Origin of the sequence: Streptomyces sp. A1136 (assembly GCF_004795055.1) — a bacterium.
Lineage (GTDB): Bacteria > Actinomycetota > Actinomycetes > Streptomycetales > Streptomycetaceae > Streptomyces.
The window spans coordinates 171251-228921 of record NZ_SSBJ01000005.1 but is presented as its reverse complement, the minus strand read 5'-3'; the positions used below and the strand labels follow the sequence as shown (position 1 = coordinate 228921).

Sequence of the window (57671 nt, the reverse complement as noted above, 5' to 3'; positions counted from 1 at the left end):
CGTGCCCATGGTGAACGGCCCGCCCGGGACGAGGACTTCCGCAGTCGGTGGCGGTGGCCCCTGCGGGGGATCGGGGTCCGGAGCGGTCAGCACGGGTGCCCCGCGCCGAAGCTGGTGAGTGATCAACATCGTTTCGTCGTGCTGCTGCTCGTGCTGGGCGATCATCCCGAAGGCGAAGCCGTCGTCCAGCAGGGGGCTTCCCTCCAGGGGAGTGCGCTCCAACAGGTCGAAGACCCGACCGCGCACCTCCGCCGCGTACCGGCGTGCCTCTCGCGGCCCCAGCAGCGGCAGCTTCGGCCGTTCGGAGCGCGGGTGCTGGAAAGCGTCGTAGAGCGGGTCGATCTCCGGGCGCATGGACTCGCGCCCGTCCACCCGGCGCAGCAGCCAGAGCTCCTCCTGGTTGCCGATGTGCGCCAGGTCCCAGACGAGGGGCGACATCAGCGGGGAATGCTGCGCGGTGAGGTCTTCGTCGGTCACGGCGTCGGTCAGCGCGGCGGTACGGGCACGGGCGGCGGTCAGCTCCGCGGCCGCCCGCTCACGCGGGGCGGCGGGGCGGGATTCGGTGGTCATGATCGCGTTTCCTTCCCGGCGGGCCGCCGCTCATCAAGATCGTCGGCCGGACATCGGCCGCGCAGTACGTAGCGCTCGGTGAAGGCGCCCACCGTGTCCCGGACGTGGGAACTCGCGCCCAGTCGTGGCAGCGCCTCCCGGGCCGCCGTGAAGCAGGCGACGGCGGCCGCGCGCAGTTCGGGGTCGGCCGGCCCCACCCGGGCGGCGGTCCGCCACAGCGGATTGCGGGGCGCGCGCCGACCCCCGTAGGCATCGGCCAGCGCCTTCACCACCCGGTAGGCGGTCTCGGTGGCCTCAAGGTCGTCGAACAGCGCGTACGTGACCGCCACCGGGACCAGCCAGCCGTCGTCCCCCGGCTGGGCGTCGATCATCCGCAGCTCCAGGTGACCGCGCGGCCGGACCGGCGGGAACAGCGTCGTCAGGTGGTAGTCCAGATCCGCCGGGGTGGGCGGCCGCGGACCCCCGGTGCGCACCCAGTCGCGGAACGTCAACCCGCCCGGGACCTCCCACGACGGGTCGGGGGAGCGCACGCACATCACCTCGGTGTCCAGCGCGTGCCGGGTCCAGGCGGCGCGGGGCTCGACGTCCAGCGGCGGGGCGAGCGCCCGACGCGCGTCGATGTCGCTCCAGATCCCCTGCCGCGCGCACCGCCATCCGGCGTACGGGCCCTCGCGCGCGGGGGAGTTGGCGAACGCGGACACCAGCACCGCGCCCAGCAGGTGCGCCAGCCGCCAGCGTCGGCCGTGCCCGAGCGGGCCGGGCTCCTCCAGACCGGCGTCCACGCAGACCTGTACCGAGGCGGAGGCACGCATCATGGCGCGCCCGGCCGGGCCGGTACGGTCGAAGTAGCTCTCCATCGCCCGGTATCTCGGGCTGTCGAGGACGCGGCGGTAGGGGCGGCGCGGATCGCGGCCGAGACCGCGCAGGGCCAGACCCCGCTCGCGCAGGACGCCCCGGACGGCCGCCAGGTCGGCCTGGAGGCCGTCGACGCAGGCGGTGAGGGAGTCGGCGGGGGCGGAGCTGAGTTCCAGCTGGCCGCCGGGCTCCACGGTGAACCGCGACCGCAGCGGCAGGGCGCCCGCCGCGTCGTGCGCCGCGGTCAGCCGGTCGGCGGTCAGCGGCACCCAGGGGCGCTCGGCGTCCACCACCAGCCATTCGAGCTCCGCGCCGACCAGGCGCGGCGGACCGGTCTTGAAACATATGCCGTGGACCAGGTCCTCGGCGGCGGATTCGGTCAGGGGGGAATCGGGAGGGGGCTGGCAGGGCGGAGCGGGCGAGTCCTGGCGCATGACCGGAACCTCATCTTCTGTCGTCGGACGTCCCTGTAGACGGCTCGGATGTCACCCGTCCCTACCCCGCCCCCGCAGCAAAAAATCCCTTGCCGCGGCGAGTCCAGCACCGCAGGATCACGCCTTGAGCAGCAGATTGCGTGGCATCGCGCGGCACAACTCGGTCATCTTGGCGGCCGGCGGATACCGGACGCGTTCCGGGCGCCAGGTCTCCCTGGCCGCCGCCCTGACGGAAGCCAGGGCGGGAACCAGAATATATGGACCAAACCAGGTCATTCCAGACGAGGAGCCGGCGGCCGGCTCCGTCCGGACCGTGGTCGAGGTCACGGGGGAGAGCAGTACGGCCGCGGCCCGCAGGCTCGCCGGCGACCCGGGCTCGGGGGCCGCCGTGGCGGTCCTCAATTTCGCCTCGGCCCGCAATCCCGGCGGTGGGATACGTGCTCGGGGCCAAGGCCAGGAGGAGGCGCTGTGCCGCGCCTCGGCGCTCTACGAGACCCTGCTGGAGGCGCCGGAGTACTACGAGACGCACCGCGCCGGCCGGAGCACCTTCTACACCGACCGGGTGATTCACTCGCCCGGGGTCCCCGTCTTCCGCGACGACCGGGGCGAACTCCTGGAGGCCCCGTTCCGGGTCGGATTCCTCACCTCTCCCGCGCCCAACGCGGGCACCATCCGCCGCCAGGAGCCGGAGCGCGCCCACGAGATCCCGGCCGCCCTCGCCCGCCGGGCGGAACGGGTGCCGGAGGTCGCCGCACTCCACCGCCACCGGCGGCTGGTGCTGGGCGCGTGGGGGTGCGGGGTGTTCCGCAACGACCCGGCGGAGGTGGCGGAGGCCTTCCGGGGGCTGCTCGCGGGGCGCTTCGAGGACGTATTCGAGCAGGTGGTGTTCGGGATCCTCGACCGTGACCCGGGACCGAGGGAGGCCTTCGAGCGGGCTTTCGCCGGGTTCTGATCACGCCGGCCCGACGGGGCCGCGCGACCGTCGGCGCAGAGCGTGACGGCAAGCGGCCACCATTCGTATGAATTACCGGAGAGTCCGTACGCGGGTACGGAAACACGCCGGGACCCATGGGCTACCCCTGTCACGTCATGACGGCGCCCCTCACTTCCCTCCCCACTCCACTCCACCACGGCTGGACGCAGGACGACGGCGCGGGGGCCCCGCCTGGGTACTGAGAGGAAGACAAGCGAATGAAGAAGCGTCTCGTGCTCGCCGGATCCGCTGTGGTGGCAAGCCTGGGCCTGGGCGTCGCGGCAGTTCCCGCTGTGGCGCAGCCCCTGACCCTGAACGTGCGGTGCGGTGACGTCGCCGGACTCATCACCGCCGTCACTCAGGCCAACGCCAATCCCGACGGCGGCACGATCTCACTGGCCCACCGCTGTGTCTACCGCTTCACGACCGGCATCGGTTTCAACGCGTTGCCGCCCATCACCAGCCGGGTCACCATCAAGGGTCACGACTCCAGCCTGATCCGGTCCACGTCGATCGCTCCCACCTTCCGACTGCTGAACGTGGCCCCGACCGGCGACCTGACGCTCAGGGGCGTCGTCGTCAACGGGGGCCGCCTCCTCACGCAGAGCGGCGGTGGCATCTTCAACGAGGGCACGCTGCTGCTGGAGGACAGCACCGTATCCGGGAACCAGGCCGTCAACGGCGGCGGCATCTACAACCACAACGGCCGCGTCACCGTGGTCGACAGCAAGATCTTGAACAACATCGCCATCCTCACCCAGGGCGGCGGCCTCTTCAACACCTCGAACGGCAACGCCACCCTGAAGAAGACGACCGTCGCGGGCAACACGGCCAACACCGACGGCGGCGGCATCGAGAACGCCGGCACGCTCCGGGTCCTGGAGCACAGCGTGTTCACGCACAACGAGGCGCACGAACACGACGGCGGGGCCATCGACAACGAGGGCTACGCCACGATCAACGACAGCCGGTTCATCGCGAACTGGGCCGCCCTCGAAGGCGGCGCCATCAACACCGATCTCCGCTCGACGCTGGAGGTCCGCGAAACGGTCTTCGAACTCAACAAGGCCGGTCGCGACGGCGGCGCCATCAACAACGAGTCCCTCACGACACTGGAGAAGAGCAAGGTCGAGAAGAACTCCTCCGGACGGGACGGCGGCGGCATCAACAACGAGACGGCGTCCGCGCGCACGCGCGTGCCCGGTGCCCGGCTCACGCTCATCCACTCCCTCGTCGCGGAGAACCGGGCGGCGGAGGACGGCGGCGGCATCAACAACCAGCAGAACTCGCTCGTCGAGCTCCGGGAGAGCAAGGTCATCCACAACCTGCCCACCAACTGCGCCGGCAACGTCGCGCACTGCGTCGGCTGACCGTAATCCCACCGGCTCCGACGAACGGCCGACGGCCCCGCCCGGGAGACGGGCGGGGCCGTCGGGCCGCGTGACGCGCCGGCGTCCGCTCGGCTACCGCCAGCCGTAACGCTCCCGCAGTCGGTTCACCACCAGCTGGAACCGGCCCCGGTCCAGCGCGCACGCCTCGCGGCGCATGCCCGACTCGTGCACCCGCAGCACCCGGTCCACGTCCACCCAGGACTCCCGCCCCGCGCCGTCCCACGGCCCGGTGCCGATCGGCACCCACTCCCGGTCGTGGTCGTGCCGCTTGCTGGACAACTGCACGGCGAGCAACGTCCGCCGACCCTCCTCGCGCGCCACCACCAGTACCGGCCGGTCCTTGCCGCGCCCGTCGTTCTCCTCGAACGGGACCCAGGTCCAGACGATCTCCCCGGGGTCGGGGTCACCGTCCTTGTCGGGGGCGTACGAGGTCTGCACGGGGCCGATGGCGTGCGGATCGGCCTCGGTGGTGGCGGTGAGACCGCCCCGACCGGGCTGATCGACCCGGTCGGAGCCGTGGCCGTGGTGGTGATCCTGGTGCGAAAGTGCGGTCATGCGGGTGAGGTTACTGCTTTCCGACTCGGACGCGGCGCCCTCGGCGGGCGTGCCCCGGGTGGCCGGGGCGGGGCACGCCCTACGAGGTCGGGGGCGGGGCGTGCCCTACGAGGTCGGGACCAGGCCGTCGGCCACCAGCCCCGCCAGTACCGCCTCGCCCAAAGCCTGGACGGCGGACTGGGGGCGGACCATCACCGTGATGCCCTTGATGCGCTCGTCCGCGTCGAGGTGCAGCAGATCGATGCCGTGGATCTGCTTCCCGTTCACGGTGGCCCGGAAGACCAGCACCGAGGCGGGGTCCTCGGCGGATTCGGCGGCTTCGGCGGCTTCGGTCGGTGTCGCGGCCGTCTCGGGGGCGCCGGCTTCGGCGGTTCCGTCCAACCGTCCGACGTAGCGGAAGTCCTCGAAGGTGCGCAGGAGCACCCCGAACAGCGCGAGGACCATCGCCTTGCCTTCGAACGGAGCGAACTTCACGGGACTGTTGAGTCGTACGTCCTCTGTGAACAGTTCCCCCAGGGAGGCCAGGTCGCGGCTGTCGACGGCGGAGCGGAAGCGGTCGGCGGTGGTCATGGGCACACACTCCTATAATTGATTAGTCATTTTCTTGACTATCATGGGTGTGATCCCCTGACCAGAGGAAGGAAACGGTCCGATGGCTTTGCGCCACGCCGTCCTGGCGGCCCTGCTGGACGAGGAGTTGAGCGGATACCAGCTGGCCAAGGCCTTCGACATGGGCGTGGCGAACTTCTGGCACGCGATGCCGCAGCAGGTCTACGCCGAACTGGTCAAACTCGAACAGGACGGCCTGATCGCGGGCCGCGAGGTGGTGCAGGAAACCCGGCCCAACAAACGCCTGTTCAAGGTGACCCGGTCCGGACTCGACGCACTCGAACGGTTCGCGGAGGCGGCCGGCAAGCCCTCCTTCATCCGTGACGACCTGCTGGTCAAGGTCCAAGCCGCCGACCATGTGGACGCCGAGGCGCTCGTCGCCCAACTCATGGAACGGATCACGTTCGCCGAAGCCAAGATCGAGCTGTTCGACGCCCTCCTGCGCACGATGCGCGGGGACCTCTCGGAGGAGGAGTTCCTCCGCCACGGCAACCGAATCGGCCCCTACCTGACCTGCCTGCGCGGCCTGGACTTCGAACGGGCCAACCGTGCCTGGTACGAGCGCACGGTGCAGGTCCTGCGCGCGCGGGGATGAGGGGGTGGGGTGGTGTTCCACGGGGCGGGGGTTTCGGGGCGGTGTCCCCTTGTCCGGGGTCGGGTGGTGTTGGGGGCTGGAACGGTCGGCAGGTTCCTTGAGTCGGGCGGCGTGGCACGGCCACGGCGCCGCAGATCGCTGCGTGCTCCTCCCGTCAGGCGTCCGCAGCCCGTCGTGGGCCGGACATAGGCCGCCACCGGTCGGTCGCTGTCGGGCTGACGTGCCCTGGCGGTGAACAGACCGCCATCAGAGGGGATGGACGGCGCCGGCCTGCCGGCTACGGGGGTGTACTCGACACCGAGGCGGCGGACATCACGACGGCTGCCAGGTCCGCGCCGGCCTCCATTAGCGCGACGGTCCGCGTGGCGATCTGATCGAGACGGCGGCTCAGGACGCGCCGGGTCTCCTCCGGGCCGCCGATCTCGTGGAGGGAGCCCATGACCTCCCGGACTGCGGGAATGCCGTAACCGGCCCCTCGGAGGGCCGCGACGATCCGGGCCGCCCCGATGGCGGGGAGACCGTAGCGACGTGCTCGAAGTGACGTCACCCGCTCAGGGGTGACGAGTCCTTCCTCCTCCCAGAACCGGAGGGTGGACGGACGCAGACCGAGGGCTGCGGCGAGCTCGGTGATCGTCATGGCGTCCCCCTCCAGCTCGTGGTCCGCGCCGTCCGTCTCCGCCTCGATGGCGCGCAATGCCTCTTGGGCGCGCAGTGCCTCGTCCCGTTCCCGGGCGAGCCGTACGTGCGCCTCGTTGACGGCCGAGGCTGCCTCCGCGATCGGCCGCGTTCTCAGTTCCCCGAGCATCCGCCGTGCCGCCACGGGCCCCACGGCCGCCGCCAGTCCACGGTAGGCGCGCAGCGCCCGCACGTGGAGGGGCGTGTAGGACCGGTACCCGTTGCTTGACCGGGCGGCGGGAGGAATGACGCCGAGCCGCTCCAGATCGCGGACCTGCTGCACCGAGTAACCGGATTCGCGTGCGACATCGACTGTTCGCAGAAGTTCTCGCTCGCGCACGGCCAACCCCACATGAGCACTTGAAGGTAATGCTTGAACCATGAGTATGGAACAGGTCATCACGACCGTGCGGGGCTTCGCCGACGCACTCGTTGTCCTTCCGGAGCCGGGGGGCGACCTCCCCGAGGTGGCCTGGGGGGATGCGTTCTTCTACTACGCCCCCGACGGGCGGCAAGTACCCGGCAACGTCCAGCCGTACGGGACGGTCGTCACCAAGGACTACCCGGACGACACGGCCTCCGACCTTGACGCGCCGGGGCGGTGGAGGGTGAACGTGCAGGTGGACCGTGCCGCTGTGCGGGAGCTCACCGGCGAGGGACCGTATGACTTCGCCGCCGTCGACCGCGTGCTCCCGCACCCGGTGTACGGCGCACTCGGTTGGGTCTGCGTCGTCAATCCCGGTGAGCGGACGGCGGAGACGGTCGTGGCGCTCCTGCGGAGCGCGCACGAAGCCGCGCGTCGCAGGTTCACGAGGCGGCACGCACCGAACGACCAGCCGCACGGCAGCGGGCTCCTCCCGCCCCATGACGGGCTGCGGACGCCTGACGGGAGGAGCGCGTAGCGATCTGCGACGCCGTGGCCGTGCCCCTTCGCTGCGCTCGGGGCCTTTCCGGGGGCTCCGCCCCGTGCCCCGCCCCTGACACTCCGACGGGGCCGGCCACGCCGCCCGCCTCAAGGAACCTGCCGACCGTTCCAGCCCCCAACACCACCGGGCCCCGGACAAGGGGAACACCGCCCCCGAAGCCCCCACCCAACCCACACCACCCCACCAGTCACCTCGGCCTCTTTAGACCCGCTGCCGGGACCGGGCGGATCTCGAAGCCGCGTTGGCGTAGGAGCGTCGCGCGTTCCGGTGAGATCGGGAAGCAGGGGTCGGCGAGCTGGACGAGGGGCGGGACGACCGGTCCCGCCGGGAGGAGGCCGGCACCGGACAGTTCCGTCGGGGACGAGGCCGTGGCATCGTCCCACACCGCCAGGGTCTCCAACTCGATCTCCACGTCGACCTCCTCCCAGCGCGGGTTCATCGCCCGCACCTGTTCCTTGCTCGCCGTCGCCTTGAACCGTGCGAACGCCTGCGGGCCGAACCCTTCCGCCGCGGCCGGGTACCAAGCCGGGTCACAGAAGACGGCACGCTTCGGGTTGAGGCGATCCACCGGCCGGCGACAGCGCGAGGCCGCCGAGGGAATGGCCCAAGGCCAAGTCGGCGCCGGTGGGCAGGGTTTCGATTAAGTCGTCGGCGAAGGCCCGGGGGCTGTACTCACCCCGTCCGCTCACCCCGTGGCCCCGTAGGTCCACGGCGATGACGCGGTAACCGAGCTCGGCCAGGGCGCGACCGCCGTCTCCCCAAGTCCGGCCGTGCAGTATCACTGTGACTTCCCCTCTCGTCGGTGTTCTTGTCGTGGGGCACGTCGCATACGTCGGCGTGCGTGCCAATCGGGCCGTCCGCCATGCGCGGGGAAAGGCGGGCCGCCGCGGGTCACCGCACCCCGCGGATCGGCCTCACCGGGCGCCGACGATCGGGTTGGAGACCGTGGCGAAAACCGCCGGGACCCCCGCGACCAGGCCGAAGTCGGCGACCGTGTGGGCCGGGTCGATGTCCTCGATGTGGAGCGCGAGCAGGATGCCGGCGACGCCCGCACAGCGCGTACAAGGCGGTGTTGCCGAGGGGGAGCAGGGACAGCAGACCACGTAGTTCCTATATTTACACGTGTCAATGAAACGTGTAACCACGGTGTAGCAGTCGTTTCGCGCCATCCGCCGGCCCCCGGACGCAACCGGTCTGGAAAGATGCCGGGGCAATGCCTCAGTCACCGAACATCCCATCCGCGGACATCCGCCCGGCGAACGCCGGTTCGCCGAACGGTCCGGCCGCGTCCGTGCCGGCCCCGTCCGTGCCGGCCCCGTCCGTGCCGACCAGCGCCGATGTCGCCCGCCTCGCCGGCGTGTCACGCGCGACGGTCTCGTACGTGCTGAACAACGCGGAAGCCGTGCGCATCAGCGAGCCGACCCGTCGCAAGGTCCGCGAGGCCGCGGAGGAGTTGGGCTACGTCCCGCACGCCGCCGCCCGCAGCCTGCGCGCCGGGCACACCCGGATCGTGCTGCTGCCGACCTCCCACGTCCCCGTCGGCCGCCTCTACAGCGCCTTCCTCAACGAGCTCCAGTGGGCCCTGCGCCGCCTCGACTACACCGTGGTCCAGTACGGCGGCCTCGGTCTCACCGGCGACGAGACGGCTCGCGCCTGGGCCGAACTCCGCCCGGTCGCGGTGATCTCGCCGGGCGGGATCGCCCTCTCCGCACGCAACGTCGCCACGCTCAAGCGGGCCGGCGCCCGGGCGGTGATCACGCTGGGGCCGGAACGGGTGCCGGGGGCGCACGCGCTGCTCATGGACCAGGCGGAAGTCGGTGCCCGGGCCGCCGCCCACCTCGTCGAGCGGGGCCGGCGCCGGATCGGGGTGATCGTCCCGGAGGAGGAGGGGCTGGGATCGTTCTCGGGCCCCCGGCTGGCCGGCGCCCGCTCGGTGGCCGGCGCCCGGGTGGAGCCGCTGCCGCTGGCCTACACCGAGGAGTCGGCGGCGGCGCTCGCGGCCCGCTGGCGGTCGCTGGGGCTGGAGGCCGCCTTCGCCTTCAACGACGAGTACGCGATGCTCCTGATGCGGGCCCTCCAGGACGCCGGTCTGCGGGTACCCGAGGACGTGGCCGTGATGGGCGCCGACGACCTGCTGCTCGGACGGCTGCTGCGGCCCAGGCTCAGCACCGTCCGGATCGGGATGCCCACCGGGGACCACCTGGCGGCACTGGTCGACCGTGCGGTGCGGGAGCCCTCGGAGATCGCCGAACGGCGCGACCTGATGACGGCCGTGGCGATCCGGCGCGAGTCCACCTGAGCCCGGACCGCCACGGCCGTCCCACCTGTCCCACCCGCCCCACGGATCGCTGACCGCCCTCAGCCCCCTCCGGCCCCCGTGGGCCGTTGACAGGCGGTGATCGGCGGACGGAGACTGCGGGCGCGCCCCATCCGGGCGTGACCGGCGCCGCGCGCCGGCGCCGACACCGGCGCCGGCGCGGCACCGCCCGTACGGATCCGCCCAGGAGAGACCCCATGAGCATCCGCACCGTCCGCGACGTATACGTCGTCGACGCCGTCCGCACCCCGATCGGCAAGTTCGGCGGGGCACTCGCCGGCGTCCGCCCGGACGACCTGGCGGCCCACGTGGTGCGCGCGCTGGTGGACCGTACGCCCGACCTCGACCCGGCCCGTATCGACGACGTCGTCTTCGGCGACGCCAACGGCGCGGGCGAGGATAACCGCGACGTCGCGCGCATGGCGGTGCTGCTCGCCGGGCTGCCCGTGTCCGTCCCCGGGGTCACCGTGAACCGGCTCTGCGGGTCCGGCCTGGAAGCCGTGATCCAGGCCGCACGCGCCATCGCGGTCGGTGACGCCTCCGTCGCCATCGCGGGCGGCGTGGAGTCGATGTCCCGTGCCCCGTGGGTGGTCCAGAAGCCCGAGCGGGCCTTTCCGGCCGGGCACCAGCAGATGTGGTCCACCACCCTGGGGTGGCGGATGACCAACCCCGCCATGCCGGCGGAGTGGACCGGCTCGCTCGGTGAAGGCGCCGAACTCGTCGCGGACAAGTACGCCGTCACGCGCGAGGCGCAGGACCTGTTCGCCCTGGAGAGCCACCGCAAGGCGGCCGCCGCCTGGGCCGGGGGGCTCTACGACACCGAGGTCGTCCCGTACGCGGGCGTGGACCTGGTACGGGACGAGTCCATCCGGGAGGGATCCACGCCGGAGGCCATGGCCCGGTTGAAGCCCGCGTTCCGGACGGACGGCTCCGGCACCGTGACCGCGGGCAACGCCTCACCGCTCAACGACGGGGCGGCGGCCCTGCTGCTGACGGACGAGGCCGGGCTCGCGGCCACCGGTCGGGAGCCGCTGGCCCGCATCAGTGCGAGCGCCGTCACGGGGATCGAGCCGCAGTTGTTCGGGCTCGGCCCGGTGGAGGCCGTCCAGCGGGCGCTCGCCAAGGCCGGCCGGGCTCTGACCGACCTGTCCGTGCTGGAACTCAACGAGGCCTTCGCCGCGCAGGCGTTGGGCTGTCTGGCGGCCTGGCCGGAGCTGGACCCGGCCGTGGTCAACCCGCGCGGCGGCGCGATCGCCATCGGGCACCCGCTCGGCGCGTCGGGCGCCCGGCTGGCGGGCTCCGTCGCACACCAGCTCGCGGCGGCGGGCTCCGGTACGGGTATGGCGGCGCTGTGCATCGGCGTCGGGCAGGGCATCGCGCTGGTCCTGGAGCGCTGAGCCGCCCTTCGGGGCGCAGGCCCCCGGAGTGCCGACCCCTCCGGCGCCGAGCCTCCCGGAGCGTCGGCCGCCCGGAGCGCCGAGTCGGCCGCCCGTCGATCATTTCCGGTCAGGGCGGCCCCTCAACTGCCCAATAACTGAACAGAAGTGCCGCCCCGGGTCTGGCACGATGGCGCGTGCTGCCGCCCCCCATCCCAGACCCGGAGGCCCCGCGCCATGCCGCTCCTCGACCCGACGCTCTGGCAGGACGGACCCACCCTGACCGGCGGCACCGCCCCGGTCGTCGAACCCGCCACCGGGTGTACCCTCGCCACCTTCGACCTCGCCGCGCCCGTCGACGTCGCCGAGGCCGCGGTGCGCGCCCGGGCCGCGCAGCGTGACTGGGCCGGTGCCACCCACCAGGAGCGCGCGGCCGTGCTGCGCCGCGCCGGGGACCTGTTCGCGGCCCACGCCGACGAGTTGCGGGACTGGCTGGTGCGGGAGTCGGGCTCCATACCCGGCAAGGCCGACTTCGAGCTGCACGTCGCCGCGCAGGAGTGCTACGAGGCCGCCGCACTCGCTTCCCGTCCGACCGGCCAGGTCCTGCCCAGCGAGGCGCCCCGGTTGTCCTTCACCCGCCGGGTGCCGGCCGGGGTGGTCGGGGTCATCGCGCCGTTCAACGCGCCGCTGATCCTGTCGATCCGTTCGGTCGCCCCGGCCCTCGCGCTGGGCAACGCGGTGCTCCTCAAGCCCGACCCGCGCACCGCCGTCTGCGGCGGCATCGCCCTCGCCGCGGTGTTCGCCGCGGCGGGGCTCCCGGCGGGGCTGCTGCACGTGCTGCCCGGAGGGGCCGCGACGGGGGCGGCGGTCGTCGCCGATCCCCGGGTGCGGGTGGTGTCGTTCACCGGCTCGACCGCCGCCGGGCGGTCCGTCGGGGAGCTGGCCGGTCGGCACCTCACTCGCGCGCACTTGGAGTTGGGTGGGAACTCGGCCCTCGTCGTGCTTGAGGACGCCGATGTGGAGGCCGCCGTGGCGCAGGCTTCCTGGGGTTCCTTCTTCCACCAGGGCCAGATCTGCATGACGGCGGGGCGCCACCTGGTGCACGCCTCCCTGTACGACGAGTACGTCGAGCGGCTCGCCGCGCGCGCGGAGGCGCTCCTTGTGGGTGACCCGTACCGCGAGCGGGTGCACCTGGGGCCGCTCATCGACCGGGACCAGGTGGAGCGGGTCCATGCCCTGGTGGAGGCGAGTGCCGAGCAGGGCGCCAAGGTGGTGGCGGGCGGCAGCCACCGCGACCTGTTCTACCGGCCGACGGTGCTGGCGGGCGTGTCCGACGACTGCCCCGCCTACACGGAGGAGGTCTTCGGTCCAGTGGCGCCCGTACGGTCCTTCGCGACGGAGGAGGAGGCGGTGGCGCTGGCCTCGGCGGGCCCGTACGGGCTCTCCCTCGGGATCGTCACCTGCGACGCGGCGCACGGGCTCGACCTGGCCGGTCGCATCCCCACCGGTATCGCCCACGTGAACGACCAGACGGTCAACGACGAGGCCGTGGCCCCCTTCGGCGGGGTCGGCGCGTCGGGCACGGGAGCCCGCTTCGGCGGCGAGGCGAACGTCGAAGCCTTCACCGAACTGCGCTGGACCACCCTCCGCTCGACGGCGCCCGCCCATCCGTTCTAGGCCGGCTCCCGCTGCTTGCGCCGGGGATCGCGGGCGGGTCGCCGCGCCGGCGGAATGCGCGGGGCGGATCGTTGGTTCACGCAGGACAACCGGCTATCAGGAGGCTTGGTCACCGTGGCGACAGTCGAGCTCACCAAAGAGAACTTCGACCGGACGGTCAGCGAGAACCCGTTCGTGCTGATCGACTTCTGGGCGGGCTGGTGCCGGCCCTGCCTGCAGTTCGCGCCGGTCTACGAGAAGGTGGCCGAGGCCAACCCGGACCTGCTCTTCGCGAAGGTCGACACCGAGGCGCAGCAGGAGCTGGCCGGCGCCTTCCAGATCACCTCCATCCCGACCCTGATGATCGTCCGGGACCAGGTGGCGATCTTCGCGCAGCCCGGCGCGCTCCCCGAGGCGACGTTGACCGACCTCATCGCGCAGGCCCGCGCCCTGGACATGGACGAGGTCCGGGCCAAGATCGCCTCCTCGGACCGGCCCGAGGGGGCGGATGGCTCCGGCACGGGCGGCGACCAGGGGACTTCCGGCACGCCGGAGGCGTGAAATTACCCGCGGCGGCCGGCTCGCGGCGAGACTGGCCGCATGACTGAAGCGGTGGAATACGACGTGGTAGTGCTCGGCGGGGGACCGGCGGGCGAGAACATCGTGGACCGGACCCGGGCCGCCGGGCTCACCACGGCCCTGGTGGAGAGCGAGCTGGTGGGCGGGGAGTGCTCGTACTGGGCGTGCATCCCGAGCAAGGCGTTGCTGCGCCCGGTGCTGGCCCGGGCCGACGCGCGCAGGGTCCCCGGCCTGGCGGCGGCGGTCGGAGGGCCCCTCGACGCGGAGGCGGTGTACGCCCACCGGGACTACTGGACCGGGGACTGGAAGGACGAGGGCCAAATCGACTGGCTCGACTCCATCGGCGCCCATGTGTACCGGGGCCACGGCCGGCTCTACGGCGTCCGCAAGGTCGCCGTCACAAGCCCCGAGGGCGAGCACCACGTCCTCACGGCCCGCCACGCAGTGGTGGTGGCGACGGGTACCCGAGCCGTGATCCCCAAGCTCCCCGGGATCGCCGGGGCCCGTCCGTGGACCAGTCGGGAGGCGACCTCCGCCCGTCAGGCACCGGGGCGGCTGCTGATCGTCGGCGGCTCGGTGGTCGCCGCCGAGATGGCCACCGCCTGGCAGGCCCTCGGCTCCCGCGTCACCGTCCTCGTACGCGGCTCGGGACTGCTGCCGCGCATGGAGCCGTTCGCCGGGGAACTGGTCGCCGAGGCGTTGCGCGAGGCCGGCGCGGAGATCCGTACGGACGTCGCCGTGGAAGCGGTCGTACGGGACGGGACGACCGGGCCCGTCACCGTCGTGCTGGAGGGCGGCGAGACCGTGGAGGGCGACGAACTGCTGATGGCGACCGGCCGCGCCCCGCGCACCGACGACATCGGGCTCGACACCGTCGGCCTGGTTCCCGGCGACTGGATCGGTGTCGACGACAGCTGCCGGGTCCCCGGCCACGACTGGCTCTACGCCGTCGGGGACGTCAACCACCGCGCACTGCTCACCCACCAGGGCAAGTACCAGGCCCGGATCGCCGGCGCCCTCATCGCCGCCCGCGCGGCCGGCGAGGAACCGGCCGACACCGGCCGCTGGGGCGCGCACACGGCGACCGCCGACACCGCCGCCCTCCCGCAGGCGGTGTTCACCGACCCCGAGGCGGCGGCCGTGGGCCTGACGCTGGCCGAGGCACAGAAGGCGGGCCACCGCGTCCGCGCCGTCGACTACGACCTCGGCAAGGTCTCGGGCGCGGGCCTGTACGCCGACCCGTACCCGGGCCGGGCCCGGATGGTCGTCGACCTGGACCGGGAGGTGCTGCTCGGCGCCACCTTCGTCGGTCCGGGCGCGGCGGAACTCCTGCACGCGGCGACCATCGCCGTCGCGGGCGAGGTGCCGATCAGCCGGCTCTGGCACGCGGTTCCGGCGTTCCCGACGGTCAGCGAGATCTGGTTGAGGCTGCTGGAGACGTACCGCGGCTGACGCGCGGGGAGTTCGGGGCCGCCCGTGATCGATTGGCCCTGGAAGGCGTGCCGCGGGGGCCGGTTGAATGTCGGCACCGACGAACGAAGGAGCCACCGTCCGTGATAGTGATCGCCCACCTCAGCGATGTCCACTTCGACGGGGAGGCGCGGGCCACCGACCGCGCCCGCCTGGTCATGGAGTACCTCGACGGCCTTCCGTACGACCTCGACGCGGTGCTCGTGAGCGGTGACATCGCCGACCACGCCGCCCCCGAGGAGTACGAGGCGGCGCGCAAGGTGCTGCGCTCGCGCCACCCGCTGGTCGTGTGTCCCGGCAACCACGACGAGCGGGTCGCCTTCCGACGGGGCCTGCTCGCCGAGACGGGGCCGACCGCGCGGCCGGTGGACCGGGCCGTGCGCGGCGACGGGTTCGTCCTGGCGGTGTGCGACTCCTCCGTGCCCGGTGAACACCACGGTTTCCTGGAGGAGTCGACGCTGGAGTGGTTGGAGGGGGTACTGGCCGACACCCCGCGGGAGGTGCCCGTCCTGGTCGCCTTCCACCACCCGCCCGTCATCCTGCACATCCCGTACGTGGACGGCATCCGGCAGTTCGGTGAGGAGCGACTCGCCGCGCTCGCCGAACGGCACCCGCACCTCAAGGCGTTCCTGTGCGGTCACGCCCACACCGGGGCCGCCACGACGTTCGCCGGCCGGCCGCTGTTGGTGGCGCCGGGCGTGGTGTCCACGACGCGGCTGCCGTGGGAGGCGCAGAGCGGCCCCGACGAGCATGTCCACCTCGACGAGCCGCCGGTCGTCGCGTTCCACGTGCTGGGCGAGGACGGGCGGCTGACGACCCATTACCGGGTGGTCGTGGACCGCCGGTAGCTGCTGCCGTCCGGAGTACGGGTGAGGTGGCCCGAGGTGATCAGGTAACGCCGCAGGGCCGAGCAGTCCTCGTGCACGGTGCGCAGCGCGGCGTTCACCTCGGGCTCGGTGTACTCCCGCCCCGGGACGAACAGGGTCTCGCCGAGGTGGGCCAGCAACTGCTCGCGCCGGGCCGCCTTGCGCGGGACGGCGGTGAGGCGGCCGTGGGAGAAGAGGTCGTCGACGCCTCGCGGGCGGGACTGCGCGCCCGGAGGCCGGGGTTCGGGGTTCTGTGCCATGTGGTGCAGCTTCGCCCGACCGGCGTCGACCGTGCAACGCATTTGCCGGTGGGGGCGGTCCAGCAGTCGGGCCCGCCGGCCCCGGGCGCTCCGGGACCGGCGGGCCGCTCGCGCGGGGGCGATCAGGGGGCGACGGTGATCTGCTGCGCCGGGTCCGTGGTGTCGGTGACCTTGTAGACGGCGTTGAAGGTGGACGACGTCGCGCTCGTTGGGCAGCCGAACCCGCCGACGACCGTGACCGGCACCGAGGCGTTCGTGAAGGTCAGGGCGGAGGGGGCGCCGTTGGCCCAGGTACCGGCCACGCTCGCCGGGCCCGAGGGGGCGGCCGTGACCGTGCACGTCGCGAGGCCGGTGGTGTGGACGACCAGGCCCCCGGTCGGCACCGTCATGGTCGCGGTGACGGGCGAGCCGTTCTGCATGGACACCGACCAGGCGCCGCTGGTGGTGACCGTCGGGGTCACGCCGGGCATGCTCGACGTACAGGAGCTGTACGTCGGGGCCGAGATCGGCGAGGAGACCGGCCCGGCGGCGTTGTGGTTGCCCGGTGCGGCCGGCACCGTGCCGGTGGAGACGGAGACCGAGCAGGTCACGGTGACCGAGCCGGCCTTGAGGGTGGCCTTGCCGCTGAGCGTGGCCTTGAAGGCGTGCCCGGCCGGGGTGACGGTGGTCGACCCGGCGGGCGATAACGGCGCGGCGGTCGCGGAGGCTGAGGCAACCGTCAGTGCGGCTGCGGCGGCCATCCCGAGGGCGAGGGCGGTGCGCGTACGGCTCATGGCTGTACTCCTTGGGAATCGTGGTGCGGGGTGGGGGAGCGGGTGGGGTCCGCTGTCGCGTCCCGGGCGGGGATGGGGTCACGGGAAGCGGTGGGGTCCGCGGCCTCGGTGGCGTTCGGGGCGTGCGGGGAGCGCGGGGTGGCGTACGGGGCGCGCGGGGCGGAGTAGGGCTGCCAGGCGAAGATCAGCCCGCCGCCGAGGATGCCGAGCAGGGTGCCGATCAAAAAACCGCCGAGGTTCGACAGCACCAGGGCGGCGGTGGCGATCAGAGTGGTGAGGACGCCGGCGAGGGTGCGCTGCTGAGGGGCGAACCACGCCGTCAGCCCGAGGACGATCATGACCACCCCCATCAGGACGGACGGGATGCCCGCCACCCCCTGCTGGAGCATGATCTTCAACGGTGCCAGCGGCAGGACGCAGATCCAGGCCCCGGCGGCGATGGCGGCCAGGCCGCCCCAGAAGGGTCTGCCGCGCCGCCAACGCCGCCACCCCTGCCACGACGGCCGGCGACCTCTCAGAAGCATTCCTTCTTCCCCTTGCTGATTCCCATGCTCAGCCCGGAGAGTTTGAAGGTTCCCGCGTTGGTGGCCCACGCGGTCTGGTGTAGATCGGAGATGGCGACCGTGTCGGCCTGCTGGGCGAACAGGTCCTGCATGCCCACCGCCTCCGCCGGTCCCTTGTCGAGGGTCGACGCGTCGCGGCCGATCTCGATGTTGCTGAACACGGCGTCGCCGGAGAGCTGGGTGGCGTCGACGAACAGGTTGCTCGCCTCCACCGGGTCCTTCCCGCCGGCGGTGAGGTTGAGCGAGATGTCCCCGATGAGGGGGAGGGTGGTCACCACCGACTGGCAGAGGCTGTGGAGCTTGGCCTCCTTGATCGCCGTCACCGCCACGGGGATGAGGCCTTGGCGGGCGTTGACGTCGACGCTGCCGTACTGGGCGAAGCCCTCGCCCTCCAGGCTCTTGGCCGACACCTTGAACTGCTGTCCGGAGACGGCGAAGGAGGCGGCGAGCGCGCCTTGGGCGAGGGCGATCCCGAGGCCGGCGGTCACGGCCACGGCCGGGACGGTCAAGAGGGCGAAACGCCGCCATCGGACCCGTCCGGTACCGGTGCGGTCGTCCTCGCCGGGGGTGTGCCCGGTGCCTGGTGGTTCGGATAAGTTCGGTGAGCTTGCCATGAGATCGTCCCTGTATCTCGGCTGTGCACCTTTGTTACCGACGAGTTGAATGTAAGAGTGCCAATGAAGGTTGGCAAGGTTGCTCGAACGTACCTTTTCGGCCGAGTCCTACTGCCCCGTACGCCGCTCAGGGGCCTGCGCGCGCAGCAGTTCCGCCACCTCCGCCTCGACCCGCCGGGCCATGGCGCGGGCGAACTCGGCGGCCACGACCTCGCCGGCCACCGGCCGCAGCGCCGCGGCCGCCTCGGAGATGTGATCCAGCTGCGTGGCCGAAAGTCGCTCCGTCCCGTCCGGGCCGACGAGGCCGTCCGGACCGATCACGTGTTGCCGGAAGAGCCCCACGAACCGGTCGGCGAGCGCCGCCGCCTGATCCTGTACGAAGTCCCCGGCGTCCAGGATCTCGGCGAGCGGCACGCCCTGGCGCACCAGCGCCAGCGTCGCCTCCAGCAACCGCCGACTGCGGTGCGTGATCCGGTCCCCGTCGATCCATAGGTACCCCAGCTCCGCCGCCCGCCGGGTGTCCTCGGCGGTCGCGGCCGGGCCGAACAGGTCGCGCATCTCGGCCGCCGTCAGGGTGACCGGCTCCTCGTGCTCCCAGTCGCGGGTCATCGCCCGCTCCAGGCCGAGCAGTTGTGACAGGCCGCCGCCCTGCTCCCACGCGTTCAGCAACTCGGCGATGCCGTTGACGGAATAGCCGCGCCCGAGCAGGTCGCTGATCAGCCGCAGCCGCGTCAGGTGGTCGTCGGAATACCAGGCGACCCGTCCCTCACGGCGGGGCGGGGGCAGCAGCCCGCGCTCCTGGTAGTAGCGCAGGTTGCGCACCTTGACGCCGGCCGCGCGCGCCACGTCGTCGCGGCGGTAGCGTCCGCCGGCACTCCGGCCGTCCTGTTCCCCCTGGCTGCCCACGCGCAGGAGTGTAGGACGTACCGGCAGGTCACATGGCCCCTACGGGCGCCGTTCCCGTTCCATCCGCTTGACCGCCCGCAGCACCACGAACTTGGGCTCGCTCGCGGCCACTTCACTGTTGCCGAACAGCCGCTGGAGGTGGGTGTGGTAGCCCATGTGGCGGTTGGCTACCACCCACAGCTCGCCGCCGGGCCGCAGCACCTTGCGGGACTGGGCGAACATCCGCAGCGCGGTCGCGTCCGTGGTGGCCTGGTGGGAGTGGAACGGCGGGTTGCACAGGACGAGGTCCACCGATGCGGGGTCCAGCATGGCGACGCCGTCGCCCACGAGGAAGTCGGCCCGATCCCGGTCCCGCGTCACGTTGGCGCGGAAGGTGGCCTTCGCCGAGGCGATCGCCTGGTACGACTCGTCGGTGAACACGACCTCGGCCCGGGGGTCGGCGACCGCGACCGCGGTGCCGACGACGCCGTTGCCGCAGCCCAGGTCCACGACACGGGCGCCGTTGGTGTTGTTAGGGATGGACCGCAGGAAGAAGCGGGTGCCCACGTCGAGCCGGTCCGCGCAGAAGATGCCCGCGTGGTTGACCACGGTCAGGCCGGCCCCCGAGCCGCCCTCCGCGTCGACGGTGTAGGTCACCGGCCAGGGGTCGGCGGACGCGCCGGCCGTTCCCGAGGTGCCCGCCGTGGCCGCCGTTCCTGCCGTGGCCGCCGTGCTCGGCGTGCAGAAGATCAGCCGGGCCTTCTTCTCGGCGAGCGAGGTCTTCGTCGGCCCGAGAATCCGCTCGAAGAGGCGCAGCGTGGAGGTGTGGATCTCCTTGACCATGCCGGTGCCCACCACGACGCTGTCCGCGTGCAGCCGCGGCGCCAGCCGGTGGAGCTGGTCCTCCAGCAGCGCCAGGCTCTTGGGCACCCGGACCAGCAGCACATCGATCCGGGCGGGCGGCTCGTCCTGCGTGGTCAGCAGGGTCACCGTGTCCTTGGCGGTGCCGATCCCGGCCCGGTCCAGGTTGGCCATGGTGGCCGAGCGGGTCAGGGAGGAATCGGTGATCTGCGTCGGGTGGTGGGCGGCCAGGGCCGTCGTCAGCGCGCCCCAGCGGTCGCCGAGCACGGTGATCTGCCGGCCGCCGCCGAGGTCCACCGGTCCGCGATCCCCCGTCCCGGAGGCGAGGTGGTGCAGCAGGTACTCGTCGGCCGCGTCCCAGGCACGCAGCCGGTCGCGCGGGTCCTGGGGGAAGCGGGTGAGCTCGTAGGAGCCGAAAGGCGTGGTCAGACGGTTCATATTGGCCCCAGGCTATCCGAGACGGCCGCCCGGCCCCCAATGGACGGGGCCGGGCGGGCGCGGGACTGGCGCCGCGGGCGGCGTACTAGGCCGGCGGCTCGCCCGCCATCGCGGCGGCCATCCGCAGGTACGGGGCCGCCTCGGCGGCGCGGCCCTGGCGCTCCAGGGTCCGCCCGAGCATCAGCTGCGCGTAGTCCTCCACCGGCCAGCGCTCCAGGATGGCCCGCAGTTCCTCCTCGGCGCGCGAGAGCTGGGCGGAGTGGTAGTAGGCGCGGGCCAGCAGCAGCCGGGGCGCGAGCTGCTCCGGGACCTCGGCGGTCAGCGTGGCCAGGACCCGGGCCGCGTTCGCGTACTCCTTCGCCTCGAAGAAGAGGCCGCCCCGCTCCCAGCGCTCCGCCGCCGTGCCGTGTCCGTAGTACGCGTCCCGCGCCTCGTGCACGGCGTCCCGCGTGTCCCGGACCTCCTTGGCGTCCATGACCCGCTCCTTCCGCCGTTCCGGTGGTGTGTCCGGTCCCTCCAACGCGGCGGCGTCCCCGCGCATTCCGTGGAACGAAGCGGCCCCGGCGGTACTAAGTTGTGCGGTATGAGCAATCTCGATCGCCAGCCCGCTCTCTCCGTCTGCGGCGGCCGCGGTTTCGTCGTCGCCGAGCCGGTACGCGAGCTCCTCAGCCCGCGCAAGGTCAAGCTCGGTGAGTCCACCGAGGTCCGCCGGCTGCTGCCCAACCTGGGCCGCCGGATGGTGGGCGCCTGGTGCTTCGTCGACCACTACGGCCCCGACGACATCGCCGACGAGCCCGGCATGCAGGTCGCGCCCCACCCGCACTGCGGCCTGCAGACCGTGAGCTGGCTGCACGAGGGGGAGGTCCTGCACCGTGACAGCGTGGGCAGCCTCGCCACGATCCGCCCCCGCGAGCTGGGCCTGATGACCTCGGGCCGCGGCATCAGCCACTCCGAGGAGAGCCCGCGCCCGCACGCCCGGCTCCTGCACGGCGCCCAGCTGTGGGTGGCCCTCCCGGACGCCCACCGCGACGTGGCCCCGCACTTCCAGCACCACGCGGACCTGCCCCGGGTCACGGCCCCGGGCCTGACCGCGACGGTCATCCTGGGCACCCTGGACAAGGCCACCTCGCCGGGCACGGCCTACACCCCCATCGTGGGCGCGGACCTCGCCCTGACGGCGGGCACCGAAACCCGGCTGCCGCTCGACCCGGACTTCGAGTACGCGGTCCTGTCGATGTCGGGCGAGACCCATGTGGACGGCGTCCCGCTCCTGCCGGGCTCGATGCTCTACCTCGGCTGCGGCCGCACGGAACTGCCCCTGCGGGCCTCCTCGGACGCGGGCGTCATGCTCCTGGGCGGCGAACCGTTCGAGGAGGAGATCGTCATGTTCTGGAACTGGATCGGCCGGTCCCACGAGGAGATCGCGCGGGCCCGCGAGGACTGGATGGACGGCACCCGCTTCGGCGAGGTGAAGGGCTATGACGGCCCGCCGATCCCCGCTCCGCAACTCCCGCCCACACACCTCAAGCCGCGGGGACGGGTGCGCTGAGCCGCCGACAGGCGGCGGAGGGGGTCAGGCGGTCGGGGGGCTCTGGCTCGGGCCCGCGGTGTGGTTCGTGCCGAGGGCCAGTCCGCGTACCCTGGCCCAGTTCATGGGGACGGCCCCGCGGTTGCCGGGCCGGCGCCTGGGCACCAGCACGCGCAGCGCACCGGGCTCCACGCGGCAGCGTACGGGTGCCGGCATCGTGAGCGACTCCCCGTCGATCCCGACGGGGACGAGCGGTGCGTCCGCTTCCACCACCACCTCGCGGGCCGTCGTCGCCGTCAACCCCGCGAAGTTCCGGCCGCGCAGGACGCCGGCGGCCTGGGCGGCGTTGTCCACCTTCACCCCGAGGACGCCGAGGCGACCGGAGTCGAGGCGGGGGCGCCGGCCGAGGCCGGCCGGGTCACCCGTGCCGTAGGGGTTGTTGCTCACCAGCACGGCCTGGGGCTCCTCGACCGCGGTGCCGTCGTCGGCGCGCACCGTCAGCCGGGGCCCCGTCTGGTGGGCCAGCAGGTCCGGCAGCAGGCCCAGCGTCGTACGGATCTTGTCGTCGCGGTACGCGGGGTCCTGCACCACCTCCGCGTAGGTTCCGAACGAGGCGTTGTTGACGAAGGTCCGGTCCCCGATGCGACCGAGGTCCACCCGGAGTTCGACCCCGTCGGTCAGCGCGTCCAGACAGGTGGCCGGGTCCTGTCGGTCCAGCCCGAGATCCATGGCGAAATGGTTGCGCGTGCCGGCACTGATGACCAGGAACGGCACGTCGCGCTCCGCCGCGACGGCGGCGACCAGGGCCTGGGTGCCGTCGCCGCCGGCCACGCCGACCAGATCGGCGCCACGGTCCAGGGCGCCGCGCGCGAGGGCGGTGACGTCCTGGTGGTGCTCCGGGTCGAGCAACACCACCTCCGCGCCCAGCGCCTCGGCCTTCTCCCGGAGGTGGTGGGCACCCACCTTTCCGCCCCCGGACAGGGGATTCATGATCAGGAACGGGTGTCGCGGCGGCCGTGCCGGACGCCCCGGCATCCTCGACCGCGCCTCATCGGCCAACGCCGCCCGCCCGGCCGCCACGGCCGACGCCCACAGGGCCAGCGAGCACAGCACCACCCACAGGAGTCCCGTGTACGCGTAGGCGACCACCAGCGCCACGGGGGCGGCGAGGCCGACCGCCAGGGAGAGCCACCGGACCGGCCCGCGGTGTGCCAGGAACAGCCAACCCGAGGCGGCGGTGACGGCCACCCCGGCCAGCCCCACCGCTATCAGGACGAAGCTGCGGAACCCGGCGAAGACCAGCATGACGACGAGCGCCGCCGCACCGGACAGCAGGGCCGCTCGGGCCTTGGCGTGCATGCTCACGCTGCCACCTCCCGTCCGGGGTAGAACCCGTACGGCCACCGTACTGCGGACGCGTCGTCGGGCCCCGGTGAGGCGTATGGCATGCGATCAAGGCGGCGGGACGTGAGCATGGAGGCAGAGCGGGGCGCGGCGCAGGCAGGAGGCGGCAGGGCCATGGCCATGTCCGAAGCAGCCGAGGGCGGCGCGCTCACGCCGGCCGAGCGCGCCCAGCGCGGCAAGGCGGCGCGCGCGAACGTACCGCGCTCCCAGCACGCCCGGTTCGAACCGGCCACGGAGCGACCCGACCCCGTCGACATCCTCCGGGGCCAGGCCGCGACGCGCGTTCCGGAGCTGGTCCCCGTCCGGTACGGCCGCATGCTCCAGTCACCCTTCCGTTTCTACCGAGGGGCCGCCGCCGTCATGGCCGCCGACCTCGGAGCGGCACCCCACACCGGCCTGACCGTGCAACTGTGCGGCGACGCCCACGTGCTGAACTTCGGTCTCTTCGCCTCGCCCGAGCGTTCCCTGGTATTCGACGTGAACGACTTCGACGAGACCCACCCCGGCCCCTTCGAATGGGACGTCAAACGTCTCGCGGCGAGCCTCGCCGTCGCCGGCCGTGAGAACGGCTTCACGGTGGAGGAGCGGGCCGCGGTCGTACGCGAGGCCGCCGCCGCGTACCGACGGCGGATGCAACGTCTCGCCGGCATGCGCGTCCTGGACGTCTGGTACGCCCAGGACGACTCCGACGCCCTGCGCCTGATCGCCGCGCAGGGCGGCGAGCGCGCGCTGCGCCGGACCGACCGGGTCTTCGCCAAGGCCAAGGCCAGGGACCACCTCCAGGCGTTCGCCAAGCTCACCCATCGGGCCGACGGGAAGCTGCGCATCGTGCCCGATCCGCCGCTGATCGTCCCCCTGTCCGACCTGCTGGAGGAGTCCGCCGGGCCGGACGCGGACACCGCCGTGCGCGGGATCATGGACGCCTACGGGCAGAGCCTCCCGCCCGAGCGCCGGGAGCTGCTCGGGCGCTTCCACGTCGTCGACGCGGCCCGCAAAGTGGTGGGCGTCGGCAGCGTCGGCACCCGCTGCTGGATCGTCGTGCTGACCGGCCGGGACGAGGACGACCCCCTGCTGCTCCAGGCGAAGGAGGCCGGGGAGTCCGTAGTGGCCCCCTACGTCACCCCGGTCGCGTACGAGAGCCAGGGCAGGCGCGTCGTGACCGGGCAGCGGTTGATGCAGGCCACCAGCGACATCTTCCTCGGCTGGGCGCAGGTCACGGGCATCGACGGCCGGCGTCGGGACTTCTACGTCAGGCAACTGCTCGACTGGAAGGGCGCCCTGCCCGCGGAGACCATGCGGCCGGAGGGCCTGGGTCTCCTGGCCCGTACCTGCGGTCTCTCGCTCGCCCGGGGCCATGCGCGCTCCGGCGATCCCGTCGCCATCGCCGCCTACCTCGGTACGGGGGACGCCTTCGACCGCGCGCTGGTCGGATTCGCCGAAGCGTACGCCGACCAGAACCAACGCGACTACGACCTGCTCGTAGAGGCCGCGCGCACCGGCCGGATAGCGACGGCCCAGGGCTGACCACCCGTCGCCTCCCGCTCAGGACCCGCCACCTCCCGCCGGCGGACCGAACCGGCGGACCGAACCGGCGGACCGAACCGGCGGACCGAACCGGCGGACCGAACCGGCGTCGCCGCCCGGACGCGACACCCCACCCCACCCCGAGCCCGCCCCGCGCCGCGCGTGCCGGGGCGGGCTCGGTGACGCGCTGCCCCGGCCCTTCGGGCCCCGCGCCTCCCCACCCCGGTGTCCGCCGGCGTACGCGACGCCTCACCCGGTTGGGTCGCCCTGCTCGCCGGGCGGGGCGGGTCGCGGTTGTCTGGGACACGACCTGCAGGAGGGCTGCCATGGCGGACGAAGGAAACCAGAGCGAGATCGCGGCTCTCCGGGCGCGGATCGCCACGCTGGAGGCGCAGGCCGCGAAGCGGCCGGGACACCGGCCACCCCGACTGCGTTCGTTCCTGTCCGCGCTGCTGATCGTCATCGGCTGTGTCCTGGCCCCGTTGGGCATCGTCGCCGCCTGGACGGCGGACATCGTGGGCGACACGGACCGCTACGTGTCCACCGTCGCCCCGCTCGCCTCGGACCCCGACGTGCAGGCGGCCGTCGCGAACCGCGTCACGGGCGCCGTCATGGAGCACATCGACCTGCCGTCCCTGTTGGAGGGCGTCGCGCCCGACCAACGGCCTTTGGCGCAGAAGGCGCTGGGCAAGCTGGGCGACGGGCTCGAGGGAGCGGTTCGCAGCTTCGTGCACGACAAGGCGGAGGACGTCGTCTCCTCCCAAGCCTTCGAAACCATCTGGACCGGCGCCAACCGTACGGTCCACACCGCACTCGTCAGCGCCCTCACCGGGAACAAGGAGGGTGCCGTACAGATCAAGAACGACTCGGTCACCCTCGACCTCGCCCCCGTGATCGAACAGGTGAAGACCCGGCTGGTGGACGCCGGGCTCGGCGTGGCCGCCAAGATCCCCCAGATCCACACCGACTTCACCATCCTCCGGTCGGACGACATCGGCCGCGTCAAGACGGGCTTCAGGCTGCTCGAACTCGTCGGGGTGTGGCTGCCCATCCTGGCCGTCGTTCTCGTCGTCGCCGGTGTCCTGCTGGCCGCCCACCGGCGTCGCACACTGATCGCCTCGGCCCTCGGCTTCGCCCTCGCGGCGCTCATCCTGGGCATCGCGCTGACGGTCTTCCGGACGGTCTACCTCAACGCGCTGCCCGACACCGTTTCCCAGCCGGCCGCCGCCTCCGTGTACGACGCGCTGGTCCGGTTCCTGCGCATCACCATCCGCATGGTCGTGGTCCTCGGCGTGGTGCTGGCGCTCGCCGCATGGCTCTCGGGGCCCGGGCGGTACGCCACGGTGGTCCGCCAGGCCTGGCACTCCGGCATCGCCGCCACCCGGGCCTCGGCCGACCGGGCAGGCCTGCGTACGGGCCCGGTCGGCGTCTTCGTGGGACGCCACCGCCGTTGGATCACCTGGATCCTGGTGGCGGCCGCCGTCGTCGCCTTCGTCCTGTGGCCGCACCCGACCGGCTGGGTCGTCGTCGGCCTCGCCCTCGCGCTCCTCTTCGCCTTCGCCGTGACGGACTTCCTCGCCGAGGACGCCCAGGACGCCGAGCACCCGGCGGCCGCCGGGGGAGGCCCACCGGTCGGTCCGCGCTAGGCCGGCGGCTCAGGGGCGCGCCGCCCCGGGCTGGTTCGAGGGAATGCGCTGCGTGAAGAACAGCGCGCTCAGCGCGGCCAGGGCGAGGACGGCGAGTGCGGCCCGCAGTCCGTCGATCCGCGCCTTGGCGTTCGCGTCGAGGGCGGCCTGGGAGACCGCCGGTTGCGTCCCCGCCTCGTCGAGGGCGGCGGTGAGCTGGGCGTCCGACAGGAAGGGCGCGCCTCCCACGAGTCGCGTGTTCGCCTGGTCCTTGACCGAGGCCGGGACGGCCGGGTTGTCCTCGATGGTCGCGAGGAAGGACGCGGTCAGCACGGTGATGAGGATCGACCCCGCGACGGCGGTGCCGATCGAGGCCCCGAGGTTGGTGACGGTGTTCTGGATACCGCCGACCTCGGCACTCTGCTCGTCCGGGACGGCAGACACGGTGACCGCCCCGAGCTGGGAGGCCAGCGCCCCCATGCCCAGTCCGATCAGCAGCAGGGGGACGGTGACGACGGCGGCTCCGGAATCCTCGTCCAGGGCCATCAGCAGGACGACGGCGCCGGCCAGCATCAGCAGGATGCCGAGCTGCACCACGCGCCGCGGTGAGGCGTTCGGACGGAACCGGGGGATTCCGATCGCGGCGGCCAGCAGTGAGACCGACAGCGGCAGGATCAGCACGCCCGTCTTGATGGCGGACAGGCCCAGCGCGACGGACAGGTAGAGCGGGACGACGAAGAACACGCCCATCTGCACGAGGTACTGGAAGAGGAACATCGTGAGACCGCCGGTGAGCTGCCGGTTGCGCAGGAGCTCCGGATCCACGAGCGGTTCCCTACCGCGTGCGACGAGGCGCTCCTCCCAGCGGAAGAAGACCCAGAGGAGCAGGAGGCCGGCCAGGATCAGCCAGACGACGGGGGAGAGGGCGAACCAGGACGGCGCACCGGCCTTGGGTCGGAACCAGCCCCACTCGCTGGTGCGCAGCACGCCGAAGACGAACAACCCGATGCCCAGGGCGGACAGGATCGCGCCCGGGACGTCGATGCGCGGCCGGTGGTCGGGCGGCGCGTCGGCTGCCCGGCGGGCGAGCACGAGGATGGCCAGTACGACCACCACTTCGCCGGCGAACACCCAGCGCCAGGAGAAGTAGGTGGTCGCCACACCGCCGATGAGCGGGCCGACCGCGATCGCCACGGCTCCCGCGGCCGCGACGAGCCCGTAGGCGGCCGGCCGGCGCTCCACCGCGAAGTTCGAGGCGACCAGCGCCACGATGGCCGGCATGATCAGTGCCGCGCCCACCCCCTCCAGGAACGACCAGCCCAGAAGGAGGACCGGAAGGTTCGGGGCGAGGGACGTCGTGAGCGACCCGCATCCGTAGATCACACAGCCGATCATGAAGGCCCGTTTGCGACCGATGAGCGCGCCGACCTTGCCACCGCTGATCATCAGCATCGCCATGACCAGCGTGTAGGCCGTGATCGCGCCTTGGAGGCCGCTCACCGTGGTGCCGACGTCCTGCGCCACCGTGGCGATCGATACGTTCATGACCGAGCTGTCCAGCGCCATCAGGAACTGACCGGCCGCCAGCGTCAGCAGGACGGTCTGCGTGGCTTTCGCCTTCCCGGACGCGGGCGTCGTACGTGCCTTCGCTGCCATGCACGGAGCCTCCCACGGGCCCGGACGGCCGCCTGTCGGCTCGCCGTGGACTCGGCCGACCGGGGCACACCCGTGTGCCGTGCGGCCCTCCGGGCCACGCCCGTGGGCCGGGACACGGGCACTCAGTCCCCCGCAGTCCCCCGCCCTTTCGGCGGTGGACTGCCCAGCCGCCGGGCGAGGAACGGCTCCTGCGCCAGCACGGCGCCCGTGGTGATGCCGATGGCGATGGCCACGCACACCACGATCAGCCAGGACAGCACGACGAAGACGGAGCCCGCCGGGCCGTAACCGCTCAGGGCCCGGTCGAGGGCGCGCGGCATGTAGAACTGCGCGGCGACCCACAGGGCCGTGGCGGACACGGCGGTGAGCACCGCTCCCGGCAGCAGGGGGAGCCAGCCGACCAGACCGCCCAGGAGCAGGTGTTGGGACCACCACCACACCAGGGTCTGGATGAGGATCGTGAGCGGGATGCCCAGCCACAATCCGAGGCCGAACCCGTCCCGCACCGGCCCCTGGAAGACCAGCACGACGATCCAGGCGGCGATCCAGGCCACCCAGCGCCAGACCGCGATCCTGGTCCCCGTGCGCGGGATCTCCCAGGCCCGCTTGCACAGGCGCTGCATGGCACGGCTGACCGCGGTGGCGGACAGCAGCACCATCAGGCCGCCCACCAGTCCCACCGCGTTCTGGAAGTCCCCCTCCGGGCTGTGGAAGACCTGGTCCAGTTGCTTGCTCGCCTGGTCGCTGAGCCCGAACACGGCGCGCAGCGAGTCGGCCAGTTGCTGCTGCATGCCCGACGGGGCGACCGAGGCGACGACGAAGAGCAGCGGCACGGCGGTCAGGAAGCACTGCGCGGCGAGCCGTGTCGCGGAATCGAAGATGTTCACCGCCACCATGCGCTCCGCCACGTGGGTGATCACCGGGAAGCGGGCCTCGGCCTGACGCTGGAGGCGCTGTGCGTCCGCCACCGCCTTGCGCGACCGGGTCCGCCACCACGACGGATGGGGGGCGGTGCGCGGGCGCCGGCGCCCGCGCCTGAGCCTTCCGAGCGGCATCAGCGCACGGGGGAGGAGGCCGGTGGGGAGGGAGGTGGACTGCTCGACGCCCACACCGGCGCCGATGGAGCAGTCGTCGTCATGGGGTGCCTCCTTCGTGTGCGTCCAGGTTGGAGGACGCGACCGGGTACGGCATCTCGGGCCGGGCCCGGGGCGGTGACCGCATGCGGAGCGCGAGCCGTGCTCCTCGACCTCGCGCGCCCGCCGCCGGGCCCGTGGCCGATCGGCGAGGCCAGGACGTGCGCGGGTGCCTGCCCGGTGTTGGAATGAACCTAGGTGACGTTTCGCTCCCGCCTCCGTTGCCCGGGTTCGCGTCGGCGGATCGGTGGCCGGGTCCGATGCCGCCTTCGTTCCTCCCGAACCCCACAGGAGCAGCCATGACCAGCGAGGCCGAGGGACCCCTCGGGGTCGGTGACGTCGGCGACATCGACGACATGGGCCCCATCGACTACGTCGTGATCGAGTTTCCGGGGAACCGGATGACGGGCAAGGGGCTCCCTCTCCTCGTCGACCTCGTCGATCGGGGCATCATCCGGATCTTCGACCTGATGTTCGTCCGCAAGGACCTGGACGGCTCGGTCAAGGCGCTGGAGCTGCGGGACTTCGGCGGTGAGGTCGACCTCACCGTCTTCGAGGGGGCCTCGTCGGGTCTGCTGGACCAGAGCGACATCGACGAAGCCGGCCGCGCGCTGGAACCCGGGAACTCGGCGGGGATCATCGTGTACGAGAACACCTGGGCGGCGCCGTTCGCCCGTGAACTGCGACGCGGAGGCGCCCAGCTCGTGGCGGGCGGTCGGATTCCCGTCCAGGCGCTGCTCGCCTCGCTGGACGCCATGGAGGTCCCGTCGGCCGACGAGTGACCACGGCCGCGGCCCCCGGGTCGCCGCACCCCTGGAGATGAGCACCATGCCCGGACTTCTTCGCGGGATCGCCCGCACCGCCGTCGTCGCCGGCACCGCCACCGCCGTGTCCAACCGGGTGTCCCGGCGGCAGGCGGGCCGGTGGGCCGAGCAGGACACCCAGCAGCAGTACGCCGCGCCCCCGCCGCCCCCGGCCCCGGCAGCGGCCCCCGCCGCCGACGACATGAGCGCCAAGATCGACCAGCTCAAGCAGCTCAGCACCCTCAAGGAACAGGGTGTGCTGACCGAGGAGGAATTCGCCGAGCAAAAGCGCCGCCTCCTCGGCTGACGCTCCGCATCGGCGTGCCGGCGGGCCCGGGTCACCGGGTCCGCCGGCCGTCCGTCGCGAGCAGGGGGTCCGAGGGTGGCCGCCGGCGGGTCTTCTCGTGTCCCGGGAACCAGGGACCGGCGAAACGGGACTTATCGCGGCGGCGGCCCGTCCATACGGTGAAGTGGCAAGCAAGCGGAGTCGGCGCCGCGCGTCCCAGGGGCGTGCGGCCGAGGGAGTTGTCTTGGCCACTCAGGATCCGACCGGTCGGCCCACCGGGCCGTCGGTCAGCGTGTTCCGTGCATCGCGCGCCCAGCAGCGGATGTATTTCCTCCACGAGATGGAGGAGGGCAGGCCGACCTACCACATGCCGGTGTTCTACGCCCTCGACGGCGAGGTGGACACCGAAGTCCTGCGCCGGTGCGCACAGCGGCTGTTGGACCGTCACGAAGCCCTGCGCACCCGCTTCGAGCTCCGCGACGGGCAACTGCTCCAGTGCGTCGACGCCGTCGCGCGGCTGGACTGGTCGACGGCTACGGCCCGCACGCCCGAGGACGTCACGCGCTGGCTCTCCGCCGAGCACCACCGGCCCTTCGACCTGCGTACGGGCCCGCTCTTCAGGGCCGCGGCGCTGCACACCCGGGATGACGCCGGGCGGGACGGCACCGGCGTCGTACTCGCCCTGGGCATGCACCACATCGTCGGCGACGGCTGGTCCTCCGCCATCCTGATCCGGGAACTCCTCACCGACTACGCGGCCCTGACCGCGACCCATGCCGAGACCGCGGACCCGCGGCCGGAGCCCGCCTTCCAGTACGCCGACTTCTCCGAGTGGCAGGAGGAATGGCTGCACTCGGGGGCCGCCCGGCGGCAACTGGACCACTGGGCCCGGCAACTGGACGGCGAACTCACCGTCGCCCCGCTGCCCCGCGACCGGCGGCCCGCCGCCGGCGACGGCCCGGAGCACGGGGCGGGCGCCACGTACGAGTTCGAGGTCCCCGCTGCCGTCGTCGCCCGCATGCAGACGCTCTGCCGCGCGACCGGCAGCACCCCGTACATGGCGATGCTCGCCGCCTTCCAGGTGGTCCTGAGCCGCTACACCGGTACCGAGGACGTTCTCGTCGGCACCCCGGTGGCCAACCGCAACCGCGAGGAGTTCCAGGACACCGTCGGGCTGTTCGTCAACACCCTCGTCCTGCGCGCGGACCTCTCGGACGACCCGGGCTTCCGCGAGCACCTGGAGCGGGTACGGGACACGGTCCTGGACGCGCAGGACCACCAGGACCTCCCCTTCGAGCGGATCGTCGAGCTCCTCGACCCCGTGCGCACCGGGGACGGGCCGCCGCTGTTCGACGTCATGTTCGGCTTCCACGACGAGGCCGGGATGACCGAGGGGCTGCCCGGACCGCGCGCCCGGCTGATCGAGGGGCCCGCCGGTACCGCCAAGTTCGACCTCACCTTCGACGTCGTGCGATCCGGCGGCGCGCTGCGCTGCCGGCTGGAGTACCGCGCCGACCTGTTCGAGGCCGCCACCATCGAGCAGTTCGCCCGGCACTACTCCCGCGTGCTCGACGCGGCCACGGACCGCCCCGGCGAGCGCGTCAGCCGGCTGCCCATGCTGTCCGCCCCGGAACGGGCCGGCCTCACCTCCCCGCAGCCGGCCCCGACCGGTGAGCCCCACCCCGGCTGCGCGCACGAGCGTTTCGCCGAGCACGCCGCCCGTACCCCGGACGCCGTGGCCCTCGTCCACGGCTCCACCCGGCTCACCTACGGCGAACTGGACCGGCGGGCCAACCAGGTCGCGCACCGGCTGATCAGGCAGGGCGTGGGCCCCGACACCCTGGTCGGCCTCTGTGTCCGCCGCTCCGTCGACCTCGTGACCGGCCTCCTCGGAATCCTCAAGGCGGGCGGCGCCTACCTGCCGCTCGACCCCGACAACCCGTCCGAGCGGCTGCGCTACATCATCGGGGACGCCCGGCTCGCGCACGTGGTCGGCGCCGACGACACCCGTCCGCTGTGGGACTCGCCCTCCCTGCACACCGTCGACCTCGTCGCCGACGCCGCCGTACTCGCCGCCGAACCGGAGACCGCCCCCGCCGTCACGGTCTCCCCGGACCAGCTCGCGTACGCCATCTACACCTCGGGCTCGACGGGCCGTCCCAAGGGCACCCTCGTACCCCACCGCAACATCACCCGGCTGTTCTCCGCGACCGACCACTGGTTCGGCTTCGGCCGCGACGACGTCTGGACGCTGTTCCACTCCATCGCCTTCGACTTCTCCGTCTGGGAGCTGTGGGGCGCCCTCCTGCACGGCGGCCGGCTCGTCGTGGTGCCGTACGCCACCAGCCGTTCACCGGAGGAGTTCCACCGGCTGCTGCGCGACGAGCGGGTCACCGTCTTGAACCAGACCCCCTCGGCCTTCTACCAACTGGCCCGCGCCGACGAGGAGTACGAGGAACGACGGACCGCCGACGACCCGGGACTCGCGCTGCGCCACGTGGTGTTCGGCGGCGAGGCGCTGGACGTCAGCGCGCTCGCCGGCTGGTTCCGGCGCCACGGCGACGCCCGCCCCCGCCTGGTCAACATGTACGGCATCACCGAGACGACGGTGCACGTCACCTACCGCCCGCTCACCGCCCGCGACGCGGCAGAGGGCCGGGGCAGCGTCATCGGCGTACCCATCCCCGACCTGCGCCTGCACCTCCTGGACCACCGGGGACGCGCCGTTCCGCGCGGCGCCGTGGGCGAGCTGTACGTCGCGGGCGCGGGTCTGGCCCGTGGCTACCTGCACCGCCCGGCGCTCACCGCCGAGCGCTTCCCGCCCGACGGCACCGCGACCGGCACCGCGACCGGTACGGACGCCGCGCGGGCCGGCGCCGAGGCCCCCGCCGCCGGAGCGGGGGAGCGGCTGTACCGCACCGGCGACCTCGCCAGGGTGCCGGCCGACGGCGACCTCGAATACCTCGGCCGGATGGACGGCCAGGTCAAACTGCGCGGCTTCCGGATCGAACTCGGCGAGGTCGAGGCGGCCCTCACCGCCCACCCCCTCGTCGACGCGGCGGTCGCGCTCGTCACCCGGGACGCCTCCGGCGTCGACACCCTGGTCGGCTACCTCGCCGTACCGGGCGCGGACGGGACGCCCACCGTCGAGGCGCTGCGGGCCCACCTCGCCGAACGCCTGCCCGCGTACATGATTCCCGGCGCCTTCGTGACGCTGCCCGCCTTCCCCCTCACCGCCAACGGGAAGGTGGACCGGCGCGCACTGCCCGCGCCCGGCACCGCGGGCCTGGCACCGGCCCGGTCGTACGAGCCGCCGCGCGGCCCCGTCGAGACGGCGCTCGCCGAGATCATCGGGCAGGTGCTGGGCCACGAGCGGGTCGGCGCCGAGGACAACTACTTCTCGCTCGGCGGGGACTCCATCCGCTCCCTCCAGGTGCTGGCCCTCGCCCGGGAGCGGGGCATGCGTTTCGCGGTGGTCGACCTGATGCGCCACCAGACGGTCCGTGCCCTCGCGCCCACCGTGGTGGTGCGGGACGCGGCCCCGTCCGAGGCGCGGGGGCAGGGCCCGTACGAGCCGTTCTCGCTGCTCGCCGACCGCGACCGGGCGGCGCTCCCGGACGGTCTGGAGGACGCCTACCCCATGACCAGGCTCCAGGCCGGGATGCTGTTCCACAGCGACCTGCCCGCCGCCGGCGGGCGGATGTACCACAACGTCGCGTCCTACCACGTGAAAGCCCCGTACTCGGAGCGTGCCTGGCGGCGCGCGGTGGCGTCGGTCGCCGCCCGCCACGAGATGCTCCGTACGTCCTTCGACCTGAACGGCTTCGGGGAGCCCCTGCAGCTCGTCCACCGCGGGGCCCGGCCCGAGATCACCTTCGAGGACCTCGGCGGCCTCGACCCCCAGGCCCGGGAGACGGCCGTCGCGGCCCGCTACGCGGCGGAACGCGGCCGCCCCTTCGACTGGAACAGCGCCCCGCTGATGCGCCTGCACGTCCAGCGGCGCTCGGACGAGGACTTCCAGCTCTTCATCGCGGAGCACCACGCCGTCATGGACGGCTGGAGCGAGCGGTCGCTGTTCACCGAACTGAGCTCCTGCTACGTGGACTTGTGCTCGGCGGAGCCCACCGACGGGACGGGCGACCCGGACGCGACGGGCGGAGCGGGCGAACCGGGCGGGACCGGCGAACCGGACGGAGCGGGCGACCCGGGCGGCGCCGAGCCCCCGGCGCCGCCGGCCGCCGGCCCCCGGTCGCGCTTCGCCTCGTTCGTCGCGCTGGAGCGTGCGGCCCTCGCCGACCCGGCCCAGCGGGCCTTCTGGACCGAGCGGACGGCCGGCGCCACTGTCGCCCGTCTGCCCCGTCCCGAGGCCCGGGGTGGCCCCGCCCGGATGGACTGGTGCCTGCGGCCGCTGCCGGCCGGGCTCCAGGAGCGACTGGCCACCGTGGCCGCCGGGCTGGGCGTGCCGCTGCGCACCGTCCTGCTCGCCGCCCACGTGCGCGTCATGGCCGTGCTCGGCGGCAGCGACGACGTGACCACCGGAGTCGTGCACAACGGGCGCCCCGAGGAGGTCGACGCGGACAAGGTGATCGGGGTCTTCCTCAACACCCTGCCGCTGCGGGTCGACTTGGACGCCGCCGGCCCGACCTGGCGCGAACTCGTGCGGCACATAGCCGAGTCGGAGGTGGCCGTCCACGAGCACCGCCGGTTCCCGCTCGCCGAGATCCTGCGCACGACCGGCGGCACACCGCTGTTCGAGACCTTCTTCAACTTCACGCACTTCCACATCGAGCGCGACGGGCCCGCCGACGCCGCGTTCGCCGTCCTGGAAGAGACCGGTGAGGCCGGCACGGACTTCGCCTTCGGCGCCGAGTTCTCCCGCACCCCCGACGGCGGACTCCTGGAACTCGGCCTGCGCTTCGACGCGGCGCAGTTCTCCGCCGGCCAGATCGCCGAAGTGCACGGCTACTACACGGCCGCCCTCCAGGACCTGGCGGACGCCCCGGACGGCGACGTCCGCGGCCGCGGGCTGTTGTCCGCGGCCGAACTGGACCGTTACGCGCAGTGGAACGACACCGCCCGCGCCTACGACCGCCCGCACGTCCTGACCCGGCTGATCGAGGCGCAGACCCGCGCGACCCCCGACGCGCCGGCAGTCCGCTTCGAGGGCGCCCAGCTGAGCTACCGGGCCCTGGACGAGGCCGCCGAGCGGCTCGCCGTCCGGCTGCGGGCGGCCGGGGCCGGCCCCGGCTCCTTCGTCGGGCTGCTGCTGGACCGTTCCCTGGAGCTGCCGGTCGCGCTGCTCGCCGTGCTGAAGTCCGGCGCCGCGTACGTACCGCTGGACCCGGAGCACCCCAGGGCCCGGGTGCTGGCGCTGGTCGCCGAGGCGGGGATCGGGGTGGTGGTGGCCGACGAGCGGTGGGAGGAGCCGCTGCGCGCCGCCGGGGCCACCGTCGTCCGCGCGGACGACGGCGACGGCACCGAGGACGCACACCCCACGGGCGGCGCGGACGGCCGGATCGGCGGCGTCGACCGCCTCGCGACCGGGCCCGTACGGCACGCCGCGCCCGAGGACCCGGCGTACATGATCTTCACCTCCGGCTCCACCGGCAAGCCCAAGGGCGTCGTGGTCTCGCACCGGGCGATCGCCAACCGGCTGCTGTGGATGCAGGAGGAGTACGGCCTGCGGCCGGGGGAGCGGGTGGTGCACAAGACCCCGTACACCTTCGACGTCTCGGTGTGGGAGCTGTTCTGGCCGTTGCTGACCGGCGCCACGATCGTCGTCGCCCGTCCCGGCGGCCACCGGGAACCGGTGTACCTGGCCGAGCTCGTCCGCTCCGAGTCCGTGACCACGGCACACTTCGTGCCCTCGATGCTGAGCGTGTTCCTCGACGACCCGCGGGCCGTCGAGGGGGCCGCCGGCCTCACCCGGGTGGTGTGCAGCGGGGAGGCGCTCGCGCCCGAGGTGCGGAACCGGTTCCTGCGACTGCTTCCCGGGGTGGAGCTGCACAACCTGTACGGTCCGACGGAGGCGGCCGTCGACGTCACCTCCTGGCACTGCCGTCCCGACGGCGGCGACACGGTCCCCATCGGCCGGCCCATCGCGAACATGCGAACCCACATCCTGGACTCCCGGCTCGCCGAGGTCCCCCTGGGGGTGACGGGCGAACTGATGCTGGAGGGCGTCGGTCTCGCCGAGGGCTACCACGGCCGCCCCGATCTCACCGCGGAACGCTTCATACGGCGCACCGCCCCCGACGGGACGGTCCGCCGCCTCTACCGCACCGGCGACCTGGCCCGGTACCGGGCGGACGGCGCCATCGAGTACGCGGGCCGCACCGACCACCAGGTGAAGATCCGCGGACTGAGGGTGGAACCGGGCGAGATCGAAGCCGCCCTGGCCGAACACCCGGAGGTGCACGCCTGCGCCGTCCTGGCGCGCGGCGAGCGGCTCGTGGCCTACGTCGTCTCGCCCGACGGCGCCGCGGACCCGGCGGAACTGGCCCGCCACACCGCCGACCGACTGCCGCAGTACATGGTCCCGGGTGCCTGGGTCCGGCTCGACGCCCTGCCGCTGACCGCCAACGGCAAGCTCGACCGCGCCGCCCTGCCCGATCCGGACCCCGCGGACGCCCGGGGCGGGAGGCTGCCGGCGCCGCCCCGCGACGAGACCGAGTCGCGCCTGGTCGGTATCTGGGGGCAGCTCCTCGACACCGGCCCGGTCGGTATCCACGACGACTTCTTCGCCGCCGGCGGCCACTCCATCGTCGCCCTGCGGCTGATCGGGCGGATCAACCGGGAGTTCGGCGAACGCCTCGGCGTGCAGGCCGTCATGGAGCACCCCACGGTGGCCCGCCAGGCGGCGCTGCTGCGGGACCGACTCCGGGGCGCCACGACGGACCAGGTGGTGCGCATCGAACCCGACGGAGACCGCGACCCGCTCTTCCTCGTCCACCCGATCGGCGGCCACGTCTTCTGTTACCGCGCGCTCGCCGGCGCCCTGGGTCGGGAACGGCCCGTCTACGGACTCACGGCGCCGGGGCTCGCCCCCACCGCCGGGGAAGCCCCGGACACGACGCGGGACGCCGGGACCGCCTCGGTCGAGGAGCTCGCCGCGGCCCACGTGGCCGTCGTGCGCCGAGTCCGCCCGGCCGGCCCCTACCACCTGGCCGGCTGGTCCTTCGGCGGACTGCTGGCCTACGAGATGGCCGCCCAACTGCGGGCGGCGGGCGAAGAGGTGGCCACCCTCACCCTCCTGGACACCGCCTATCCCGAGCCGGACCGGGTGCCCGAGGACGACACCGTCCTCCTGGAGTGGTTTCACGAGGACCTGGCCCGCTCCGCCGGCGTCGACCCGGGGGAGGAGACGCTGTCGGACCTGCGCACCGCCCTGTCGGCGCGGACGACCGCGGCCGGACGGATCGGGGCGCTCGCCGAGCAGGTCGCGCGGAGCGACATCGCGCCCGGTGTGGACGCGGCCGAACTGGCCCGGTACTACACGGTCTTCCGCACCGGTCTGCTCGCCGCCGCCCGCTACCGCCCCCCGGTGTACGCCGGTCCCGTGCACTTCCACCAGAGCGCCGGCGGCGCCGCCGACCGCGCCGCCGAGCGGTGGGCCACCCGGGTGCCGGACGGCTTCACGTCGTACGAGCTCCCGACGGACCACTACGGGATGATGCGGCTCCCGCACGCCGCCGACATCGCGGCGGCCGTCCGCGCCGCGCTCGACGCCGCCGACGCCCGCTGACCCTCCGCGACCCGCCGGGGCCGCGCGGGGCGCGCGCCCGCCCGGCCCGCATCCCCGCGCCCCGCCCCCTTCCCGACAGCCGCCCGCGGCGCACCCGCGGGCGGCCCTCCCGCCGTGCCATCGCACCGGACCGAACAGAACGGAACCCCACCACGTGACGAGCGAAGCCCCGGGACCCACCGCCGCGCTCAGCGGCCGCATCCGCAGCGGCCCGAGCGAACTGCTGCACGACGAGGTGCTGGCCCCGCAGTTCGAGTTCGAATCCCGCCACCTGTTGCACCACTACGTCGCCATCGAGAAGACCCTCACCGCCGAGTACGCCCGGATGGACCTGGTCACCACCGACGAGGCCCGGGACATCGCCGTCCGCCTGGACGGGGTGGGGGCCGACACCCTGACCGCCGAGCCGGGCGCCAACATGTCGGACATCGCCTTCGCCCTCGAACGCCACGTCGAGGCCGGGCTGTCCCGTCCGGTCGTCAACTGGCACGTGGACCGCAGCCGCAACGACCTTCAGTCCTGCGCCCAGGTGATGTACGGACGCGACCAACTCACCGGATTCGCCGATGCCTTGACGGAACTCTTGGCGGTGACAATGGAGTTGGCCGAGGCCACCTGCGATCTGCCGATGCCCGGCTACACGCACTTCCAGGCCGCGCAGGTCATCACCCCCGGCTTCTACCTGGCCGCGGTCGCCGAGCACCTCCTGCACACCCAGCGCCGGCTGGTGCGGACGTACGACGGCATCGACGCCTGCCCGCTGGGCGCCGGCGCCATGGCCGGACAGGAACTGCCCTGGGACCGCGACCGGATGGCCCGGCTGCTGGGCTTCACCCGACCGCAACCGCACGCCCTGACTGCGGTGGCCTCACGCCGCTGGAGCGCCGAGCTGACCGGGGAACTGAGCCTCCTCGGCACCGCCCTCAGCCGCTTCGCCACCGACCTGCTCACCTGGGGCGGCAGCGAATACGGCTTCATCGAGCTGCCCGACGAGCTGTCCGGCATCTCCTCCGCGATGCCGCAGAAGAAGAACTACCCGGTCCTGGAACGCATCCGGGGGCGCACCGCGCACCTCGCCGCCTTCCACTTCGACGTGCTGCTCGGCCAGCGCAACACCCCCTTCTGCAATCTGGTCGAGGTCTCCAAGGAGGCCGGCACCCACCTGCTGAACGCCTTCGACTCGGCGCACGGCACCGTCCGCCTGCTCACCGAGGTACTGCGCAGGACGGCCTTCCGCCCCGACGCGATGCGCGCCGTGTGCGAGCGCGAGTTCCTCGGCGGCTTCAGCCTGGCCAACGCCCTCACCCTCACGGAACAGGTGCCCTGGCGCACCGCACAGGTGATCGCCGGCAAGTACATCGTCCTCGCCGCGGCGGCCGGCGCCGCCCCCGCACCCGGCGATCCCGACCTGCTCGCCGAGGCCGCGGCCGCGCACGGCGTCGCCCTCACCGCCCCCAAGGCACTGCTCGACGCCGCCTTCGACGTGGACCTCGCGCTGGAGCGCATGGTCTCCGCCGGCTCGGCCCGCCCCGCCTCGGTACGCGAACTGCTCGAAGTCCAGCGGGACGAACTGCGACTGCTGCGCGCCGACTGGGCGCGGCGCGCCCGCGCGGTGCGCGCCGGCGCCGAGGAGAGGGACCGGGCGCTGTACGGAGCGGCCCGGCCGCAGGACCGCGAGATCGCAACGGAGGAGGGCGACGATGCCGTCGGCGACGACGTACAGTCCGGGCACTGAACCGGGCTCGCCCGCACCCGCCGTCGGCCACGCCTTCGGCACGTTCGGGGAACTGCTCCAAGGGGCCCTGCCGGAGCCCGACGGGGACTTCCTGGTCACCTTCCCGCTGGCCCGCTGGGCCACGGCCACCTTCCGCCACCGGCCCGGACAGCGCGGCGTGCGCGTCCACCCCGCCCACAAGGGCAAGTCCCGACGCGTCGCCGAGACGGTCCTCGCCTCGCTCGGGGTCGAGGGCGGCGGGCTGCTGGAGATCGGCGGCGGGCTGCCCGAGGGCAAGGGGTTGGCCAGTTCCTCCGCCGACCTGGTGGCGACCGTGCGGGCCGTCGGGGCCGCCTTCGGCCGCTCCTTCGGCCCGGACCGCACCGAGGCGTTCCTGCGCGGCATCGAACCGGCCGACGGGGTGATGTACGACGAGATCGTCGCCTTCCACCACCGCGAGGTGCGCCTGCGCCGCAGGCTCGGGGTCCTGCCCCCGCTCACCGTCGTCGCACACGACGAGGGCGGGCAGGTCGACACGGTCGCCCACAACCTGCGGGCCCGGGCGATCGGACCGGACGAACGGCGCGAGTACGCGGTGCTGTTGGACCGGCTCGCCGCCGCGATCGCCGGGGCCGACCTGCCCGAGGTGGGCGCGGTCGCCACCCGCAGCGCCGAGATGAACGCCGCGCGGCGGGCCCGTTCCGGCTTCGGTGACCTGCTGACCGTGTGCCGCGAGGTCGACGGCCTCGGGCTGGTGCTCGCCCACAGCGGCACCATGCTCGGCGTCCTCCTGGACGCGGGCGACCCGGAGCTGTCCGCGAAGACCGACCGGATCCGGACCGCCTGCGCCCCCCTCGGCGGTGAGGTGTCCGTGCACCGCTCGCTCGGAGCCGGCGACCGCTGGACCCCGGCCCTCGGGGAACCCGGACCGGCCCTCCCAGCGGTCCCCACCGCCACGGCGCCGTCCGCGGCGCTCCCCCCCGCTCCCCACCGCCTTACCGAGCTGGAGACCTGACCATGCTGTTCGACACCGTCACCGACGCGATAGGCCGGACCCCCCTGGTCCGGCTCCGCCTGGGCGAGGCACGAGGGGTGGAGGTGTACGCGAAGCTGGAACTGCAGAACCTGTTCGCCATGAAGGACCGCGTCGCCCGCAACATCCTCTTCGAGGCCCGCCGGCTCGGCGTCCTCGCACCCGGGGCCCCCGTCATCGAGAGCTCGTCCGGCACCATGGCCCTGGGCGTGGCGCTGGTCGGCCGGGCGCTCGGCCACGAGGTCCACATCGTCACCGACCCCCGCATCGACCCCGTCACCCTCGCCAAGCTGCGCGCCCTGGGCTGCCGGGTGCACATCGTCGAGGCGATGACCAGCCACGGTTGGCAGAGCGCCCGCCTGGAACGGCTCGCCGAGCTGATGCGCGACCTGCCGGGCGCGTTCTGGCCGCAGCAGTACACCAACCCCGACAATCCAGGTGCCTATCGCGGGCTCGCCGCCGAACTGATCGAGGACCTCGGCGACTTCCACGTCCTGGCCGGCGCGGTCGGCAGCGGCGGCTCGCTGTGCGGCACGGCCCGCGCCGTCAAGGAGACGCTGCCGGGGCTGCGGGTCGTCGGCGTCGACTGCGTCGGCAGCGCCCTCTTCGGCCAGCCCGACGTACCCCGGCGCCTGCAGAGCGGACTGGGCAACAGCCTGCTGCCGGCCAACCTCGACCGCCCGCTCGTCGACGAGGTGCACTGGCTCAACGACCACGAGGCGTTCGCGGCGGCCTGGGACCTCGCCCGCGAGCAGCAGATCTTCGGAGGCAACACCTCCGGTTCCGTCTACCGGGTCCTGGGTGACCTCGCGGAGCGCGCCGAACCGGGTACCCGCATCGTCGGCATCCTGCCCGACCGGGGCGACCGCTACGCCGACACCGTGTACGACGAGGCACACTGGACCGCCCACGCCCTCCGGGAGGTGCCGCGCGCGACCCGCCCGGCCACCGTCCCCGCCGACACGATCGCGCACACCTGGTCGCGCCGGGACTACGAGGCGCCCGCCGGAATCCGGCGACACCTGTTGTTCGTGGAGTCCAACACCACCGGCACCGGCATGATGGCCCTGGACCTGGCCCGCGAGACCGGCTGCGTACCCGTCCTGCTGACCGCGGACCCGGACCGCTACCGGGGGCTCGACGCCACCGGCGCCGAGGTGGTGCGCTGCGACACCAACTCGGCGGTCGCCCTGCGCACGGCGGTCCAGGAGCGCTTCCGCCGCGAGGAGATCGCCGGCGTCACCACCACCAGCGACTTCTACGTACCGGCCGTGGCGGCCCTGGCCCGCTGGCTCGGCCTGCCGGGCAACCCGGAGGAGGCCATGGTCGTCTGCCGCGACAAGTCCGCCCTGCGCGCCACGCTGGAGGCCGCCGGCGTGCGCCAGCCGCGGTACGCGATCGTCCGGGACCCGGCGCGGATCGCCGACGCCGTGGCCCGCACCGGACTGCCCTGCGTGGTCAAGCCCGCCGACGACTCAGGTTCCAACGACGTCCTGCTCTGCTCCGACGAAGGCGCCGCCGCCGCCCAGGCCGCCCGCATCCTCGCCGTCACCACCAACGTCCGCGGCATGCCGACCGCGGGCACCGTACTCGTCGAGGAGTACCTCGACGGGCCGGAGTACAGCGTGGAGATGTTCACCTGGGACGGGCGCACCGAGTGCGTGGGCATCACGGCCAAGTCCGTCACCGGAAGCCCGCACTTCGTGGAGCACCGGCACCTGTTCCCCGCGCCGCTCCCGGCCGGGGTGGCGCAGCGGATCACCGAGACGGTGACCGCGGCCCTCGAAGCGGCCGACGTCCGCCTCGGCGCCACCCACACCGAGGTGAAGCTGACGCCCGAGGGGCCCGCCGTCATCGAGATCAACCCCCGGCCGGCCGGCGGCATGATCCCCGAACTGGTCCGGCTGGCCACCGGGGTACGGCTCCTGGAGCAGCAGTTGAGGGTGGCCGTCGGGCTGCCGCCCGAGCTGAAGCCCGCGCACACGGGCCACGCCGGCATCCAGTTCCTGCTCGCCGACGCCGACGGGGTCCTGGAGGACGTCGAAGGCGTCGAGGCGGCGGCCCGGAACGAGGACATCGAGGCCGTCACCGTCACCGCCGCCCCCGGCGCCCGGGTCCGGCGCGCGCGGAACGCCGCCGACCGGCTGGGGCACCTCATCGCCCGGCACCCCGAGGCGCGGGGGGTCACCGAGGCCCTCGACGCCGCCCGCAGCCTGGTGCGCCTGACCGTGGGCCCCGCGCCCCGTCCCTGACGACGCGCCCCGCCCGCCCCCCCCGGTTCCCTCCTGCCCTGCCTTTCCTCCCGCCTTACTTCCGATCCCACACACCTTGAGGTGACTGCCATGAGCAACCCCTTCGAGAACGACCAGGCCTCCTACACCGTCCTGCGCAACGAGCAGCTCCAGCACTCCCTGTGGCCGGCCGCCCAGCCCGTCCCCGCGGGCTGGACCCCGGTGCACGGACCCGACGGACGCCAGGGCTGCCTGGACTACGTCGAGCGGAACTGGACCGACATGCGGCCCGCCTCGCTGATCGCCGCCCTCTCCGGGAACGCCCCCCGGTGACCGACCACGAAACCGTCCTCCGCACGCTGTTCGAGGAAGTCCTGGGCCTGCCCGAGGTCCACCCGGCGCAGAGCTTCACCGGCCTCGGCGGCGACAGCATCCAAGCCATCCAGGTCGTCAGCCGGGCCCGCCTGGCCGGCGTGGTCGTCACCACCCGCGAGGTGCTGCGCAGCGAGAGCGTGAGCGCCCTCGCCGCCGCGGCCCGGACCGACGACCGGGCCGGCGGGCAGCGCGGGCCGGTGGAGCCGCCGCGACGCTTCGGCCCGCTCGCCCCCACCCCGATCATGGAGTGGCTCGGCGAGCTGGACGGCCCCGTCGACAGCTACAACCAGTCGCTCGTGGTCCGGACGCCGGCGGGCTTCGACGCAGCCGCGGCCGAAGGCGTCGTCCAGGCCCTGCTCGACACCCACGACGTGCTGCGGCTTCGGCTGCCCGAGGGCCTCGCGACGCCGGTAGCGGCGGCCGAGATCCCCGAACCCGGGACGGTGGCCGCCGCCGGGCTCGTCCGGCGGGTGGACGCCCGAACCGTCGCCGACGAGGACCTGCCCGCCCTGACGCGCCGCCACATGCGGACGGCCCGGAGGCTGCTCTCGCCCCGGGACGGGGCCGTGCTGCGAGCCGTACTCCTGGACCGCGGCGCCGAACGCCAGGGCCGCCTCGCCCTGGTCGTCCACCACCTGGCCGTCGACGGGGTGTCCTGGCGCATCCTCCAGGACGACCTGCGCACGTGCTGGGCGGCCCTGGCCGCGGGCGCCGACCCGGCACCCGACGCGGTGCACACCCCGTTCGCGCACTGGGCGGACCTGCTGCGCGCCGAAGCCACCTCGGGCCGCCGGATGGCCGAAGCCGCCCACTGGGAGGACGTGCTGCGCACGGCCCCCGCCCCGCTGGCCGGCGTGCGCGAACCCGGTGGCCTCGACCCCGAGGCCGAGCGGAACACCCATGTGCTCACCCTGCCGCCGGAGTTCACCGGCCCCCTGCTGACGGCCGCCCCCGGCCTGGTCAACGGCACCGTCAACGACGTCCTGCTGACCGCGCTGGCCCTGGCGGTGTTGAGCTGGCGCCGGGCACTGCCCGGCGGCGCCCGGGAGGACGCCGCCCACGACCCCGCCGGCGGGCGCGTCCTCGTCGACGTGGAGGGGCACGGCCGGGAGGACGTGGTCGACGGGCTGGACCTCTCCCGGACCGTCGGCTGGTTCACCACCGTCTACCCGGTCGGCCTCGACCTGGGACGGACCGACCTCGCCGACGCCCGCGCCGCCGGCCCCGCCCTGGGCGCCGCCCTGCGGCTGGTCAAGGAGCAGCTGCGCGCCGTACCCGACAAGGGCATCGGCTTCGGGCTGCTGCGCCACCTGAACACGCGCACCGGCCCCGGACTCGCCCGGCGCGGCATCCCCGAGATCGGCTTCAACTACCTCGGCCGCTTCCCGATGGGCGACGACGGGGACTGGTCCGCCGCCCCCGGGCACGCCTTCGCCCTCGACGACGCGGACGAGGGCTTCCCGATGGCCCACGCCGTCGAGGTCAACGCGGCCGCCCACGAGGGACCCGACGGACTGACCCTCAGCGCCACCTGGACCTGGGCCGGCAACGCCTACCCGGGGGACCGCGTCCGCGCCCTCGCCGAGGAGTGGTTCGCGATGCTGCGGGCCCTGGCCCGCCACACCACCCGGCCCGGCGCGGCCGGACTGACCCCGTCCGACGTGTCGCTGGCCGACATCAGCCAGGCGGACCTCGACGCCTTCGAATCCGAGCTCGGAGAACTGCTGTGATCCCTCTGTCCCACGCCCAGCAACGGCTGTGGTTCCTCGGCCGCGACGGCGAGGACGGCGCGCAGTACAGCATCCCCGTGGGGCTGCGGCTGCGCGGCACGCTCGACCGCGACGCGCTCGGCGGCGCCCTCGCCGACGTCACGGACCGGCACGAAGCGCTCCGCACGCTCTTCCCGGACGAGGGGGGCCGCCCCCGGCAGGAGGTGCTCGCCGCCGGCGCCGCCTGGCCGGACCTGGCCGTCACCCCTTGCGCCCCGGGGGAACGCGAGCGGCTCGTCGCCGCGGCCCTGCGGCAGCCGTTCGATCTCGCCGCCGAGATCCCTTTGCGCGCCCACCTGTTCGCCCACGGGGACGAGGAGCACTACCTGCTGCTCGTCCTGCACCACATCGCCGGGGACGGCCGGTCCCTGGACCTCCTGGTCCGGGACCTCGCCGCCGCCTACACCGCCCGGGTCCGCGACGAGCACCCTGAGTGGCCCGAATTGACCCTCCAGTACCCGGACTTCGCGATCTGGCAGCGTGAACTGCTCGGGGACGCCGGTGATCCGGCGTCCTTGCACTCCCGGCAGCTCGCGCACTGGACCCGCGTCCTGGAAGGACTGCCCGAGGAACTGGAGCTGCCGACCGACCGGCCTCGGCCGCCCGTCGCCTCCCACCGCGGAGCGCTGGTGACCGCGCTCCTCGACCCCGCCCTGCACACCGCGCTCGCGGACCTCGCCCAGGCCCGTCGGGCGACACCGTTCATGGCGGTGCAGTCCGCCTTCGCCGCCCTGCTCACCCGGCTCGGCGCGGGCACCGACCTCCCGCTGGGCTGCCCCGTCGACGGACGGGACGACGAGGCCCTGGACGATGTCGTCGGTCTCTTCGTGCACACCCTAGTCGTCCGCGCCGACACCTCCGGCGACCCGACGTTCGAATTGCTTCTCGACCGGGTGCGCGACGCGGTCCTGGACGCCCACGCGCATCAGGACGTCCCCTTCGAGGCCCTGGTCGAACGGCTTAACCCGGCCCGCTCCGCCTCCCGGCACCCGCTCTTCCAGGTCGCCGTCGCCGGACAGCGCGGCGCGGGTCCCGACCCCGAACTGCCGGGCCTGAGCACGCGGGTGGAGGCGGTCCGTACGGCGACCGCCAAGTTCGACCTGACGCTGGAGGTCGACGAGCGGCGCGACCCCGCCACCGGGGCCCCCGCCGGGATCCGACTGGCCCTGGAATACGCGGGCGACCTCTTCGACGCGGCCACCGCGCAGGGGCTCCTCGACCGGCTGGTACGGCTGACGGCCGCCGCCGTACACGACCCCGCCGCGCCGATCGCGGCCCTGGACGTCCTCGCGCCCGAGGAACGCGCGGAACTGCTGGAGGGCCGCCCGACCGGGCCCGCGCGGCCGCGGGACGACCGCTCGACCGTGCACGGGCTGTTCGCCCGGCGGGCCGCGGAGCACCCCGGTCGCACCGCCGTGGTCTGCGTCGACCGCGAGGCCACCTACGGGGAACTCGACCTGCTCTCCGACGCGGTCGCCGACCGCCTGGAGGACCTGGGGGTGCGCCCCGGCGACGCCGTCGCCGTGCTGATGGAACGCTCCGTCGAGCTGATCGCCGCCTGCCTGGGCGTGCTGAAGGCCGGCGCCGCCTACCTGCCGCTGGACGCGCGGGCCCCGCGGGCACGGTCCGCCGCGGTCGTGGGCGGGGCCGGCGCCGCCGTACTGGTCACGGACTCCGCGCGACCCGACGCCGAACTCGTCGAGGCCCTCGGCGTGGGGCGCGTGCTGCGGCCCCATCGGGGTACGGAGCCCGTCCGCTCCGCGCGCACCGCCGCCCGCGGCCCCGGCCACGCGGACGCCCTCGCCTACGTGATGTACACCTCCGGTTCCACCGGCACCCCCAAGGGGGTCGCCGTCCCGCACCGCGAGGTCGTCGCCCTCGCGCGGGACAGCCGCTGGCACGGCGGCGCCCACGAGCGGGTGCTGTTCCGCTCCCCGCACGCCTTCGACGCCTCGACCTACGAACTGTGGGTGCCGCTGCTGAACGGCGGACTGGTCGTGGTGGCCCCGCCCGGGGACCTGGACGTCGCGGAACTCGCCCGCCTGATCGCGGACCGGAAGGTCACCGGCACCTTCCTCACCGCGACCCTCTTCAACGTGCTGGCCGACGCGCACCTGCCCGAACTGGCCTCGCTGCGCGAGGTGATGACCGGCGGCGAGGCCGCCTCGCCGCCCATGGTCCGCCGGGTGCGCGAGGCCTGCCCGGACACCACCGTCACCAACGCCTACGGGCCGACGGAGACCACCACCTTCTCGGCCACCTTCCCCATCGCGCCCGGCCGGCCGGTCCCCGAGGGCCGCGTCCCCATCGGCCGGCCCCTGGACGGCACCCGGCTGTACGTCCTCGACGACCGGCTCGACCCCGTCCCCCCGGGGGTCGCCGGCGACCTCTACATCGCCGGCAGCGGTCTGGCGCAGGGTTACCTGGGCCGCCCCGCACTGACGGCGGAACGCTTCGTGGCCTGCCCCCACGGGCCCGCGGGGGAGCGGATGTACCGCACCGGCGACCGCGCCCGCTGGAACGCGTCCGGAGAGTTGGAGTACCTCGGCCGGGCCGACCGGCAGGTCAAGATCCGGGGCCTGCGCATCGAACCGGGCGAGATCGAGAGCGTGCTCGCGGCGCACCCCGCGGTGGGACAGGCCGCCGTCACCGTGGTGACCGGCCCCGCCGGACCCGCACTCGCCGGTTACGCCGTGCCGGCCGACGGCGCCGAGACCCCCGACGCCGCCGCACTGCGCGAACACCTCGCGGCGGCCCTGCCCGACTACATGGTGCCCGGCACGATCACGCTGCTGGACCGCTTCCCCGTGACGCCCAACGGCAAGATCGACACGGGGGCGCTGCCCGCTCCCGGCCCCGCGGCCCCCGACCGGGCCCACGTGGCCCCGCGGACCGAGACCGAGCGCGTCCTGTGCGCCGTGTGGGAGTCCGTCCTCGGCTACGAGCGCATCGGCGTCCGCGACAACTTCTTCGACCTCGGCGGCCATTCGCTGCTCGCCACCCGGCTCCTCGCCGAGGTCCGCTCCGCGCTCGGTACGACCGTGGGCATCCGCGCGTTCTTCGCCGCGCCGACGGTGGAGCGGATGGCGGGGGCCCTGGCCGCGAGCGCGCCGGGCACGGAGGGCGCGCCGACCGACGAACCGGCGGTGGTCCGCCGCCCCCGCCGCCCGCAGACCGGCTGACCCGACCGGCCGGCCCTTCCCCCGAACCGTCCCCCACCCGCACCGCACCGTCCCGCACCACGGAGGAACCGCCATGAACCACCCATCGACCGAGCCGTCCGCCGACTCCGCCCGGTCCCGCGTCGAGGACGTGCTGCCGCTGTCCCCGCTCCAGGACGGCATCCTCTTCCACTCCCTCTTCGACGAGAACGAACGCGACGTCTACGTCGCCCAGTTGCTCCTCGAACTCGGCGGGCCCCTCGACGCCGGCCGGCTGCGGGCCGCCGCCGACGGCGTCCTCGCCCGGCACGCCAACCTCCGCGCCGGCTTCCTGCGCCGCGCCTCCGGCGAACCCGCCCAGGTGGTCCGGCGCGACGTCCACGCCCCCTGGCGGGAGGAGGACTTCTCCGCCCTCGACGGCCCCGCCCTGCGCCGTGCCCTCGACACCCTGCTCGCCGAGGACCGGGCCCGCCGCTTCGACCTCGCCCGGCCCCCGCTGTTGCGCCTCACCCTGATCCGTACCGGTCCCCACAGTCACCGGCTGCTGCTGACCTACCACCACATCCTGATGGACGGCTGGTCGTGGCCCGTCCTGGTCCGCGAACTGCTCGCCGCCCACGACGCCGGCCCCGACGCCCCGGCGCCCGCGCCCGTCACCCCCTACTCCGCCTTCCTGCGCTGGCTCGGCACCCGCGACACCGAGGCCGCCCGGGCCGCCTGGAGCCGCTCGCTGGCCGGCCTCGCCGGCGGCACCCGGACCGCGCCGGTGTCCGTGCCCCCGGGCTCCGTCCTCCCGGACCGGGTGGAGACCGAGCTCACCGACACGACCACCGAGCGGCTGGGCGAACTCGCCCGCGCCCACAGGCTGACCCCGGGCACCGTGCTCCAGGGCGCCTGGGCCCTGCTGCTCGGCCGGCAGATCCGCTCCGAGGACGTGGTGTTCGGCGCCATCGTCAGCGGCCGCTCCCCGGAGCTGCCCGGCGTCGCCGACATCGTGGGGCTGTGCATCAACACCGTCCCGGTGCGGGTGCGGATCGACCCCGCCGAGCCCCTCGTCGACTTCTTCGGACGCCTCCAGGAGGAGCAGGCCGAACTGATCGAGCACCACCACCTCGGCCTCGCGGAGATCCAGCGCCTGGCCGGGGCGGGCGAACTCTTCGACTCCTGCGTCGCCTTCCAGAACTACCCCGTCGACGCCGACGGACTGGCCGCCCTCTCCGCCGGCGACCTCCGGGTCGTCGACGTCGACCCCCACGACGCCGCCCACTACCCGCTCACCCTGACCGCCGTCCCCGGCGACCGGCTGCGCCTCCAGATCGACTACCGCCCGGACGTCTTCGGCGCGCGGGACGCCCGGGCGATGCTCGACCGGCTGGTCCGCCTCCTGGAGGCCGCGATCGGGGAGCCGAACCTGCCCGTCGGCGCCCTGGACCTGCTCTCCGCCGCCGAACGGCGACGGGTACTGGTGGAGTTGAACGACACCACCTGCGACGAGGACTACGCCGAAGTGGTCGAGCGGGTACGGGAGCAGGCCGAGCTGGACCCGGGAGCGACGGCCGTGACCGACGACCGCGGCCGGGAGATCGGCTACGCCGGGCTCGTCGCCCGCACCGACGCGCTCAGCCTGCGGCTGCTCGACGCCGGCGTCGGCGCCGGTGACCTCGTCGCCGTCCTCAGCGAGCCCACGGCCGCCGTTCCCGTCGCCCTGCTCGGCATCCTGGGCGCGGGCGCCGCCTACGTACCGCTCGACCCCGAGGGCCCCGTCGGTCGCACCGCCGACCTGCTCGACGCGGGCGGGATCGGCTGGCTGCTGGCCGCACCCGCCCAGCGGGAACGGGCCCGGGAGATCGCCGACGCCTGCGCCGGAGCCGTCCGCGTCCTGACCCTGGCGGACGCGCAGGACGCGCAGGACACGGCCCCGGCGGCGCGCGCCCCCCTCGCGGGCGGCCCCGACGCCCTCGCGTACGTCTGCTTCACCTCCGGCTCCACCGGCAAGCCCAAGGGCGCCATGGTGCACCGGCGGGGCATGAACAACCACCTGCTCGCCAAACTGGACGACCTGGAACTGACCCCCGGCGACCGGGTGGTGATGAACGCCCCGCTGACCTTCGACATCTCCGTCTGGCAGATGCTCGCCCCACTGATCACCGGTGGCCGGGTGCACCTCGTCAGCCGGGACACGGCCCGGGACCCGGCCGTGCTGTTCGCCGACGCGGCGGACCAGGGCATCACCGTGCTGGAGACGGTGCCCTCCTTCGTCCGCGCGGCGGTGGACCTCTGGGACGCCGGGGCGGTCCCGCCCGAACTCCCCGACCTGCGCTGGTTCATCGTCAACGGCGAGGTCCTGCCGCCGGAACTGTGCGAACGCTGGTACGCCCGCCACCCGGACGCGGCGATCGTCAACGCCTACGGCCTCACCGAGTGCTCCGACGACAACACCCACGCGTTCATCGGCCACGACGTGGGCGCCCAGCTCGAACACGGACGGCTGCCCGTCGGCCGGCCGCTGCGCAACAACCGCCTGTACATCCTCGATCCCGGCCTCGCCCCCGTGCCGCCGGGCGTCCCCGGCGAACTGTTCATCGCGGGGACCGGCGTGGGCCCCGGCTACCTGCGCGATCCCCGCCGCACCAGCGAGCGCTACGTACCCGACCCGTTCGCGGCCGAGCCCGGCAGCCGGATGTACCGCACCGGCGACCTCGCCCGACTCCGTGCTGACGGCCAGCTCGACTTCCTCGGTCGCCAGGACCACCAGGTCAAGATCCGCGGCAACCGGATCGAGCTCGGCGAGGTGGAGACGGCGCTGCGCGGCGTGCCGGGCGTCACCGAGGCGGTGGTCGCCGTCGACCGCGACCACGCCGGGCAGCAGCGGCTGATCGCCTACTACACCGGCTCGCCCGCTCCCGAGGAGGTGCGTTCCGCCCTGGCACTGGCCCTGCCGAACTACATGGTGCCCGCCATGTTCCTGGCGCTGCCCGCCTTCCCGCTCACCACCAACGGCAAGCTCGACCGCAAGGCCCTGCCGGACCCGGCCACCGTGGCCCGGCCCGCCGGCCGGGCCCCCGCGACCGCTGCCGAGCAGACGGTCTGCGCGATCTTCGCCGAGGTGCTGGGCCTGCCCGGCGCCGGCCCGGACGACGACTTCTTCGCGCACGGCGGGCACTCCCTGCTCGCCACCCGCCTCATGGGTCGCATCCGCAGCGAATGCGGTGTCGAACTGACCATCCGGGACCTCTTCGAGACCCCCACCCCCGCCGGACTCGCCGGTCGGGTCGCCGCCGCCGGGGCGACCGGCGCGGCGGCGCCCGCCCGCCCCGCCCGTCCCGTGCTGCGCCCCCGCGCCCGGGACCACGCCTGACCGGCCGCGCCACCCGTCCGACCGCCCGACGGCCGGGGCCCGCGGGCCCCGGCCGCGAGCCACCCGTACCGACCTGGAGAGACCATGACCCGGACCGAGCCCCCCGTACCGCTCAGCATCGCGCGGCAGGCGGCCCTCACCCCCGAAGCGACCGCGGCACGCGGGCCCGAGGGCGAGCTGACGTACCGCCTGCTCGACCGCCGGGCGCGCGCCCTGGCCCGGGAGCTGCGGACCGCCGGCGCGGGCCCGGAGGACACCGTGCTGCTCGGCGTGCGCCGGGGCCCGCACTGGGCGGTCGGCGTCCTCGGCATCTGGTACGCGGGCGCGGCGCTGCTCCCGGTGGACCTCGACGCCCCGGACGAGAGGCTCCGTACGCTGACCCGCGCCGCCGACACCCGGTACGCGGTCGCCCCCGGCCACCTAGCGGCAGCCGTCCTGCAACGCCGCTGCGGTCGCGAGCTGTTCTGGGCGGACACCGGCGGAGGGGCTCCGGAGGAAGCGGAGCGGACCGAGCTGCCCGAGCCGGTGCGGTGCGATCCGGACTCGCTCGCCTACGTGCTGTTCACCTCGGGGTCGACCGGGCAGCCCAAGCCCGTCGCGGTGGCCCACCGGGGGCTCGCCGCCCAGAGCGCGGTGCTGGCGGAGCGCTATGGGCTGACCGCGGCGGACCGGGTGCTGCAGTTCGCGGCGCCCGCCTTCGACGTGGCGCTGGAAGAGGCGCTGCCCACCTGGTGCACGGGCGGCACGGCGGTCTTCGTCGAGGACAACGTCCTCTCGCCCGCCGAGCTGGAAACCTTCCTGGCCGAACGCGGGGTGAGCGTGGTGAACCTGCCCACCCCGTACTGGGCCCAGTGGGCGAAGGATGTGGAACGCAGGCCGAGGCCCCTGCCCGCGGCCTTGCGCCGGGTGGTCATCGGCAGTGACGCCGGACGCACCGCCGACCTCAAGCGCTGGGCCGCCGCGGGCGGTCCGCCCGTGGTCAGCTGCTACGGCCTGACCGAGTCCACGATCACCGCCACCTCCTTCGAGGCCGGACCGGAGCGGCTGTCGGCCTTCACCGGCGACGAGGTCATCCCGCTGGGCACCCCGCTCGCGGGCGTGCGGGCGTACGTCCTGGACGAGGCGCTGACCGAGGCGCCGGTCGGATCGACGGGCGAGCTGTACCTGGCCGGCGACTGCGTGGCCCGCGGCTACCACGGACGGCCGGCGCCGACCTCGGAACGGTTCGTCGCCGATCCCTTCGCCGCGCTGCCGGGCGGGCGCATGTACCGCACCGGCGACCGGGTCCGGCGCGCGGCGGACGGCACGCTGGAGTTCCTGGGCCGCGCGGACGACCAGGTCAAGATCCGCGGCTTCCGGGTGGAGCTCAAGGAGGTCGAGGCGGCGGTCGCCGCCCACCCCGACGTCCTCGACGTGGTCGCCCGCGCGGTGCGTGACCGCGGCGAACCCCAGGTGGCGGCCTACGTGACGGTCGTGCCGGACAGCACGCTCGACGCGGCGGGGCTGCGCGGCCACCTCGCCGACCGGGTGCCGGGACATCTGATTCCGGCCCATGTGGTGGTCCTGGCGGAACTGCCCCGCACGCCCGGTGGCAAGCTCGATCCGCGGGCCCTGCCCGCACTGCCCCGCCCGGCCGCCGCCGCCCCCGCGTCCCGCTGACCCGATATCCCCGACCCCTCCCCTTCGGAAAAGGAACCCCAGGTGTCCGTCCCCGCCGCGCGACCAGCGTCCGCGTCCGTGTCCCCCTCAGGCTCCGCGGCCGAGCCGCCCGCCCTCGAACGCCGGCGGCGGCGCGACTTCCGCCTGTTCATGTCCTCGCACATCTGCAACGAGCTGGGCAACAGCATCACTTACGTGGCGCTGCCCCTGATGGCGGTCCTCACCCTGCACGCCTCCGCGATGGAGGTCGGCCTGCTGGCCGCGGCCGAACAGGCCGCCTTCCTGCTGCTCGGCCTGCCGGCGGGGGCGTGGGTCGACCGGATGCGCCGGCGCGGCGTGATGATCGCCGCCGACCTCGCCCGCACCGTACTGCTGGCCGGCCTTCCCCTCGCGTACGCGCTGGACCTGCACTCCATGCCGCTGCTGTACGCGGTGGCCCTGCTGCTGGGTTGCGCCCGGCTGTTCGGCGACGTGGCCGACCAGAGCTACCTGCCGACCCTGGTAGGGGAGTCCACCCTGATCAGCGGCAACTCCAAGTTGGAGACCGTGCGTTCGGCCGCGGAGTTCAGCGGGCCCGGTGTCGCGGGCCTGCTCGTGCAACTGTTCGGCCCGGTCGGCACCCTCGCCGGGCAGGCCGTCACCTCGCTGGCCTCCGCCGTCCTCCTGGGGAGGATCGGGGTGAGGGAGGAGCGACCCGCCCCGGCCGGGCGGCGCCACCTGCTCCGCGACATCCGCGAGGGCCTGGCCTTCGTACTGGGACACCGGGTCCTGCGGCTCATCGCCTTGAGCACGGCCTCGGTGAACCTCTTCCTGAGCGGGATCTTCGCCGTCGAAGTCCTCTTCCTCACCCGGACCGTGGGGCTGGCGCCCGCGGCGGTCGGCTGGGTGCTCACCACGGCCACGGTCGGCTCGCTGCTCGCCGCCCTCGTCACGGAACGCCTGACGCGCGCCGTCGGGGCGGCCCGGCTGACCTGGCTGTCGCTGCTGGTGACGATGCCGTTCGGGCTCCTGCTGCCGTCGGCCGGGAACGACTGGCGCATAGCGCTGTTCGTGCTGGGATCACTGGTCCAGTCGGCCGGGGTCACCGTGTACAACATCTGCCAGGTGGCCTACCGGCAGACCGTCTGCCCGCCGCACCTGCTCGGGCGGATGACGGCCACCATGCGCTTCCTGGTGTGGGGGGTCCTGCCGATCAGCGGTGTGCTCGCCGGCGTCCTCGGTGAACTGTTCGGCGTCCGGACCGCGCTGTGGATCTTCGCCGCGGCGCTGTCGGCGGCCCCCCTCGTCCTGGTGTGCTCGCCGCTGCGGCGTATGCGCGAGTTCGAGGAGCGGCCCCCCGTCCCCGCCTCCGCTCAGTAGCCGAAGCCGTAGCCGAGTTGGAACGCCAGGTGCGTGAGCTGGGTGCGGTTGACGGCCCCGGTCTTGCTGCGCAGCCGGCGCAGATAGGTGTCCACGGTGTGCGGACTGAGCCCCATCCGGCGGGCGATGATGCGGTACGTGTCCCCCTGCGCGAGGTACGCGAGGACCTCGCGCTCGCGCGGGGTGAGGGTGACGGTGTTCACGGCGGTGTCGGGCACGGGGTTCTCCGGTGGTGTGGGGTGGTGCGGGGCGGTGAGGGGACGCGGTGAGAGGCGTACCCGCCGTCCGGACGGGAGCGTCGCACCGGCGGCCCGGTGTGAAATCCCGTCATTCGGCCGGCCGGTTGCGGCCCTCGGCGGGGTCGCGCCCACCGCGTAGGCTCCGGGTCGCGAGGTCGGTGCGGTCCGGGTCGGGGGCGCCGGCGGAGGCGCCGACTCCGGCTGGGACAAAGGGAGTCCGCGGTGGGGGAGGGGGCGCATCGCGTTGCTCCTCGGGTCGTTCGGACGCGTGGTGACGGGGCGGCGGGACCGCCGCGTTCCGTAGGTACAGACTTTCGTCTTGACTATCCTGGGGCCAGGGGGCGGGCACCTCACCAAAATGCCTGGCAGCAAAGCGACCCGGGGTAAAACGTGCAAAATGGTGCAAGTGTGGATGCCGACCTGGTGCCCGATCTGGAGGACGCCGACCTGGACGTCTACGGATGGGTGCTCGAACACCGGAGCCTCGAAGTGGACGCCATCGCCTCCGCGACGGGCCGCGACCCGGAGGAGGTCCGCCGCAGCACGCAGCGGCTGCGCCGGGCCCACCTGCTCCACACGTCCGCCGACGACGCCTCGGTCGCCTTCGCCGTCGCGCCCGACACCGCCGCGTCGCAACTCGTCGCGCCGCTGGAGGTGCAGATCCGCGAGCGCGAGCGGATGATCAGCGGGATCCGCGCGGAGCTCGGCCGCTTCGAACCGCACTACCTCCAGCGGCGCTCGACGGGCGAGTCCCTGGAGGTCCTGGAGAACCTCCAAGACGTCCGAGGCGCTCTCAACCGTGCCTCGGACGCCTGCGTCAGGGAGATGCTGACCTCGCAGCCGGGCGGCGGCAGCCGGGTGCCGGAGGCCATGCAGGAGGCGCTGCGCCGTGACGAGGCCATGCTGAAACGCGGCATATCCATCCGCAGCCTCTACCACCACACCGCCCGGTTCAACGGCCCCAGCCAGGCCTACGTCGCCGCGGCCTCGGCCCTGGGCGCGGAGTACCGCACGGCGCACGAGTTGTTCGGCCGCCTGATCGTCTTCGACCGTGAACTGGCCTTCATCCCGGCCCAGGACGGCAGCTGGGGGGCGGTGGTCATCCGTGAACCCTCCACCGTGGCCTACCTCTGCGCGATCTTCGAGCAGACCTGGGACCTGGCCACGCCGTTCTCCAACGCGGCGGGCCAGGGGCTTGAGGAAGTGGCCCGCGAGATCCACGAGACGATCATCAAGCTGCTCGGCGCGGGCCTGAAGGACGAGGCCATCGCCAGGAGGCTCGGCATGTCCCTGCGGACGGCGCGCCGACACATCGCCGACATCATGGAGGAACTGGGCGCGGGCAGCCGCTTCCAGGCGGGGGTCGCGGCGGCCATGCGCGGGCTGCTCGGCGCCGGCCCCGACCTCGTCGCACCCGACCTCGCCGCCGCGGAAGTGCCCGAGGGGTGACCCCCTTCGGCGCTGGAGTCCCGGTCGCGCGAATCCGGGAACGCGTTTTCGTGTCTGGTGCGCGTCCCGCCCCGTGCCGGATGCTTCCCTGATGAGAGCCGTGAGCTGACGGTCCGTCGCCCGCGAGCCGTGCCGGGAGGCGGCCTACGCCCCACAGCGGCCGATCGGCGCGAGTCAAGGGACGGGTACATGGACATGCCGGACGAAGGATCCACGGGGTATTGGTCGGGGCGTCGCCCCGTGGACGAACCGGCGGCGCTGCACCTGCGGGAGCTGGGCCTCTTCCTGTCGGTCCACCTCGGGCGCGCCCCCGGCATCCTGTGGCCCGAGAACGACCATCCCGCCCTCGTCGAAGGGCCCGGGGAGTGTGATCCGGAGCTGATCACCGACCAACTGGGCCTGCTCACGGCCGGGCTGGGCTGCCTGACCGGGCTTTCGGCCCGTACCGTCGCCGTGGACACCGTGGACACCGTGGACACCGTGGACACCGCGGGCGACGAGGGGGACGCCGCCCACGCGGTCCGGCCGGGCGCCGACACCGGCGACCACCTGTTGGTCCACCAGATCACGGGCGCCGCGACCTGGCGGCTGTCCCGTACGCGTGCCGCGGCGGACACCGAGCCGGGCGCCCCCGCGTCCTTCGCGTGCCGGCTGCGCCCGGGGGAGGTGCTGTACGTCCCGGCGTACTGGTCGCGCCGGGCCGAGTTCACCGCGGGCGTGCGCTACGCCGTCACCCGGCTCCGCGACCCGGCGCTCTGAGCCGCCCGGCCCGTCGGCCCGGTCGGTCGGGCGAGCCTGCGGGTGCACGTACAGGGAGGGGCCGCCTCGACGAGGCGGCCCCTCCCTGTACGTGCACCCCCGCTGGTCGGGCGGGGTGCGGGTCAGCCGCCCCAGGAGCTGTCGGTGGGGGTCTTGCCCCGTTCCGCGCCCGTGTTGGTCGTGCTCCGCACGATCACGTGGTGCGGGGCGGGGGCGGGAGCCTCCGCCGTGGCGGCCGGGTCGGCCGGGCCGGTGTCGGCCGACGCCGCGCCGGCCGGCACGAGGAGGGCGACAGCCGTGACGGTGACGGCCAAAAGGTAGCGCTTCAGCATTGGGTTCCCCCCAGGAAGGTGGTCTGGTGGTGACGCGGTCCTCCTCGTGGGGGAACCGCGCCGGTCGTTGTCCTGCGAAACCAACTCTGCCGCCCCCGGGGGGCGCTGAGGCCGCGATCAAGCGTTCATCAAGCTGCCTGGCGTTAAGGTGAGGGGCGGCAAAACACATCGAAACGGGATGAACTTCTCAATGGCTCGAAGCCGGGACGGGTGCCGCAACCGCGACCTTGGCCCGTTCCCGTTCGGGCCCGGCCGAAACCGGTATGTCCAGTTGGCGCCACACCCGTAG

The 57671-nt window shown here is 73.6% G+C and carries 48 protein-coding genes (2 of these 48 running past the window's edge); 27 read left to right on the top strand and 21 right to left on the bottom strand.

Features of this window, described 5'->3' with window-relative positions; translation table 11 throughout:
• Together egtB and egtA are read right to left on the bottom strand one after the other, a co-directional pair.
• Positions 1-570, bottom strand: the 5' end (the start) of a protein-coding gene (gene egtB, locus E6R62_RS07115) for an ergothioneine biosynthesis protein EgtB (protein ID WP_136212431.1). It extends 747 nt beyond the left edge of the window; the window shows 570 of its 1317 coding nt (coding positions 1-570); it begins with the start codon at positions 568-570; its stop codon lies off the left edge, out of view.
• Positions 567-1859 carry an ergothioneine biosynthesis glutamate--cysteine ligase EgtA gene (egtA, locus tag E6R62_RS07110; RefSeq protein WP_136212430.1) on the bottom strand — a complete coding sequence of 431 codons (1293 nt, stop codon included), beginning with the start codon at positions 1857-1859 and terminating at the stop codon, positions 567-569. Before egtA ends, egtB begins: the two co-directional genes overlap by 4 nt.
• A gap of 124 nt (positions 1860-1983) precedes the next feature.
• Here egtA and E6R62_RS07105 point away from each other — a divergent pair, with 124 nt between their 5' ends.
• Entirely contained in the window at positions 1984-2811 is an 828-nt protein-coding gene (locus E6R62_RS07105; protein ID WP_168713993.1) for a TIGR02452 family protein, read from the top strand.
• Between the two features lie 239 nt (positions 2812-3050).
• The gene (locus tag E6R62_RS07100; protein WP_136212428.1) at positions 3051-4202 is read left to right on the top strand and encodes a hypothetical protein; all 1152 of its coding nucleotides are present in this window, start codon (positions 3051-3053) and stop codon (positions 4200-4202) included.
• A 93-nt stretch (positions 4203-4295) separates the two neighbouring features.
• On the opposite strand, the gene E6R62_RS07095 is transcribed toward E6R62_RS07100, so the two are convergent.
• Positions 4296-4778 carry a type II toxin-antitoxin system PemK/MazF family toxin gene (locus tag E6R62_RS07095; protein ID WP_136212427.1) on the bottom strand — a complete coding sequence of 161 codons (483 nt, stop codon included), beginning with the start codon at positions 4776-4778 and terminating at the stop codon, positions 4296-4298.
• Between the two features lie 105 nt (positions 4779-4883).
• Positions 4884-5348, bottom strand: a complete 465-nt coding sequence (locus tag E6R62_RS07090) for a nuclear transport factor 2 family protein (RefSeq protein WP_136212426.1) — start codon at positions 5346-5348, stop codon at positions 4884-4886.
• A gap of 82 nt (positions 5349-5430) precedes the next feature.
• Here E6R62_RS07090 and E6R62_RS07085 point away from each other — a divergent pair, with 82 nt between their 5' ends.
• Positions 5431-5982, top strand: a complete 552-nt coding sequence (locus E6R62_RS07085; protein ID WP_136212425.1) for a PadR family transcriptional regulator — start codon at positions 5431-5433, stop codon at positions 5980-5982.
• Positions 5983-6259: 277 nt separating this feature from the next.
• Here the strand turns inward: E6R62_RS07085 and E6R62_RS07080 are convergent, their stop codons facing one another.
• Complete coding sequence (locus E6R62_RS07080; RefSeq protein WP_206308672.1) at positions 6260-7039, bottom strand: MerR family transcriptional regulator; 780 nt, start codon at positions 7037-7039, stop codon at positions 6260-6262.
• 4 nt (positions 7040-7043) lie between these two features.
• Between E6R62_RS07080 and E6R62_RS07075 the strand changes: the two genes are divergently transcribed.
• On the top strand, positions 7044-7559 hold the full coding sequence (locus E6R62_RS07075) for a DUF6194 family protein (RefSeq protein WP_136212499.1): 516 nt from the start codon (positions 7044-7046) through the stop codon (positions 7557-7559).
• A 211-nt stretch (positions 7560-7770) separates the two neighbouring features.
• On the opposite strand, the gene E6R62_RS40710 is transcribed toward E6R62_RS07075, so the two are convergent.
• From E6R62_RS40710 to E6R62_RS07065, 3 genes are all read right to left on the bottom strand, one after another.
• The gene (locus E6R62_RS40710) at positions 7771-8151 is read right to left on the bottom strand and encodes a hypothetical protein (RefSeq protein ID WP_240801524.1); all 381 of its coding nucleotides are present in this window, start codon (positions 8149-8151) and stop codon (positions 7771-7773) included.
• The gene (locus tag E6R62_RS40705) at positions 8114-8365 is read right to left on the bottom strand and encodes an alpha/beta fold hydrolase (protein ID WP_240801523.1); all 252 of its coding nucleotides are present in this window, start codon (positions 8363-8365) and stop codon (positions 8114-8116) included. Before E6R62_RS40705 ends, E6R62_RS40710 begins: the two co-directional genes overlap by 38 nt.
• 132 nt (positions 8366-8497) lie before the next feature.
• The gene (locus E6R62_RS07065) at positions 8498-8686 is read right to left on the bottom strand and encodes a hypothetical protein (RefSeq protein WP_206308671.1); all 189 of its coding nucleotides are present in this window, start codon (positions 8684-8686) and stop codon (positions 8498-8500) included.
• Positions 8687-8796: 110 nt separating this feature from the next.
• Between E6R62_RS07065 and E6R62_RS07060 the strand changes: the two genes are divergently transcribed.
• The 6 genes from E6R62_RS07060 (at position 8797) to E6R62_RS07035 (ending at position 15829) form a co-directional block, all read left to right on the top strand.
• Complete coding sequence (locus tag E6R62_RS07060; RefSeq protein WP_136212423.1) at positions 8797-9882, top strand: LacI family DNA-binding transcriptional regulator; 1086 nt, start codon at positions 8797-8799, stop codon at positions 9880-9882.
• Positions 9883-10097: 215 nt separating this feature from the next.
• Complete coding sequence (locus E6R62_RS07055) at positions 10098-11297, top strand: thiolase family protein (protein ID WP_136212422.1); 1200 nt, start codon at positions 10098-10100, stop codon at positions 11295-11297.
• Positions 11298-11513: 216 nt separating this feature from the next.
• Entirely contained in the window at positions 11514-12953 is a 1440-nt protein-coding gene (locus tag E6R62_RS07050) for an aldehyde dehydrogenase family protein (protein WP_136212421.1), read from the top strand.
• Between the two features lie 114 nt (positions 12954-13067).
• A complete protein-coding gene (locus E6R62_RS07045) occupies positions 13068-13493 on the top strand; it encodes a co-chaperone YbbN (protein ID WP_136212420.1) in 426 nt (141 codons plus the stop codon).
• 39 nt (positions 13494-13532) lie between these two features.
• Positions 13533-14963 carry an NAD(P)/FAD-dependent oxidoreductase gene (locus tag E6R62_RS07040; RefSeq protein WP_136212419.1) on the top strand — a complete coding sequence of 477 codons (1431 nt, stop codon included), beginning with the start codon at positions 13533-13535 and terminating at the stop codon, positions 14961-14963.
• A gap of 101 nt (positions 14964-15064) precedes the next feature.
• The gene (locus E6R62_RS07035; protein ID WP_136212418.1) at positions 15065-15829 is read left to right on the top strand and encodes a metallophosphoesterase; all 765 of its coding nucleotides are present in this window, start codon (positions 15065-15067) and stop codon (positions 15827-15829) included.
• On the opposite strand, the gene E6R62_RS07030 is transcribed toward E6R62_RS07035, so the two are convergent.
• The 7 genes from E6R62_RS07030 to E6R62_RS07000 all read right to left on the bottom strand — a co-directional run bounded on the left by E6R62_RS07030 (position 15802) and on the right by E6R62_RS07000 (position 20716).
• Positions 15802-16107, bottom strand: a complete 306-nt coding sequence (locus E6R62_RS07030) for a DUF2087 domain-containing protein (protein WP_136212417.1) — start codon at positions 16105-16107, stop codon at positions 15802-15804. The genes E6R62_RS07035 and E6R62_RS07030 overlap by 28 nt on opposite strands.
• A gap of 122 nt (positions 16108-16229) precedes the next feature.
• Entirely contained in the window at positions 16230-16880 is a 651-nt protein-coding gene (locus tag E6R62_RS07025; RefSeq protein ID WP_136212416.1) for a hypothetical protein, read from the bottom strand.
• Positions 16877-17404, bottom strand: coding sequence for a DUF6114 domain-containing protein (locus E6R62_RS07020; protein ID WP_240801522.1), 528 nt, complete (start codon positions 17402-17404; stop codon positions 16877-16879). Before E6R62_RS07020 ends, E6R62_RS07025 begins: the two co-directional genes overlap by 4 nt.
• On the bottom strand, positions 17395-17937 hold the full coding sequence (locus E6R62_RS07015) for a DUF6230 family protein (protein WP_240801521.1): 543 nt from the start codon (positions 17935-17937) through the stop codon (positions 17395-17397). The genes E6R62_RS07020 and E6R62_RS07015 overlap by 10 nt, the downstream gene beginning before the upstream one ends.
• A 228-nt stretch (positions 17938-18165) precedes the next feature.
• Complete coding sequence (locus tag E6R62_RS07010) at positions 18166-18963, bottom strand: MerR family transcriptional regulator (protein WP_240801520.1); 798 nt, start codon at positions 18961-18963, stop codon at positions 18166-18168.
• 39 nt (positions 18964-19002) lie between these two features.
• Positions 19003-20241 (bottom strand): methyltransferase, encoded by a 1239-nt coding sequence (locus E6R62_RS07005; RefSeq protein WP_168713992.1) that lies wholly within the window; start codon positions 20239-20241, stop codon positions 19003-19005.
• 85 nt (positions 20242-20326) lie between these two features.
• A complete protein-coding gene (locus E6R62_RS07000; protein ID WP_136212414.1) occupies positions 20327-20716 on the bottom strand; it encodes a tetratricopeptide repeat protein in 390 nt (129 codons plus the stop codon).
• Positions 20717-20824: 108 nt separating this feature from the next.
• Here E6R62_RS07000 and E6R62_RS06995 point away from each other — a divergent pair, with 108 nt between their 5' ends.
• Positions 20825-21790 (top strand): pirin family protein, encoded by a 966-nt coding sequence (locus tag E6R62_RS06995; protein WP_136212413.1) that lies wholly within the window; start codon positions 20825-20827, stop codon positions 21788-21790.
• Positions 21791-21814: 24 nt separating this feature from the next.
• Here E6R62_RS06995 and E6R62_RS06990 read toward each other — a convergent pair whose 3' ends face one another.
• Positions 21815-23128, bottom strand: coding sequence for a diacylglycerol kinase family protein (locus tag E6R62_RS06990; protein ID WP_136212496.1), 1314 nt, complete (start codon positions 23126-23128; stop codon positions 21815-21817).
• Positions 23129-23287: 159 nt separating this feature from the next.
• On the opposite strand from E6R62_RS06990, the gene E6R62_RS06985 reads away from it, so the two are divergent.
• Together E6R62_RS06985 and E6R62_RS06980 are read left to right on the top strand one after the other, a co-directional pair.
• Positions 23288-24697, top strand: coding sequence for a DUF2252 domain-containing protein (locus tag E6R62_RS06985; RefSeq protein ID WP_136212495.1), 1410 nt, complete (start codon positions 23288-23290; stop codon positions 24695-24697).
• Positions 24698-25023: 326 nt separating this feature from the next.
• Positions 25024-26343, top strand: a complete 1320-nt coding sequence (locus tag E6R62_RS06980) for a hypothetical protein (protein WP_136212412.1) — start codon at positions 25024-25026, stop codon at positions 26341-26343.
• 9 nt (positions 26344-26352) lie between these two features.
• On the opposite strand, the gene E6R62_RS06975 is transcribed toward E6R62_RS06980, so the two are convergent.
• The gene (locus E6R62_RS06975) at positions 26353-27978 is read right to left on the bottom strand and encodes an MFS transporter (RefSeq protein ID WP_136212411.1); all 1626 of its coding nucleotides are present in this window, start codon (positions 27976-27978) and stop codon (positions 26353-26355) included.
• A gap of 122 nt (positions 27979-28100) precedes the next feature.
• Positions 28101-29087, bottom strand: a complete 987-nt coding sequence (locus E6R62_RS06970) for a YhjD/YihY/BrkB family envelope integrity protein (RefSeq protein ID WP_240801519.1) — start codon at positions 29085-29087, stop codon at positions 28101-28103.
• A 323-nt stretch (positions 29088-29410) separates the two neighbouring features.
• On the opposite strand from E6R62_RS06970, the gene E6R62_RS06965 reads away from it, so the two are divergent.
• From E6R62_RS06965 to E6R62_RS06910, 12 genes are all read left to right on the top strand, one after another.
• Positions 29411-29893, top strand: coding sequence for a DUF6325 family protein (locus tag E6R62_RS06965; RefSeq protein WP_240801518.1), 483 nt, complete (start codon positions 29411-29413; stop codon positions 29891-29893).
• 46 nt (positions 29894-29939) lie between these two features.
• Entirely contained in the window at positions 29940-30221 is a 282-nt protein-coding gene (locus tag E6R62_RS06960) for an SHOCT domain-containing protein (protein ID WP_136212410.1), read from the top strand.
• 223 nt (positions 30222-30444) lie between these two features.
• Entirely contained in the window at positions 30445-37944 is a 7500-nt protein-coding gene (locus E6R62_RS06955) for a non-ribosomal peptide synthetase (protein WP_136212409.1), read from the top strand.
• A gap of 154 nt (positions 37945-38098) precedes the next feature.
• Positions 38099-39679 (top strand): argininosuccinate lyase, encoded by a 1581-nt coding sequence (locus E6R62_RS06950; protein WP_136212408.1) that lies wholly within the window; start codon positions 38099-38101, stop codon positions 39677-39679.
• Positions 39645-40673 carry a kinase gene (locus E6R62_RS06945; protein WP_136212407.1) on the top strand — a complete coding sequence of 343 codons (1029 nt, stop codon included), beginning with the start codon at positions 39645-39647 and terminating at the stop codon, positions 40671-40673. The genes E6R62_RS06950 and E6R62_RS06945 overlap by 35 nt, the downstream gene beginning before the upstream one ends.
• 2 nt (positions 40674-40675) lie before the next feature.
• Positions 40676-42943: a pyridoxal-phosphate dependent enzyme gene (locus E6R62_RS06940; protein WP_136212406.1), complete on the top strand. Its 2268-nt coding sequence runs from the start codon at positions 40676-40678 to the stop codon at positions 42941-42943.
• 90 nt (positions 42944-43033) lie between these two features.
• Positions 43034-43255, top strand: coding sequence for an MbtH family protein (locus E6R62_RS06935; RefSeq protein ID WP_136212405.1), 222 nt, complete (start codon positions 43034-43036; stop codon positions 43253-43255).
• Complete coding sequence (locus E6R62_RS06930) at positions 43252-45027, top strand: condensation domain-containing protein (protein ID WP_168713991.1); 1776 nt, start codon at positions 43252-43254, stop codon at positions 45025-45027. Before E6R62_RS06935 ends, E6R62_RS06930 begins: the two co-directional genes overlap by 4 nt.
• Positions 45024-48248, top strand: a complete 3225-nt coding sequence (locus tag E6R62_RS06925; RefSeq protein ID WP_168713990.1) for a non-ribosomal peptide synthetase — start codon at positions 45024-45026, stop codon at positions 48246-48248. The genes E6R62_RS06930 and E6R62_RS06925 overlap by 4 nt, the downstream gene beginning before the upstream one ends.
• 73 nt (positions 48249-48321) lie before the next feature.
• A complete protein-coding gene (locus tag E6R62_RS06920; protein ID WP_136212402.1) occupies positions 48322-51585 on the top strand; it encodes a non-ribosomal peptide synthetase in 3264 nt (1087 codons plus the stop codon).
• An 84-nt stretch (positions 51586-51669) separates the two neighbouring features.
• Positions 51670-53244, top strand: coding sequence for an amino acid adenylation domain-containing protein (locus tag E6R62_RS06915; RefSeq protein ID WP_136212401.1), 1575 nt, complete (start codon positions 51670-51672; stop codon positions 53242-53244).
• 78 nt (positions 53245-53322) lie between these two features.
• Positions 53323-54603, top strand: coding sequence for an MFS transporter (locus E6R62_RS06910; RefSeq protein WP_206308670.1), 1281 nt, complete (start codon positions 53323-53325; stop codon positions 54601-54603).
• Here the strand turns inward: E6R62_RS06910 and E6R62_RS40700 are convergent.
• On the bottom strand, positions 54597-54821 hold the full coding sequence (locus E6R62_RS40700; protein ID WP_240801517.1) for a response regulator transcription factor: 225 nt from the start codon (positions 54819-54821) through the stop codon (positions 54597-54599). The genes E6R62_RS06910 and E6R62_RS40700 overlap by 7 nt on opposite strands.
• Positions 54822-55250: 429 nt before the next feature.
• Between E6R62_RS40700 and E6R62_RS06900 the strand changes: the two genes are divergently transcribed.
• Positions 55251-56291, top strand: a complete 1041-nt coding sequence (locus E6R62_RS06900) for a helix-turn-helix transcriptional regulator (protein ID WP_206308669.1) — start codon at positions 55251-55253, stop codon at positions 56289-56291.
• Between the two features lie 240 nt (positions 56292-56531).
• On the top strand, positions 56532-57050 hold the full coding sequence (locus E6R62_RS06895) for a hypothetical protein (protein WP_136212399.1): 519 nt from the start codon (positions 56532-56534) through the stop codon (positions 57048-57050).
• Between the two features lie 122 nt (positions 57051-57172).
• Here E6R62_RS06895 and E6R62_RS06890 read toward each other — a convergent pair whose 3' ends face one another.
• A complete protein-coding gene (locus tag E6R62_RS06890; RefSeq protein ID WP_136212398.1) occupies positions 57173-57382 on the bottom strand; it encodes a hypothetical protein in 210 nt (69 codons plus the stop codon).
• A gap of 187 nt (positions 57383-57569) precedes the next feature.
• Positions 57570-57671: the 3' end of an MFS transporter gene (locus E6R62_RS06885; protein ID WP_136212397.1), read on the bottom strand. The gene runs 1245 nt beyond the window's last position; the window shows 102 of its 1347 coding nt (coding positions 1246-1347); its start codon lies beyond the right edge, outside the window — the gene reads right to left on this strand; its stop codon occupies positions 57570-57572.

What these genes read in the sequence shown, in the direction of transcription:
- egtA (WP_136212430.1), bottom strand. Translation starts at nt 1,859, where the DNA reads ATGCGCCAGGACTCGCCCGCTCCGCCCTGCCAGCCCCCTCCCGATTCC.
- E6R62_RS07100 (WP_136212428.1), top strand. Translation starts at nt 3,051, where the DNA reads ATGAAGAAGCGTCTCGTGCTCGCCGGATCCGCTGTGGTGGCAAGCCTG.
- E6R62_RS07095 (WP_136212427.1), bottom strand. Translation starts at nt 4,778, where the DNA reads ATGACCGCACTTTCGCACCAGGATCACCACCACGGCCACGGCTCCGAC.
- E6R62_RS07090 (WP_136212426.1), bottom strand. Translation starts at nt 5,348, where the DNA reads ATGACCACCGCCGACCGCTTCCGCTCCGCCGTCGACAGCCGCGACCTG.
- E6R62_RS07085 (WP_136212425.1), top strand. Translation starts at nt 5,431, where the DNA reads ATGGCTTTGCGCCACGCCGTCCTGGCGGCCCTGCTGGACGAGGAGTTG.
- E6R62_RS07080 (WP_206308672.1), bottom strand. Translation starts at nt 7,039, where the DNA reads ATGGTTCAAGCATTACCTTCAAGTGCTCATGTGGGGTTGGCCGTGCGC.
- E6R62_RS07075 (WP_136212499.1), top strand. Translation starts at nt 7,044, where the DNA reads ATGGAACAGGTCATCACGACCGTGCGGGGCTTCGCCGACGCACTCGTT.
- E6R62_RS07060 (WP_136212423.1), top strand. Translation starts at nt 8,797, where the DNA reads ATGCCTCAGTCACCGAACATCCCATCCGCGGACATCCGCCCGGCGAAC.
- E6R62_RS07055 (WP_136212422.1), top strand. Translation starts at nt 10,098, where the DNA reads ATGAGCATCCGCACCGTCCGCGACGTATACGTCGTCGACGCCGTCCGC.
- E6R62_RS07050 (WP_136212421.1), top strand. Translation starts at nt 11,514, where the DNA reads ATGCCGCTCCTCGACCCGACGCTCTGGCAGGACGGACCCACCCTGACC.
- E6R62_RS07040 (WP_136212419.1), top strand. Translation starts at nt 13,533, where the DNA reads ATGACTGAAGCGGTGGAATACGACGTGGTAGTGCTCGGCGGGGGACCG.
- E6R62_RS07030 (WP_136212417.1), bottom strand. Translation starts at nt 16,107, where the DNA reads ATGGCACAGAACCCCGAACCCCGGCCTCCGGGCGCGCAGTCCCGCCCG.
- E6R62_RS07025 (WP_136212416.1), bottom strand. Translation starts at nt 16,880, where the DNA reads ATGAGCCGTACGCGCACCGCCCTCGCCCTCGGGATGGCCGCCGCAGCC.
- E6R62_RS07020 (WP_240801522.1), bottom strand. Translation starts at nt 17,404, where the DNA reads ATGCTTCTGAGAGGTCGCCGGCCGTCGTGGCAGGGGTGGCGGCGTTGG.
- E6R62_RS07005 (WP_168713992.1), bottom strand. Translation starts at nt 20,241, where the DNA reads ATGAACCGTCTGACCACGCCTTTCGGCTCCTACGAGCTCACCCGCTTC.
- E6R62_RS07000 (WP_136212414.1), bottom strand. Translation starts at nt 20,716, where the DNA reads ATGGACGCCAAGGAGGTCCGGGACACGCGGGACGCCGTGCACGAGGCG.
- E6R62_RS06995 (WP_136212413.1), top strand. Translation starts at nt 20,825, where the DNA reads ATGAGCAATCTCGATCGCCAGCCCGCTCTCTCCGTCTGCGGCGGCCGC.
- E6R62_RS06990 (WP_136212496.1), bottom strand. Translation starts at nt 23,128, where the DNA reads ATGCACGCCAAGGCCCGAGCGGCCCTGCTGTCCGGTGCGGCGGCGCTC.
- E6R62_RS06985 (WP_136212495.1), top strand. Translation starts at nt 23,288, where the DNA reads ATGGCCATGTCCGAAGCAGCCGAGGGCGGCGCGCTCACGCCGGCCGAG.
- E6R62_RS06980 (WP_136212412.1), top strand. Translation starts at nt 25,024, where the DNA reads ATGGCGGACGAAGGAAACCAGAGCGAGATCGCGGCTCTCCGGGCGCGG.
- E6R62_RS06975 (WP_136212411.1), bottom strand. Translation starts at nt 27,978, where the DNA reads ATGGCAGCGAAGGCACGTACGACGCCCGCGTCCGGGAAGGCGAAAGCC.
- E6R62_RS06965 (WP_240801518.1), top strand. Translation starts at nt 29,411, where the DNA reads ATGACCAGCGAGGCCGAGGGACCCCTCGGGGTCGGTGACGTCGGCGAC.
- E6R62_RS06960 (WP_136212410.1), top strand. Translation starts at nt 29,940, where the DNA reads ATGCCCGGACTTCTTCGCGGGATCGCCCGCACCGCCGTCGTCGCCGGC.
- E6R62_RS06945 (WP_136212407.1), top strand. Translation starts at nt 39,645, where the DNA reads ATGCCGTCGGCGACGACGTACAGTCCGGGCACTGAACCGGGCTCGCCC.
- E6R62_RS06940 (WP_136212406.1), top strand. Translation starts at nt 40,676, where the DNA reads ATGCTGTTCGACACCGTCACCGACGCGATAGGCCGGACCCCCCTGGTC.
- E6R62_RS06935 (WP_136212405.1), top strand. Translation starts at nt 43,034, where the DNA reads ATGAGCAACCCCTTCGAGAACGACCAGGCCTCCTACACCGTCCTGCGC.
- E6R62_RS06920 (WP_136212402.1), top strand. Translation starts at nt 48,322, where the DNA reads ATGAACCACCCATCGACCGAGCCGTCCGCCGACTCCGCCCGGTCCCGC.
- E6R62_RS06915 (WP_136212401.1), top strand. Translation starts at nt 51,670, where the DNA reads ATGACCCGGACCGAGCCCCCCGTACCGCTCAGCATCGCGCGGCAGGCG.
- E6R62_RS06890 (WP_136212398.1), bottom strand. Translation starts at nt 57,382, where the DNA reads ATGCTGAAGCGCTACCTTTTGGCCGTCACCGTCACGGCTGTCGCCCTC.